Origin of the sequence: Ningiella ruwaisensis (assembly GCF_004798935.1) — a bacterium.
GTDB lineage: Bacteria > Pseudomonadota > Gammaproteobacteria > Enterobacterales > Alteromonadaceae > Glaciecola > Glaciecola ruwaisensis.
Map to the genome: position 1 here is coordinate 1 of NZ_RAHT01000010.1, position 57,671 is coordinate 57,671.

The following is a 57,671-nucleotide window of genomic DNA, read 5'->3' on the forward strand; positions in this document are numbered from 1 at the left end:
TTTTCGCTGCACCTTTACTTCGTAATGCGGCGCTTGATTTTGTCGCTCGTCGGTTACGCACATCAGTACGCGCCCTCCTTACTCTTCAAGCCGCACCACATTACAAACCAAATGCTTTGCGGAAGTGCTTGTGAGGTTACCCCCTTAAGCGGACGCGCATGTTACGTTATCTGATGATATTGTCAAGACAATTTAGCGATAAAAAAACAAATAAATGTTACTGGCTTGATTGTTGCACAATTACTGATGTTATTTTGAACTGTTCCAATAATTTGACGTCACATACATCGTTATGTACGTGACCGACATTATACGTTCACTCTATCGTTAATACGCATTAATGTTTGTCATTTTTTTGTTAACGAAGTAGATTAGGACATTAACAATAAATTATGCCCATATATAAGTGTATTGGACGTATTCGCAAAACTATATAATACAGGTATTAAATTATGAAACCTTTCCGTAAAGCTTGTATCGCATGTTTGTTATTAGCTAGTGGCACAACGGCATGGGCAACTGATACAAATGTAACGGTTTTGGAAGAACCTAGCGAGAAATCTGTCAAATTTTTCAAAGCACAGGTAGAAAACAATCGCTCTCTTTCAAATGCAATTAATAGTTTATTGTCGCGTTATCCTGACAAAACAGCCGAGTTTGTTTCAATCGCACTATCGGCCTACCCCGAAGAATACAAAGAAATTATTTCAGCCAGCGTTTCTACTAACCCAATGTTTGTTGATGAAATAATAATGGTTGCTAATAAATACCAGGTAACCAAACCAGCAGAAATTGTTGAAATCGCGGTTAATGCAGAGCCAAGCTATGCTGAAGTTGCTACGAGAGCTGCTTGTAAATACTCCCCCGAATATTTTAATGAAATAGTACGCACTGCAGTTCATGCAGAACCAGATTCTGCCGACCAGATTGCACAAAAGCTCGTGAGGGCTTATCCAAGTAAGACAATGGAAATACTCGTCACCACAATTAAAGAAGTGCCATTCGTAGGGAAGTATGTGCTAGATGCACTTTTAGCAACCGTTGAAGAGGATTCAGAACAATCTGAAAATATGATTATTGTTTCGGTTGAACAATTAGCTGATTATCCGGATGCACTTGAGCGATTGGTGCAATTGGCGAATGAACACGATATTGATTCTGACAAAGTTATGCAAAGTGCGATTAAAGGCGGTACAGAAGAAAAAGATATTATTGCTTTAATCGAAAAGCACTATGAACTTAAAGAATAAAATTTTATCTTTCATCAGCTACAAAAAACCCGGGATTATCCCGGGTTTTTATGTCATTTAAGACTTACTCTTCAGTTGCTTCTTCCACTACTTCTTCAGCTTCTGCAACTGGACGGTCTACTAATTCAACGTAGGCCATAGGTGCATTGTCACCAGTGCGGAATCCACACTTAAGTATACGACTATAACCGCCTGGACGAGCGTCGTAACGCGGCCCAAGTTCGTTGAACAATTTACCTACTACTTCTTTATCACCTGTTCTTGCAAACGCAAGACGACGATTAGCTACGCTGTCTTGCTTAGCTAATGTGATAAGAGGCTCAATTACGCGACGTAGTTCTTTCGCTTTCGGCAACGTAGTTTTAATAACTTCGTGTTTAACCAATGAACTTGCCATGTTTTTGAACATAGCTTGTCTATGGCTGCTATTGCGATTTAACTGTCTACCACTCTTACGATGGCGCATAGCTCTTTCCTTCTTTATAAATCAGTTTATTTTAAAACCTGATTAATCTTTTTCAGCGATGCTTTCTGGTGGCCAGTTCTCAAGGCGCATGCCTAAAGATAAACCACGAGAAGCAAGTACATCTTTAATCTCAGTCAAAGACTTCTTACCAAGGTTTGGCGTCTTAAGAAGCTCAACTTCAGTACGCTGTACCAGGTCACCAATGTATTGGATAGCCTCTGCTTTCAAACAGTTTGCAGAACGAACCGTTAGTTCTAAATCGTCGACCGGACGAAGTAAAATAGGATCAAATTCTGGTTTTTCTTCTTTCTCTTCAGGTACAGAGATGTCACGTAGTTCTACAAATGCATCTAACTGCTGAGCGAGAATGGTAGCAGAGCGACGAATGGCTTCCTCCGGATCCAGTGTTCCGTTGGTTTCCATATCGATAATCAACTTATCCAAGTCAGTACGTTGCTCAACACGAGCAGACTCGACCGAGTAAGCGATGCGCTCTACAGGACTGAATGAAGCATCGACTAATAAACGACCAATTGGACGATCATCATCTTCAGAGGAACGACGAGCAGAAGCAGGTACATAACCACGACCCATTTCTACCTTAATGCGCATGCTTAATTCAGCGTCACCCGTTAAGGTACAAATTACATGATCAGGATTGATAATTTCAACGTCACCATCGTGTTGAATATCACCCGCTGTAACAGGTCCTACACCAGATTTAACAAGCGTAAGGGTTGCTTCGGTTTTACCTTCTAAGTGAACTGCCAGCCCTTTAAGGTTTAGCAAGATCTCTAGAACGTCTTCTTGCACGCCCTCTTTTGCTGTGTATTCATGTAGAACACCGTCTATTTCTACTTCAGTTACTGCACAACCAGGCATAGATGAGAGTAGAATACGACGCAAAGCGTTGCCTAAAGTGTGGCCAAAACCACGCTCTAAAGGCTCGAGTGTTACTTTTGCACGAGTAGGTGAAATGTTTTCAATTTCAACTAATCTTGGCTTTAGGAATTCGGTCACTGAACCCACAATGTATCCTCTTTAGTTAATTTTACTTAGAGTAAAGTTCGACAATCAGCTGTTCGTTAATGTCCGCAGACAAATCCGTTCTTTCTGGAACGCGCTTGAACGTGCCTTCCAATTTAGTGTTGTCAACTTCCAACCATGTTGGCTTCTCACGCTGATCCGCAAGTTCAAGAGCCGCCCCAATACGAGCTTGCTTTTTCGCTTTTTCACGCACAGCGACCACATCTTCAGCTTTCACGTTAAATGATGGAATGTTAACTACTTTACCGTTTACTAAGATAGCTTTGTGGCTCACAAGCTGACGTGCTTCTGCACGAGTGCTTGCAAAACCCATACGATAAACAACGTTGTCAAGACGTTGCTCAAGAAGTTGCAACAGGTTTTCACCTGTGTTGCCTTTTAAGCGTGCTGCTTCTTTGTAGTAGTTTCTAAATTGTTTCTCTAATACGCCATACATACGACGTACTTTTTGCTTTTCGCGCAATTGCACACCGTAATCAGACAAGCGACCACGACGGGCACCATGCTGACCAGGAGCAGTGTCTATTTTACACTTGCTGTCAATTGCTCTTACGCCGCTTTTCAGGAACAAGTCGGTTCCTTCACGACGACTTAGTTTGAGTTTTGGACCCAAATATCTAGCCATGATCTTTCTCCAACTGTTCGTCTAAACGCGACGTTTTTTCGGTGGACGACATCCATTGTGTGGAATAGGCGTCACATCGGTAATATTCGTGATTTTGTAACCCGTTGCATTTAACGCACGAATTGCAGATTCACGACCTGGACCTGGACCTTTAACAAACACTTCAATGTTTTTAAGTCCGTATTCTTGGGCAGCTACGCCTGCTCTTTCAGCAGCAACCTGTGCAGCAAAAGGTGTAGATTTACGTGAACCACGGAAACCAGAACCACCTGATGTAGCCCATGCCAATGCATTGCCCTGACGGTCAGTGATTGTCACGATGGTGTTGTTAAAAGAAGCATGGATATGTGCCATACCGTCTGCTACTTGACGTTTTGCGCGCTTGCGCGTGCTACGTACTGGTGCTTTAGCCATAGTTAATTCCCTCGCTTACTTTTTGATAGGTTTACGAGGACCTTTACGGGTACGCGCGTTTGTCTTAGTGCGCTGACCACGTAGAGGTAAGCTACGACGGTGGCGTATACCACGGAAGCAACCTAGGTCCATCAAACGTTTAATACTCATAGAAACTTCACGACGAAGATCACCTTCTACGGTGAACTTAGCGACTTCATCACGAAGTTTATCGATTGTTGTCTCATCCAAATCTTTGATTTTGGTAGACTCTGACACACCTGCATTTTCGCAAATCGCCTTTGCACGTGTTGCACCAATGCCAAAAATTGACTGTAGTGCAATCACCGTATGCTTGTGTTCAGGAATGTTAATGCCAGCGATACGGGCCATTAACAGCACTCCTCTTATTTATTGTTACCAGCCTAAAAAGCCCGTTAGGATACTTACCCGGTAACTAAATTGCAAATGTAGCCTTTAGTTGTTCGCGTTGAATATTACTAGACAACGCGACTAAAAAAGACCAGTTTTTGAGATTAGCCTTGCCTTTGCTTATGCTTAGGCTCAACACAAATCACTCTTACAACGCCGTTACGTTTAATGATTTTGCAGTTGCGGCAAATCTTTTTAACGGATGCACGAACTTTCATTACATCTCTCCGTAAATGACTAACGAAAGGACTAGCCTTTCAAGTTAGCTTTCTTAAGAACATCCCCGTACTGATGAGACATCAAATGGGTCTGTACCTGAGCCATGAAATCCATAATCACTACACAGATAATAAGTAGTGATGTGCCGCCAAAGTAAAACGGAACGTTAAACCAAAGCAATAGGAATTCAGGCACCAAACAAACAAAGGTAATATAGAGAGCACCAGCTAGGGTCAACCTTGTCATCACCTTATCAATATATCGTGATGTCTGCTCTCCGGGACGAATCCCAGGAACAAAAGCGCCAGATTTCTTCAAATTATCAGCCGTCTCGCGCGGATTAAAAACTAATGCTGTATAGAAAAAGCAAAAGAAAATAATCGTTGCTGCATAGAGCATTACATATAAAGGTTGCCCTGGAGATAGTGCAAGCGATACATCAGTCAAAAACGATAATGACTCGTTTTGACCAAACACACCTGACAAGGTTCCTGGGAACAAGATAATACTTGAAGCAAAAATTGGAGGAATAACACCCGCCATGTTTACCTTCAGAGGAAGGTGTGAACTTTGTGCTGCAAATACTTTTCTACCTTGCTGACGTTTCGCGTAATTCACAACAATACGACGCTGTGCACGCTCCACGAATACCACTAAATAGGTTAAGGCAATAATAATGGCACCAATGACGAACAAGAATAATAAATTAATATCACCTTGGCGCGCCTGCTCTGCAGTTTGCCCGATTGCGGTAGGAAGACCTGCCACAATGCCAGCAAAAATCAGAATCGAGATACCATTACCTATACCGCGCTCTGTAATTTGCTCACCTAACCACATTAAAAACATAGTCCCGGTGACCAAACTCACGATAGCTGTAAAATAAAAACCGATGCCAGGATTGAGCACTAGACCGGGAATCATTTGCGGAAGACCAGTAGCTATACCAATAGATTGGAATGTAGCAAGTACCAACGTAAGATAGCGAGTATATTGACTAATTTTACGCTGGCCTGACTGACCTTCTTTCTTTAATTCCTTAAATGGCTCATGCACTACTGACAACAGCTGCATTATAATTGAAGCTGTGATGTAAGGCATGATGCCTAATGCTAATACCGACGCACGCTCTAAAGCACCACCAGAGAACATATTGAACATGCCAACAATGGTTCCGGTTTGCTGCTCAAAAATTTGAGACAACACGTTTGCGTCGATACCAGGAATGGGCACATACGACCCAAGCCTAAACACAATAATTGCGCCAAGCACAAACAGCAATCGAGAACGTAGCTCGCTTAAACCGCCTCCACTTGAACCCTGTCCTGGTTTCGCCATTTAGGTTATTCCTCTACTTTACCGCCAGCAGCGTTAATCGCTTCAAGAGCGCCTTTAGTGACTTTCAAACCGCTGACTGTAACAGCGCGGTTGATTTCGCCAGACTTGATGACTTTAACTTGCTGCATTTCTTTTTTTACAAGACCAGCAGCTTTCAAAGTGTCAAGGCTCACAACGTCACCTTCGACTTTTGCGATTTCGCTTAAAGTAACTTGGTCAGTTACGAAAGATACACGCGACGTAAAACCAAATTTTGGTAAACGACGCTGAATCGGCATTTGTCCGCCTTCAAACCCTGGCTTAACACTGCCGCCTGAACGGCTTTTCTGACCTTTGTGGCCACGGCCACCAGTCTTACCTAAACCAGAGCCGATACCGCGACCCAAACGCTTACTTGAGTTCTTCGCTCCCGGTGCAGGAGCAATAGTATTTAATTTCATCTCTTACTCCTCCACTATCTCAACCATGTAATTTACACGGTTGACCATACCACGCACTGAAGGCGTATCTTCAAGTTCGCGAACATGACCGATCTTACGTAAACCCAAACCTACTAATGTAGCTTTGTGCTTAGGCAAACGACCGATCGAGCTTTTAGTCTGCTTTACTTTAATCGTCTTAGCCATGTTCGATTACCCCAATATGTCTTCAACTGGCAATCCACGTTTAGCAGCAACTTGCTCTGGAGAATTCATCTCGATAAGAGCGTTGATAGTTGCACGAACAACGTTGATTGGGTTAGTCGATCCGTAGCATTTAGAAAGAACGTTCTGTACACCTGCAACTTCTAAAACTGCACGCATTGCACCACCAGCGATGATACCCGTACCTTCAGAGGCAGGCTGCATGTAAACTTTAGAACCAGAGTGACGTCCTTTAATTGGATGCTGTAGAGTGTTTCCGTTAAGGTCAACAGTTACAAGGTTGCGACGTGCTTTTTCCATTGCTTTTTGAATAGCAGCCGGAACTTCACGAGCTTTACCGTAACCAAAACCTACACGGCCGTTGCCATCACCAACCACTGTTAAAGCAGTGAAACTAAAGATGCGACCACCTTTAACTACTTTAGAAACACGGTTTACAGCGATAAGCTTTTCTAACAGGTCACCCTGTTGTTGTACTTCTACTTTAGCCATAATTAACTCCTAGAACTGAAGACCGGCTTCACGCGCGGCATCAGCCAGTGCTTTCACACGACCGTGATATTTAAATCCACTTCTATCGAAGGCCACTTCTTTAACGCCTTTTTCGATAGCGCGCTCTGCGATCGCTTTACCCACTGCCTTAGCTGCTTCTGCGTTGCCTGTTGCTTTTAAAGAGCCTTTAAGGTCTTTCTCAACAGTAGAAGCTGATGCCAATACTTCAGAACCGCTAGGTGCGATTAACTGAGCATATATGTGGCGCGGGGTGCGGTTTACTACCAAGCGATGCGCACCTAACTCACTAATTTTCTTACGTGCACGAGTTGCGCGACGTAAGCGAGCTGATTTCTTATCCATCGTATCACCCACCTACTTTTTCTTAGCTTCTTTACGACGCACAGTTTCATCTGCGTAACGAACACCCTTACCTTTGTAAGGCTCTGGTGGACGATAGGCGCGGATGTTAGCTGCAACCTGACCTACAACTTGCTTATCGCTGCCTTTAACAACGATTTCAGTTTGAGTAGGTGTTTCTACAGTGATGCCTTGCGGCATTTCGTAGACGACAGGGTGTGAAAAGCCCAACGTAAGGTTAAGTTTGCTACCTTGTGCCTGAGCACGGTAACCAACACCATTAAGTTGAAGTTTTTTCTCAAAACCATCGGTTACACCGATTACCATGGCGCTTAGTAACGAGTTAGCAGTACCCGCTTGAGCCATTGCGTTCGCAACGCCTTCACGAGGAAGAGTTTTCAATTCATTCTCTTCTTTTACTACTTCAACTGCGTCATTAAACACACGAGTAAGGGTGCCGTTTTTACCTTTTATAGTCACTTCTTGACCAGAGATAGTTACTTCTACTCCGGATGCAAGGGCGACAGGTGATTTAGCTATACGTGACATCTCATTTCCTCCGTTATGCTACATAACCGATGATCTCACCACCCATACCTGCTTTACGCGCGGCACGGTCAGTCATCACACCTTTTGAGGTAGACACGATAGCAATCCCAAGTCCGCCAAGAACCTTTGGAAGCTCATCTTTTTTCTTATAGATGCGCAAACCAGGACGGCTGACTCTTTCGATTGTATCAATAACTTTTTTACCCTCGAAGTACTTCAATTTGACTTCCAGTACAGGTTTTGTACCTTCTTCAACATTAAAACCTTCAATGTAACCTTCAGCTTCTAATAATTTAGCGATTGCAACGCGTAATTTAGAAGAAGGCATCGCCACAGACACTTTAGCTGCCTGTTGACCGTTACGAATGCGGGTAAACATATCCGCGATAGGATCTTGCATGCTCATATCTGCTACTCCTTACCAGCTGGCTTTTTTAAGGCCAGGGACTTCACCGCGCATCGCCGCTTCACGAAGCTTGATACGAGAAAGACCAAATTTGCGTAGGAAACCATGTGGACGACCCGTAATGCGGCAGCGATTTTGCTTGCGCGATGGGCTTGAGTCACGTGGAAGTTGTTGTAGCTTTAGAACAGCGTCCCAACGCTCTTCTTCAGAAGCATTCACGTCAGAGATTATCTCTTTAAGCGCATGACGCTTCTCTGAATACTTCTTAACCAGCTTAGCACGCTTTACTTCGCGAGCTTTCATTGATTCTTTTGCCATAACCCTACACCTTATTTTCTAAACGGGAAGTTGAATGCACTTAACAATGCATGCGCTTCTTCGTTAGTTTCAGCACTGGTAGTGATAGTGATATCCATACCGCGTACTTTATCCACTTTATCGAAATCGATTTCAGGGAAGATAATTTGCTCACGCACACCCATGCTGTAGTTGCCTCGACCATCGAAAGATTTCGGGTTGAGACCACGGAAGTCACGGATACGAGGAATAGTGATTGAGATAAGTCTCTCAAGGAATTCCCACATACGCTCACCACGTAGGGTTACTTTGCAGCCAATCGGATAACCTTCACGGATTTTAAAGCCCGCTACTGATTTTCTAGCAACAGTAACAACTGGTTTTTGGCCTGCAATGGCAGCCATATCGGCCTGCGCATTTTCCAATACCTTTTTGTCAGCTACTGCTTCACCTAAACCCATGTTTAAGGTGATTTTTTCAATCCGAGGGACTTGCATGACGCTTTTGTACCCGAACTGCTTCGCAAGTTCAGCTACTACTGTTTCTTTATAGAAATCATGCAGTTTCGCCATCGTACTCTCCAATTAATTAAACCAAGTCGCCGTTTGATTTGAAGAAACGCACTTTTTTGCCTTCTTCAAAACGGAAACCGACGCGATCTGCTTTACCCGTTGCCGGATTAACAATCGCTACATTTGAAACGTGAATAGAAGCTTCTTTGTCGATAATACCGCCAGGCTCACCCGCTTGAGGATTGCCTTTCTGGTGTTTCTTAACAACATTGACACCTTCTACGAATACGCGGTCAGCATCAGAAACAACGCGTAATACTTTGCCTTGTTTACCTTTGTCTTTACCCGCTAATACGACTACTTCATCATCACGACGAATTTTTTTAGCCATTATCGTGACTCCTTATAGTACCTCTGGGGCCAGTGAAATTATCTTCATGAAGCTATCTCCACGAAGTTCACGAGTGACCGGGCCAAAGATACGCGTACCAATTGGTTGCTTGTTTGCATTAAGCAAAACAGCTGCGTTGTTATCGAAACGAATGGTAGAACCATCTGCACGACGAACGCCTTTCCTAGTACGCACCACCACTGCATTCAGTACGTCACCTTTTTTTACTTTGCCACGAGGAATTGCTTCCTTGACAGTAACTTTGATGATGTCACCGATATGTGCATAACGGCGATGCGAGCCACCAAGAACCTTAATACACTGAACCCTGCGAGCGCCGGAGTTGTCGGCAACATCCAGGTTAGTTTGCATTTGGATCATTAGTTAGTGCTCCGCTGTTAAATTAAGACTCATTTGAGTCGCTAAGCTGCTATTTATCCTCAAAAAATCGAGGGAAATAGACCATACCCCTACAAAAAGGGCGCGAAACTATAACAGAAAACATAGTCAACGTGTAGTTTAATTTGCATAAAATTTGTATTTATTTGCTGCTAGGGTGCATTGATTAAATTCGGGCAGGATTTAAGAGAGTATCTCTCAGAATGCAAGCACACACGCTTGCATGAAATCTGTTGAAAAAGAAACGAAAGCTTTAAAAACAAAGCTTCTGTTCAGTTTTTTAGCTGTCTTAGTTATTTTATGCTGTATTTGCATTCAATCACAAAAAGGAAATTTGACTATGCAACTATTAACTACTCACCACATAAAACATATTAGTGGAGCTGCGACTAGCATTGCGATTTCAGCGAAAACATTCGCAGATCACAGCACTGACTCACAGTTTAACAAATACACTGAGCGTTCAGTATTTGAACAACCGGTTATTCGCTTTTACACCGATGACACTATAAGCAACGTAAGCAACTTCGCGCTGTAGCTCTGCGCAAAAGCACAATTAGCCAACGTTGCTTATCTTAGCTGTCGAACAGCTTCAAATAAGCAAATACCGCTGGCAACAGAGACATTTAAGCTTGAAACGGAGCCTGCCATGGGTAATTTAACGAGCTCATCGCAGGTTTCACGCGTTAACCTTCGCATACCTTTGCCTTCAGCTCCCATCACAATTGCCAGTGACTTGGGTAATTTGCAATCATAAATTAACTGCTCTGCCTCCCCTGCTGTGCCTATCACCCAAACGCCTTTTTCCTGCATATGTTTAAGCGCCCGCGACAAGTTAGTGACTTGAATAAGCGGTACCGTTTCTGCTGCACCAGCAGCCACCTTTCGTACCACCGGTGTTACAGAAGCTGAATTGTCTTTAGGGACAACCAGCGCATGGGCTCCTGCCGCATCGGCGTTTCGTAAGCACGCGCCTAAATTATGCGGATCGGTTACCCCATCTAACACCAATATAAAAGGTGATTCTTCATTATTCAGTATTACATCCAAGTCATCATCATTGAGTGTTCGTGCTGCTTTGGCTCTCGCCATTACGCCCTGGTGTTGTTCGCCATTACTTTTATCATCCAGGGTCTTTTTATGCGTAAACTGCACGGATATTCCCTGCTTTCGCGCACTATTGACCAATTGGTTCATTCTATCGTCGCTTCGACCTTTTGCGACAAGAATCTCTAAAATACGCTGGGGCTCTTTTTCTAACACCGCTTGAACAGAATGAATGCCATAAAGCCAATCTTGTTGCGCCACTTAATACTCCTATCGTTTTGGTTTATTGCGCGATGATTTTGTTCGCTTTGAGGAGGGTCCCGCCTTTCGCTTACCAGCTCGACTCCTACTGGATTTGTTTGACTTGGCCTTTGTCGTTTCTTTGTCTTTTGCAGAAGACTGGTTTGCGCTTGCTACGTCTTTAGCGTCTGAATTCTTGCCTTTGCTGCTGCGCTTTTTCCCTGCTTTTAGCTTACGAGAAATTGCGGGTAAGCCATCTAAAACAAGATCAATCTTTCTCTCGTCTAGATTAACGGCCGCGACTTTCACTTTCAAAGGATCGCCCAAACGATAAGTAAGACCATAGCTTTCTCCCACTAAACATTGCTTAACTTCATCGTAATGATAATAGTCTGACGCCAGAGAAGTGATGTGGACCAATCCGTCAATATGGTAATCTGACAGACGAACAAACAGTCCAAAATTTGTTACCGAGGCAACAACGCCGTCAAAGACGTCTCCAACATGTTCTTGCATGAACTCACATTTTAGCCAGTCAGCGACATCTCGGGTGGCGTCATCTGCTCTTCTTTCTGTGGAAGAGCATTGCTCACCTAACTGACTGACTTCTTCTTCGGTATAATACTTTGCGCCTTTGCACAATTTATTACCGTTAAGCTTGTTGATAATGGCTTTTATAACGCGATGAACCACAAGGTCTGGGTAGCGACGTATGGGCGAGGTAAAATGTGCGTATGCATCGAGTGCCAATCCAAAATGACCAATATTATTGCCGTCATAAACCGCTTGTTTCATCGAACGTAAAAGCATGGTTTGAATCAATTCTTTATCCAAACGATGGGCCGTTTTATTAATCACTTTTGTAAAATCATGAGGTGTAGGCGTTTCATGAGCACCAAATTCAACACCTATCTCGCGCAAATAATTTCTAAACGTTAACAGTCGGTCTTCGTCAGGTTTATCATGCACTCGAAATAGCGCTTCGGCCTGATGCTTTTCAATAAACTTGGCGGCACACACATTCGCCATAATCATGCATTCTTCGATTATCTTATGAGCGTCATTTCGCACCAAAGGCACAATATCTTCAATTTTTCGCTGTGCGTTGAATACAAATTTTGTTTCTTGTGTTTCAAATTCAATTGCCCCTCGTCCCGCTCTGGCTTTTTTCAACGCGCCAAACAGTTCATAAAGCGCATGTAAATCCCCAACTCGATCTCGATATCGCTTGATGAGCTTTTCATCGCCCTGCAGAATACTCCACACCTTATTATAGGTAAGGCGCGCGTGTGAGCGCATCATTGCTTCATAAAACTGATAACTTTCCAGTTTTCCCTGCGCATCGATTGTCATTTCGCAGACCATGCACAATCTGTCTACTTCCGGATTTAAAGAACACAATCCGTTAGAAAGCACCTCGGGTAACATCGGAATCACTTTTTCTGGAAAATACACTGAGTTTCCGCGTTTAAGAGCTTCTGTATCCAAGGCGGTTCCCGGGCGAACGTATGAACTGACATCTGCAATTGCTACCCACAGCTGCCAGCCACCTGTTTCAATCGCCTGACAATAAACAGCATCATCAAAATCTCTGGCATCTTCTCCATCTATTGTCACCAAAGGTAAGAGTCGTAAATCTATACGGCCTTTTTTTGCATCCTCTGGTACTTCTTCATCTAAATTCTCAACCGATTTCAGCACGCCTTGCGGCCATTGATGAGGTATATCAAAATTGCGCAGAGCGGTTTCAATTTCCATACCAGGCGCCATATGCTCGCCAAGCACTTCAACAATTTTACCAATCGCCGATAAATTGCGCCGAGGACGCTGTACAATTTCAACAACTACCACATTGCCTTGCTTCGCGCCCTGATCATCTTCTTGTGGAATGATAATTTCATGGTTAATACGGTTATCATCTGGAATGACCATGCCTACGCCGTGCTCGGTATAAAAGCGTCCGACCAAAGGCTCCTTTCGAGGCTCGACTACCCGATTGACTCTAAATTCTGTTCGCCCTCTGCGATCTTGTCCGGCAAGTGTACCTTCAACAACATCGTCATGTATTAAGGTATTCATTTGATGAATGGGTATGAAGTAGTCTTTTTCAGTTAAAGAGTGCTTCAAAAAGCCAAAACCATCTCTGTGACCAATCACTCTCCCTTTTACTAGCTCGGCTTGTTTTTGCACTTCATATTTTTTATTGCGGTTAAAAGCAATTTGTCCCTCTCGCTCCATTGCCCGGAGCCGACGCTGAATGCCGATTCGACTCTCTTCATCTTCAGCGTTAACGATATGGCAAATATCCAAAAAGGACAGGGGATGTCCTTTCTCTTTTAATATACTTAACAGATATTCTCGACTGGCGACGGGATTATCATATTTTTCTTGTTCACGCGCAAAATGCGGGTCTTTACTCATTCAATAATTTCAGTTTGTTTTGTTAATTCAGGCTCTAGTATAGCATTAGTTGTGGTGTCAATAATGGATTTATCAATCCCCTGTGATCTGGACTATCAATTAATCACTGGCACATCAATTCAGCCACTGACGCTTTGTTGAAAAATGCGAGCTCAAAAAAGCCATTTGATCACTTAAAATTTTGCGGTTCATAAGGAAAAAGCGCTCATATATATTCGGCACAAAGGGTACTGCCAGTAATTTCATATTTGCTTCTTCAGGTGTACGAGCGCCTTTTGCATGATTACAACGCTTACATGCTGTAGCAGAATTCATCCAGCCATTTTTGCCCCCTCTTGAGCGCGGAATGATATGGTCCCGAGTCAGTTGATGGGTTGAAAATACATCACCGCAATATAGGCAGGTGTTATTGTCTCTTCTAAACAAATAGCGGTTGCTTAACGAAATTTTTCCCATGTCTTGAGTGATTTTACCCTCACAGGCAATTATTGTGCTTAATTCGAGCTTACTTTGCTCACCAAGCCTATTCCAGCCGCCTCTCAGAATAAGTTTATCTTCACCCAATTCGAATAACACTTTCTCCTGCACGTAGCATTTCGCAGCTTCTTCTTTACTTATCCATGTCTGCGGCATCCCTGATTTATTCAGACGTAATATCAACATGAGCGCACCCTTTTATTGTTTTAATATCAATTGAAAAACATGTCTTATCTAAACTTGTTTTGAGCAAGATAAATAAGTTTAGCTGATTGATATTTAACCAATATGACAGTGTTTTAGTGATGCGATCAAGCTTTTTTGTGATTTAAGCCAGATTAAAAAGATGCTTGTTGGAATTCAGTGTACGCACACAGTTACAGACCCTATGAAAACGGGCTAATGATAGACACGCTCTAATCTAAAAGCGGACGTCGAGCGCTTCTTACGGCTCGAGGATGCATCAAATACTCGAGCTCGCGCATATAAACCGCTATCTTTTGGTGCATAGAATCGTCACTGGTAACAGCGTTATAGAGCCAATGATACAAATCTTCAAAATCATATGGACTTCCATAGCCGTCTATAAAGAGTTCAGCCAATTGAATTTGCGCGTTTAAATTTCCCAGCGCAGATGCTTCGCGCAAATATAAAACTGCGCGCTTTTTATCTTCCTGCACCAATATACCCTTAGCATGGTAGCGACCCAATTGCTCGAGGGCTGCGGCTAAACCTTGATTAGCGGCTTCTCGCATGTAAAAAATCCCTTGTACAGGGTCTTCATCAACACAAACGCCCCAGGCCAACATGTCTCCCCATAAAAACTGGTAAGCAGGCACTCGCATAATGTCAGCGCGGGCTTCAATGTCTTGAACCAACTGGCAACGATCTTCAACTACGCGATTTAAATGCGAATTTTGATTGATCATTTTTATTAATTCATCTTGAGAATAAAGCTGTACTGCCTCTAGTTGTTTGGAATAAGCAGGGCTAAGCAATATTAGGCTGCTAAACACCATTAGTATGCTCAATAAGCTACTTGCAACACGGAAACATTTATTCATCGAATTCTAACCTGGGTTACCATGACTAATAGGATGTATTCGATTTATCGGCCAGCCAGTGAAATAATTGAGCGAAAAGACAAAGAGGCTCTAATCGCATATGGAAGTTTTGCTGTAGTATATTACTGTAAACATCAATGACTAGGGTCTGTTGATTTTTGCTTTGTAGAATCGACTCACTCAAGTGGAGCTGGATTACTTGCGCTATAACTCAAATTTGGACATTCATGAAGTATAAAGATTTAAGAGATTTTATTGAGCAACTAGAGAATCAAGGCGAGCTCAAACGCGTATCAATGCCAATTGACACTGACCTTGAAATGACCGAAATCGCAGATCGAACTCTTAGAGCGGGCGGTCCTGCAATTTTATTTGAAAATCCGAAAGGCAGTAATATACCAGTGCTTGCGAACCTATTTGGAACACCACAGCGCGTTGCGATGGGAATGGGTCAGGAATCAGTAGAGGCCTTGCGTGAAGTTGGCAAGCTCTTGGCGTTTTTAAAAGAGCCCGAGCCCCCAAAAGGTCTTAAAGACTTGATGAGTAAGATACCCGTTTTCAAGCAGGTATTGAATATGCCAGCAAAAGAGGTAAGAAAAGCGCCATGCCAGGAAATTGTACTCACTGGTGAAGAGGTTGATTTGTCAATGTTACCCGTTCAGCGTTGCTGGCCAGGAGATGCCGCGCCGCTCATTACGTGGGGGCTCACGGTAACCCGAGGACCGCATAAGAAGCGTCAGAATCTGGGAATTTATCGACAGCAGGTGTTAGGAAAGAACAAGTTGATCATGCGCTGGTTATCCCATCGTGGGGGTGCTCTGGATTTTAAAGAGTGGTGTCAGACACATCCCAATGAGCCCTATCCGGTGTCAGTGGCGCTTGGTGCCGACCCAGCTACAATCCTTGGCGCAGTTACACCTGTACCTGATACCTTATCTGAGTACGCGTTTGCAGGCTTACTACGCGGGGATAAAACCGAAGTCGTAAAGTGCTTATCGAATGATTTGCAAGTGCCAGCAAGTGCTGAAATAGTGTTGGAAGGTTACATCGCACAAGATGAGGTAGCAGACGAGGGACCTTATGGCGACCACACAGGTTATTATAATGAAGTAGACAGCTTTCCCGTGTTTACCGTCACCCATATCACCCATCGAAAAAATCCGATTTATCACAGCACATATACTGGCCGCCCACCTGATGAGCCTGCAATACTTGGTGTTGCACTCAACGAGGTCTTTGTACCAATTTTACAGAAACAGTTTCCTGAAATCGTTGACTTTTATTTACCCCCTGAAGGCTGCTCATACCGCATGGCTATTGTGACAATGAAAAAACAATACCCGGGGCATGCTAAACGCGTGATGATGGGAGTATGGTCATTCTTACGTCAATTTATGTATACCAAATTCGTGATAGTATGTGACGATGACGTTAATGCAAGAGACTGGAACGATGTGATATGGGCAATAACAACACGCATGGATCCAGCTCGAGATACCACTATGATTGAAAATACCCCAATTGACTATTTAGACTTTGCTTCTCCAGTTTCTGGACTTGGTTCTAAGATGGGCTTAGACGCAACCAATAAATTGCTGGGCGAAACTGATAGGGAATGGGGTACACCCATTGTAATGGATGAGAGCGTAAAACAAAAAATAGATGATATTTGGGACGAATTGGGACTATTAAAAAAACAGTAAAACCCCCATATAAGGTCGTCACTTAACAATATACAACACACCTAGGAAAGGCATGACACTGACTAAAGCTGAATTGGTAAGTAAAGAATCACTTACCCCATATGTTTTTAAAGTAATTCTTAAACCCGAAAAAGAAATTGAATTTAAAGCCGGCCAATATTTGCAAGTAGTGATGGGTGAAAACGATAAGCGCCCCTTCTCAATCGCTAATATACCATCTCAAAATGAGCTATTGGAATTGCATATTGGTGCAACACCTGAAAACCCTTACGCATTTGAAGTCATGCAACGACTTGAAAATGAAAAGTGTTTGGAAGTGGAAGTAGCTCTTGGTAATGCGTATCGTCAAGATAACGAGCTTGAGGCTATTTTGATTGCGGGCGGAACGGGTTATTCTTACACAAAATCCATTCTTCTTGACATGTTATACCAAGAGCCTACCCGAAAAGTTACCCTCTTTTGGGGAGGGAAATCAATTCACGACTTATATGAGGCTGATGCATTACAAACTCTCGCTAATCAACATGCGAATTTCACTTTTGTACCGGTAGTTGAAAGCGAAAGCGATGATTACCAAGGAAGTATTGGCATTGTACATCGTATAGCTATGGAACACATAGACGATTTTACAAATAAGCAGGTGTATGTCGCAGGGCGTTTTGAAATGGCAAAAGTGGTAAAAGAAGACTTGCTCCCCTTGGGCCTTGCACCTGAAAATTTAATTGGAGATGCATTCGCTTTTGTTTAATAGCAGTAGTGAAGACGGCTTTGAAAGCCCTTACGGTTTTCCAAATGCCGCCCGCGCATTTGGCGAATACTCGCAAGACACTAATCTTTTTCACTGGATGCAACGTTTTAAGTGGGTGTGCAAAAACTGAATGCACAAAATCGGAGTTCGGCTTGGCAATGCTTGGTAGCAACACGATAGGTGCGTAACTTACGCACAAAAAACAAATGATGTATGAGGTTGTGAATGAAAAAAAGCGTAAGTAATTTGAGCAGTCGCTTAAATGGTACCAGTGGTATTCAAGGTGTTAGAAAAAGCCTTGTTTGCTTGATCTTATTTATCTTAAGTGTTGTTTTTCCAAGTCAGGCCTTGTCTGAGAATGTTCGTTTAGTTGGAAATAAAGTAGAGACCTTTATTAATGACAGAGGGCAAGCTTCCCGACTCACTGATCTTGTATCTGCTGCGCTTGGAGAAATGCCTCATACCATTACCGCCACAACACAAGCTTGGTCGGGCTCTGGATTACGCAACGGCCAATTTGATGGTTATATCGATCATTATTCGCTAAATCAGCCAAAACAAAACTATGTGTATTCAGAGCCATACGTACAAGTTCAGTTGCATGTTGCGTCCACTTATGCAGACGCAAAAGAGATTTCTCGCCTCGATCAGCTTTATCGCGAACGGGTTGGATTAGAGACTCGTTTTGCCAATACAGATTTAGTTCGTTCTGAGCGCTCCGTTAATTGGGCTCGTACGCAAGATTTTTTCGGGAACATCGAACAACTTGCCGAACAGCGCGTTGATTACATAATGGCTGACAAGATAATGCTTGAGGAAATGAATAAGCTCTTGATTTCAATCGACCAAGAGCCGCTGTATATTTCTGAACAAGCCATTTATATCGTTGATATAAGCTTAGGTATGCGCTCTGCATTTGCTGAAGCAAACTCAGTCATTAAGGCATTTAATGAAGGTATCAATAAGCTTAAAACTGATAACGAATTTAATGAAATCTATATACCAGATGCAAGCGCAGAGAGCACCTTGGACGATGCGCTTTACCAGGGAATATTAAAGCGCTGGTAGTCTGGTTCAGCGTTTTTTTTCAAATAAGAAATTTATTGCTGACAATGTCGGTCTAGTTACTGAAAGTATCAAAGGTCTACCGAATGTCATTTATAAATAAAGCACTTTTAGTATTCGCGATAGCTACGCTTATATTCTTTGGCAACCGCGCTTTTCAATCTTATCTCGGTAATCAGGCGCAATCTCAACTTGCGTTTGAAATTTACGATTTAAAAAACGGATTGGAGCGTGCCGCTGAAACACAAAAACCGATTATTGCAGATTATTCAGCTTTCTGGTGTCCAAGTTGCCGAAAACTCGACGAGCAAGTATTTGCAAATGACAAGGTCGCTGATTTAATCAAACAACATTTTATTTTCGTGAGTATCGACCACGATTCTCAAACCGGTCATAACTTCGCAAAGCAACATGAGTTGGTCGGGTTTCCAAGAGTGTTAATTTTGTCGCACGAGTCGCAAAAAATCACCGAATTACCGCTGAGCTTTGACCCAGATCAGTATTATCGCAACTTGCAACGCGTTTTACTGGCGCAGTCTGAATAAACAACCTAGCATAATATCACAGCATGATTACGCTATGCTGGTAAACCTCGAGAGACCTTTGCTCATGACCGTGCCCTCATGAATGTCATTGGTCTCTTTTTTTATCTGATCCAATTAAAAAAACGCTTGAAGCCCTGTTTGCGCTCTTCCTAAAATCAAGCCATGAATGTCGTAAGTTCCTTCATAGGTGTTGACCGTTTCCAGGTTAATCATATGTCGGATAATGTGGTATTCATCACTGATGCCGTTACCACCATGCATATCACGGGCTTTTCGAGCAATATCAAGCGCCTTGCCGCAATTATTGCGCTTTATCAGAGATATCATCGCAGGATCCATTCGCCCCTCATCAATCAGGCGCCCCACTCGTAAGGAACCTTGCAAGCCCAAACTAATTTCGGTTTGCATATCTGCGAGCTTGGTTTGAAACAACTGCGTCTGTGCAAGCGGACGATTGAATTGCTTCCTATCAAGACCATACTGCCTCGCCTGATGCCAGCAAAATTCTGCTGCTCCCATCACCCCCCAAGATATGCCGTACCTGGCCATATTTAAACAACTAAAAGGGCCTTTCAGTCCACTTACATTCGGCAACATTTGTGAATCGGGCACCTCAATGTCTTGCATGACAATCTCACCGGTAATTGATGCTTTTAGTGACTGCTTAGTTGTTATTTCAGGCGTAGCTAAACCTTTATAATTTCGCTCAAGAATAAAGCCTCGGATTTCACCGCTTTGTTCGCCCGCATTGGCCAGTTTTGCCCACACCACAAATACATCCGCAATCGGTGAATTAGTGATCCACATTTTAGTGCCATTTAAACGATAACCGGTCGCGGTTTTAGTCGCAGTACTTTTCATCGCAGCCGGATCTGAGCCGGCATCAGGCTCAGTTAGACCAAAACAACCTATTAATTCTCCACTCGCCAGTTTAGGTAAATACCTCGACTTTTGCTCTTCACTTCCAAATTGATGAATGGGATGCATAACCAAGGAGGATTGCACACTCATTGCGCTACGGTAGCCACTGTCAACACGTTCAATTTCTCGGGCAATTAAACCATAAGCAACATAGCTTACCCCCGAACAACCGTAATCATTTAATGTGGCTCCAAGCAGGCCAGCTTCACCCATTTTGCGCATAATTCCGACATCAAAATGCCCTTCTCTGTTCGCCTTAAGAATCCCCGGCATCAGCTCAGTTTGGGCAAAATCTCGCGCACTTTTCGCAATCAGTCTTTCGTCTTCATCTAATTGATCGTTTAATAGAAAAATATCCTGCCAATGACTTAACATAGAAATCCTGCATACTAGAAAATGAATGGAAGGCGATAATAAAGAATCACCTTGAAGTTGTCATGCAAGCGGCTTGATTTAGCTCAACAAGACACTACGTTGAGGTTAATAAACTTTACGATTGACTCACAGCATATAAATAAGCGCCATATTGAGCAGAAGTATCAGCCCTCAAAATCTTTGTGTCTAACTCCCGAGATAAAAAAGGCATAACTGAAGACGCTAAGCCCCCCTCTAAAAATAAAGGCAAGTCTTGACCATGAATCGATATGAGGCTTGAAAAGTAAGCCATCGCGGTATCGATGATTCGCCGTGCACTGGCACTTTTGTCATATTGTTCGAATGCAATAAAAGCCAGCTTGGCAAATTCTGTTGATGTAGCTTTACCGTAGGTTTGAATAATCGCACTTACATCAGCTTCCACCTGGTTGTGCAGATATTCAGTGATCACTTTATGCAGAAACTGATCTTGCTCAATACCGTCAACAGAGTGTAAGTACCAGGTAAGGAGCTCTTTTCCAATCCACGCGCCGCTGCCTGTATCACCTAATAGAAATCCATGGCCGCCATACGTGCTAAGGCTGTTACTTTTCAGTTTTGCCAGACAGCTGCCAGTCCCCACAACAAGCAAAATACAGTCTTTCCCAGCATTTGCGGCTAAGCAGGAGCCATGCACATCTGAAATCAAGAAAGCGCCCGCAAAAGGGTGATCCCACCTTGAAAACGCATCTTGTGCTTGTTGAATCGACGCCCCTGCGCAAGCTGCGCTGAGCAAACAGTCTGACAACTTGATATTTAAATTATTGGCAATGTCAATAGCCGCCGCAATAATAGACTGACTCGCGAGCGAAAAATCGTTAAATACATTGGCAGGACCCGCTACCGAACTTGCTAACGCTCGCCCCTCAAGGTCGAAAAGCGTTGCGGCACATTTACTGCCCCCACCGTCTACTCCAAGTATAAATTTATGCACTTATCTCAATCTTCCATTGACATTAAAGCGTAAACACGCATTAATAAATTATTCCAAGTTTTACATAAAAAGAAGAATAATGATAATACCAACGCGCAAAACATGGAAGCATGAGGGGTTTGTGTTTAGTAAACAAAATGCTTGCAACACTTTTTTTATCATTGCTATTTTTTTATTAAGTGGCTGTCATTACCAAAGCAAGCATTCCGCAGTGGGATTAGTTAATGCAGCCGAAATTTCTCAAGATACAGACTCAGAAACAAACACTCAAAATCTGGTGCTTGAGACGCTTCAACCACAGCAGGAGTTTTATAAAATGACGATGAATAGCGCGCCATTCCTGCCTAAAAATCAAAAATCGCGACAGATTGCTTGTGATATTCAATCGCAAGCAGAGGGTTATTTAAGTGCTCAAGAAGTCAATTACGCTCAGAAAGGCTGGGAGCAGCGAATTAGCCATGACCCCGTGTATTTTAGCCTTCCAAGGCAGGCAGGACGGATTTTACTGATTGATTTTGCTCAAAAACAGCATGTTAATAAAGAAGATGAGCAAGCGGTAGATTCCGAACTTGCGTATCGCTACTTAAGTAATGACAACACGCATCATGACTTGTATGAGCCATGGAGCTCATCGAAAATCTTTGCTTTTAGCGCTGCCATCGCATCACTTAGAGAGCAAAACCTTGGTGCTCAGGCTACGATTGGAGATACATATGTAGCCGATATGATAACCGGAATTAATAGCTATGAAGATTTTGGAACATCCTCAGGAGAATCCAATGCCTTGGCGACTTTTTTTGCCAATATCGCCGGTAGGGATTATTTAAGCTCCCTTTTTTATGATGAGTGGCTGAATTTGTCGCAAGAGGGCATATTTTTTAGAGGGGCATACGGACCTGTTGCCTTTGTGCCAAGTTCCTATGTTTGGAAAGACTTAAATTCTGAGAAATCGATTGAAATCCAGCCGTACTTAGACGCTGCTCAAGATCCAGGTTACCTTGCTTATCGTTGCGATAATTGTGGGCTGACTGGAAATAAACCCATGACGACATTGGCGCAGGCTGAATGGTTAAAACGATTAGCCGCTCATGACAGAGAGACTGCTACTCGCCATCCAAATTTAACCAGTGATGACATTTCGACACTGTTTTACGGTACAGGGCATTCTTACGATGACGACCGCTTTGCCGGTATGACCTTAGGTATTTCTACAATGCTCCAGCATGCTATTGTAAATGCGATTACTAAAAAAGATGTATCAGACCCAAAAAGAGTGCTTGATGAACTTACCAACGGTGAATGGCGAGTCTTTCAAAAAATTGGCTGGGGGCCGAGTGAGACCCGCTCAACGACCGAAAATGTAGTTCTCGCCCATGTTTGTTTGCCGCATTTTCAAGGAGGGCGTGAATTTACGGTGGCAGCTCAGGTTTCGGTGCCGGAAGCAAAAGAAGAAAACCTGCCTTTGGCAGGCAAAAAAATGCAGGCTTTGTTGCAAATGAGTTTGGCGGAATACTTTCATGAGCCCAAGCAATAATTAGATGAAAGGTAAGCGAAATCAGCAAGGATATATAGGGTGAAAGGTTAATGAGTTCTGCGCTTATAAGCGATATTCAATTGTTTAAATACAAAGTTCCGCTGCATACGCCTTTTAAAACGGCAGTGAGGGAAGTTAGCGATATCTGCGACATCATCGTGCAAATCACAAGTAGTGATGGTTTGTGCGCATACGGGTCTGCTCCCTCAACTCCGCTAATTACCGGCGATGATCATCAAAGTATTGAACGCGCGATTACCAATAAACTTAAAGGCATGCTTGTCAATCAAGCGCTTTCACAAATAGATTCGTTAATTGAAGAAATTGCCGACCTCGACACATCATATGCCCCCTCATCCACCACTGAAATATCGGTGGGGAGCAACACAAAGGCAGCAATAGACATTGCGCTTCACGACCTTAAGGCAAGACGCGACAAACTGCCGCTTTATCGTTTGTTGTCACCTCCTAGCCTGCTGAGTTTAAACAACTTATCTAGTGAGGCACCTATCTTGAAAACTGATTACACCATAAGTGTAAATTCAGTGGATACTATGTGCAAAGATATAGATAAAGCGCTAAAGCGCGGCTATACCTGCCTAAAAATAAAAATAGGAAATACGCCAAGCGAGGATCTCGCTCGCATACGGGCAATATACGCCCATATACAAGCCCGATATAAAAATGACAAAGAAGGAACACCCATTAACTTGCGCCTGGATGTGAATCAAGGATGGGACGCAAAAACAACCATCAATATTATGCAAATTCTGGAGTCAGAGGGAATAGCGTTTGAGCTAATTGAACAACCGGTAAAAGCGAATGACACGGAAGGTTTGAGGTTAATTAAAGCCAATATCAATACGCCTGTAATGGCAGATGAAAGCGCCTTTTCGCTAACACAAGTCGAAGCGCTGATCCAGCAGAATGTTGTGGATATTATTAACATTAAATTAATGAAAACAGGTGGTATTTATCAAGCAAGCGCGATTGCACAATATTGTCGGGAACATAACATTCCTTGCATGATGGGCTGCATGCTTGAAGGAAGCATTGGCGTTGCAGCCGCCGCTCACTTTGCCTATGCAAATCGGGATGTAGTAAGTCTTATTGATTTAGATGGACCTACTCTTGGGCAATTTGACCCAGTGATAGGCGCAACGGAATTTGATAATGCGAACATCACTCTCAATACCACTTACGGGCTAGGGATAACTAAAGAACACCTATTTGCGCCATGGACGAACAAATGAGCCGACAAACAAAAGCGATTATTGATTTACAGGCACTTAAGCGCAATTTAAACAGGCTCAAAGCGCTTGCGCCTGCAAGCAAAACCCTGGCGGTGGTTAAAGCAAACGCTTACGGAAATGGAGTACAAAAGGTAAGCGAAACCATTCAAAGTGACGTTGATATGTTCGCCGTTGCTATCTCAGAAGAAGCCGTTGCGCTGAGGCAAGGTGGCATTGAAAAGCCTATTCTTGTATTGCAGGGGCCACATCAAGCTTCAGAAATAAGTGACTATCGAGCCTTGCACTTTACCTGGATGATTCACAATACCACTCAGCTCGATTGGGTAGAAAAAGCATTTGAAAAAGATGCACGGGTTGCAAACCAGCTTTGGTTTAAATTTGATTCGGGCATGCATAGGCTTGGATTCGCTTTGAACGAGTTTTCAACACTTCGAGCAAAGCATCCGCATTTTTTTAACAAACATACCGTTGTTGCTACGCACCTCGCCTGTGCAGACGAGCCTGATAAGCCGAATACCAGTATTCAGTTAGCACGATTTTTCGATACTGTAGGCTCAAGCGGCCTGTCGCTTTCCATTGCGAATAGCGCTGCCCATATCGCAAATGTAAACGCTCGGCAAAGCTACAATCGAATTGGTATCGCGATGTATGGAAGTTCTCCGTTTGAAGACCCTAATCCGTCTGCTCAGCCTACGCTTGACCTGTCGCCCGTGATGCATCTTTATGCATCTATTATTGCGCTTCGCAAGATTCCAAAAGGCGATAGCGTTGGATATGGGGCAAGCTGGCAAGCCAAGCGAGATACTATTATCGCCACAGTCGCAATAGGCTATGCAGACGGTTATCCGCGCCATGCCCCGAGTGGCACTCCCGCCTTTTATAAAAATCAACGTATCGAATTAGTGGGTCGCGTGTCTATGGACATGGTCACCTTCGATGTCACAGATGTTCCCGATGCCGCGCTTTATGATGAGGTGGAGCTTTGGGGAGCCAATGTTGGCATCAATGAGGTGGCCGCCAAGGTAGGGACGATTGGTTATGAGCTTATGACGCGCGTCTCACCACGTGTACCCAGGCAATATCAATAGAGAGGCGACGTCACAAAATGCAATCTTGCAAAATGAGATTTTACAAAAAGAAAAATGAGGACATCTTTTGATAGACCAATTTTCAACTATTGACTGGCTTGTATTTGCCTCTTATGGCTTGATTCTGCTTATTTCTGGATACGCATTAAACCGCAATGCAAATACCACGCAAGATTATTTCCTGGGAGGAAATACGATGCCTATTTGGGTTGTAGGTATTTCGGTGCTTGCAACTAGCCAGTCAGCCGCCACATTCTTAGGTGGCCCTGATCAGGGATATCGAGGAGATTTAACGTACTTGGCCACGAATATTGCAGGCTTTATTGCCGCTTTCTTTGTCGCGACTTTTCTTATGCCGAGGTTTTATGCATTAAAGGTTTATACCGTCTATGAATTACTTCAGCAGCGCTTTGGCAAAAATGCGAAATATCAGGCCGGTATGGTGTATCTAAGCGGAAGACTTTTTGCCAGTGGCGCTCGCCTGTATATGGCTGCGATCGCCGTGGCGATGATTTTATTTGGCAATATTGATGCGCAAAATGTTATTTCATCTATTTTGATTATTGCCAGTGTGGGCTTTTTATACACTATGTATGGGGGAATTCGCAGCGTTATTTACTCCGACGCGATCCAGTGTTTAGTGTATATAAGCGCCGCATTACTAGTGCTTGGCTATTTATTTACCAGCATTCCGGTTGATACAGCGACCATTATTCACACTTTACAAAATCCAGCGCCTGGCGAGGCCTCAAAACTTACTCTGTTTGATTTTTCTTTGGATTTTTCGAGTGCCGGGGTATTTAGCTTTTGGTCAATCATAACAGGCTTTGTACTTCTCAACATCGCCGCTTTTGGTCTAGATCAGGACGTCACACAAAGAATGCTCACTTGCAAAGATTCAAAAAGTGCAACAAAAGCATTGGTTTCCTCTATTTTTATGGGGATCCCTATTGTGCTTATATTTGTGTGTATTGGTTTACTCTTATACATTTATTATCAGCGGCCCGATATAATGGCCCAAGCGCCTGGCAATGAAGTTGTTCCAGAATTTAGCGGTCAAACAGTGACTATTTTTATGTATTACGTACTGACTGACTTGCCTAACGGAATAAAGGCCATTGTTACCATAGGCATCATAGCAGCGGCACTTTCAACACTTAATTCAGGCCTTAACTCAATGTCGTCTGTTGCCATTCAGGATATTTATCGCGGACTGATCATGCGCGGAAAATCGCTTAGCGAGGCCGAGCTTGTTCGAGCAGGTCGCATCAGTATGGGAGTGGTTGCGCTAGCTTTATCAGGTATGGCAGCGCTTTGTTATTACTGGCAACAATATACCGACACTCCTCTTCTTGCATTTGCTTTAAGCGTGATGGTTTTCTCGTACAGTGGCTTATTAGGCGTGTACTTTACCGCGCTCTTTAGCCACAGAGGCTCACCATGTTCGATTGTGCTAGCTTTACTTTTCGGGTTTATCACGCCCGTATTAATGCAGCCTTACGTGCAAACGCTATACTTACCTGAGCATTGGCAATTTGATTTAGGCTTTACATGGCAGTTAATGATTGGTACGGGTATAGCTTTACTCGTTTGTTTATGCGGACGCAATAATAACCAAGACTTGAGTGATACAACTCAAAACAACCAAGCGACAGGGAGTGAAAGATGAGCAATTCATCATCAGATCTAATTCAACAGCTTGATACACTGGTTTCAGAAGGACGAAACCCTGATACGATGAATCTCGATCAACTCAGCACACTCGAGTTGTTAAAGGTGATCAATAATGAAGATCAAAAAGTTGCACACGCAGTTAGAGATGCCATTCCCGCTATCGCGAAAGCGACTGACAAGATTGTTGATTCGATTAAAGCTGGTGGACGTCTTATCTATTTAGGCGCTGGCACAAGCGGCCGTTTGGGCGTGTTAGATGCGGTAGAATGCAGACCAACGTTTAGTGTGCCAGACGATTTAGTCGTAGGCTTAATCGCTGGTGGTGAGCGAGCTTTGATCCACGCGGTGGAAGGAGCAGAGGACGATAAATCTCTTGCTGTAGAAGACTTAAAAGCAGAAAAGCTAAGTGCAAAGGACATCGTGGTTGCGATTGCTGCCTCAGGCAGAACGCCTTATGCAATAGGCGCACTTGAATATGCCAAGCAACTGGGTTGCAAGACAGTTTGCCTGGTGTGTAATCCAAGCGCACCAATGTTGGATATCGCTGAAACGGGTATCTGCGTTACCGTTGGGCCCGAGTGCTTAACAGGCTCAACTCGCATGAAGTCAGGCACCGCTCAGAAAATTGTGCTTAATATGCTAAGTACCGCAAGTATGGTGAAACTTGGCAAGGTATATGAAAATCTTATGGTAGATGTCAATGCCACCAATCAAAAGCTGGTGGCAAGGGCAATTCGAATCGTCATGCAGGCAACGCAGTGCAGTAAAGAGGAAGCAGAAACGGCACTAAAGGCTGCCAACAATAGAGCGAAAGTCGCCATCCTTATGTTGCTCACGAACACATCACTAGAGAACGCAGAGGCGATGCTTCGTAAACACAACGGATTTCTCCGCAATGCCTTGTAAGCAAGCATTGAGATATCAAACCTTCGCCCCCTTGATAAGCATCCTGATCTTAAGTGTGGTGATGTGCGCCAAGGTTTATGCAAAAGCTTCAGATACCGAAACAGTTATAATGGGCGCTGAAAGACTGCACGTTTACTTACCCCTTTTGCATAAGCAACGCGTTGGTCTGGTGGTAAATCAAACATCAGTTACGCGTCACGGTCATTTGCTTGATTTATTACTGGCAAATGATGTCGATGTAAAAGTGCTATTTGCGCCTGAGCATGGGGTGCGAGGGGAAGCGGGTGCAGGTGAGCACATTCAAAGCGGCGTTGACTCTAAAACTGGCGTAGTCATTCAATCTATCTATGGTGCGAATAAAACACCACCCGATTCAGTCATGGAGAAGCTTGATGTCATTATTTTTGATATTCAGGACGTGGGGACTCGATTTTATACCTATATAAGTTCAATGCATTATATGATGCAAGCTTCAGCCAAGCATAATGTTCACTTTATTGTACTTGATCGTCCTAACCCAAATGGCGCGTTTGTTGACGGTCCGGTGCTGGATTTACAATTTCAATCGTTTGTGGGTATGCACCCGATACCCGTATTGCATGGTTTAACCGTAGGTGAACTGGCGCGAATAATTAAAGGTGAAAAATGGATTGAAGACGCTGAAAAGCTGAAACTTGATGTCATCACCATGCAAGGCTACCGTAAGGACTTACTCTATAGTTTACCGATTGCCCCTTCTCCCAACTTACCAAACGATCAGGCAATTCAGTTGTATCCTTCCCTTTGCTTTTTTGAAGGCACTGCCGTGAGTGTGGGCCGGGGAACCGACGCGCCATTCCAACAAATAGGCCACCATAAGGTCAGCTTAGGTCCACATACGTTTACGCCTGTCTCACGCCCACAGACTGCGCCCAAGCCTAAATTAGAAGGCGAGCAGGTCTTTGGTCTTGATTTACAAACGGACAAGACACAAGGTTTATCTTTGGAATTTATTATCAACGCATACAAAGAATTTGCGCAAGAAGACGAAACATTTTTCACGGCACCTGATTTTTTCGACAAACTGGCAGGGACAGATGCATTGCGACTGGCGATTGAAAATGCGAAATCCGAGGCAGAGATTCGTCTCACTTGGCAACGCGAACTCAACGAGTATAAAGCAATGCGCAGCGCATATTTACTTTATCCACTGCACAAGTATTAATATTCAAGCGTTTATTTGCGTGGCTTTAGAGGTTTCTAAACTGGGCCACCACGGAGCGAGATTTCTCTAATAGCGCGCGTTTGTCGTTAGATGCCTGCATTAAGGCGATAAATAACATATCAATAACGAGTTCTTGTGCAGTTCGGGCTAAAATTGACGAAATCCGAGTGGCGGCCTCTTCGGCCACAGAATACAAACGCAAATCCGCAAAACTTGATACCGGAGTATCGCCAAATTTAGTGACTGAAATGACTTTGGCCTTATTTGCCCTCGCCTCATTTACTACATTAACTACTTCTCGCGTCGCCCCAGACTCACTTATTGCAAACACTAAATCATTTTTTGTCATAGTAGAAGCAAGCGCAAGTTGAGCGTGGCCATCTACCTCTGAGAGCGCCAAAATACCGAGCTTTTGAAGCTTAAAGGCAAAATCTTTTCCTACCAAGGCTGAGCCGCCTATTCCCGTAATTAAAACACGCCGTGCATCGCTTAACATCGCAACGGCTTTGGCAAGTGATTGTGCATCATTAAGCTCTTTGGTTTGATTTAATACTGCAATTTTACTTTGTAAAAGCTTATTTGCCATCGTGGCGTAATCGTCATCAACGGCTATGCTACCGTGAAGCGTTTGATGGTCGGTGTCTGCATTTTTTAAATCATCAAGCACTGCCATCTTGAGTGCCGGGTAGCCCTTGTATTTTAGCTTTTGCGCAAATTTGACGACCGAACTTTGACTCACTCCAACGGTTGATGCCAGCTTTTGAGAAGATAGATCACGAAGTGCATTAGGCGACCTTAATATAAACTGTGCCAATTTTTCTTCGCTATTTGATAGCGTCGGAAGTAATGCTTTGAGTTTTGAAAATGCGGCCATGTGTCCCTTCGTACTATTCGTGACAATTCACAGAACACCAATTATGAGAATATTGTTAACTATATTGGAATACTTTATTCGTAAACAAACAAAAATCATAGAATAATTTGCAAATTCACCTGCTTATTCGCTATCGTTAGCGCACATTTTTCCATTTATCTGTAATTTATGGCCTCTGTGATCCGTCCTTTGCTTAGTCAACTCAACCGCTCTCATATTAGACATTTTGATATTCAGCCCTTAATTGAAACGCTCTCTCATGAACAGGCTATTCACGTTTATCACGAAGGAAACTCATTTGAAGGAAGAAGCATTAAGCGGATCCGTTTTGGACATGGCCCTATCACAATATTAGCCTGGACCCAGATGCACGGCAATGAGGCAACTGCTACGGCTTCTGTGTTTGATCTCTTGGATATACTTCTTGCTAATGAGCAAGGAACCGAAGGTTTTGGGTCACTTTTTACCATCGATATTGTCCCGATGCTTAATCCTGATGGAGCCGAACGCTGCATCCGGCACAATGCACAAGCCATTGACATCAATCGCGATGCCATGGCGCAGCAAACTTTGGAAGGGCGAATTCTTTTGCGATTGGTAGATGAATTATCGCCAAAAGTGGCATTTAACTTACATGATCAGTCACCCTACTATCAGTGTGGAACAAACGGAAACCCATCAACCATCGCATTTTTGGCACCAGCGTTTGATGTCGATAAATCTATTGATGAAAGCCGTGCGCTTGCCATGACCTTGATCTCAAAAATGAGACAGGCAATTGCACCGCATATCCCTGAATGTATCGCACGCTATGATGACACCTTTTCGCCTCGCTCGTTTGGTGATCGTATTGCAGGTAAAGGAGCTGCGACCATCCTGATTGAATCGGGTGCGGCACGAAATGATCCAAACCGTCAGATTGCGCGAAAAATGAACGTGGTAGGCATGCTCAGCGCGCTTGAGTTTCTGGCCGCGAAAGAAAATGGCGAAGTTTCTGAAAAAGAGTGTGATCAATTAAAAGACAGCTACTGGGAAATTCCTGAAAATACCAGCGAAACTCTCTCCTCTTTAGTCATTCGGGATTTGCATTTTGTAGGACAGCACAGCTACAAGGCTAGCGTTAGCATCAAACAAACTGCGCGCTATTCTAATGCATTTTTTATAGACGCGGTTGGCGATTTGGGCGTGCAGGCTGGGCTTGAAGAATTTGATGCGAGCGAGCTTAGTTTTGAGCCGGGTAAAGTTCATACTTTACAAGCCCCTACAATTTTAACGAACGACAGCTATCATGAGTGGCTGAAACAGGGAGTGATTCAGTTTCAGGGAGAAATTCATAACATGGATAATCAATCTGATTATCCGGTTTTGCTAAATCAACCAATCCCGGCAGACCCTAGAGCTTTAATATTACAACAGCCCGCATACTTCTTAATGAAAAAGGGCAGCCAAATTAAGGCAGCAGTCATTAACGGCAGGCTTATTCGATTAGAAGATTAACAGGCGCCTTTCCGATGGGCTCATGATTATCAAGAAGGACCTCAACAAAAGTTTCAAAACTAGGTGCAAAGAGCAGCATGTTGTCTTTGTCTTCGCTATTTTTTACACGCGGATACACTTGATAATCGTAAGATGCGTAAATAGCGTCAAAGTCGTTAAATTGGCGCTGAGTTACGTAAGGGCTTCGCTGTAAAAAAAGGATGGTGAACTTCTCATTGCCTTGTGCAGTTTGAATCAAACTATCAAGCTTACTCTCCTGCTCTTTGAGATTTTTACGTTGTTGAGGGCTCATCCCCTCAAATTCGCGACTTTCGTAAAAGGATAATGCCGGACTGATGTCGCCAATTATAATTATATTTTCATTCGGTTTTGTATCAATGGTTTCACTTAAAAGACTATTGCATCGAAATTGAGTAAACCCTTTTAAATCAAAGCTGGCAGCCAGAGCTTGGCAACGCCTTTTATCAGACATGACCGCATAAATGCTCCGATCCTTTTTAAGCGGGAATAATGGGTGATTCGGTGCTTTTATTTGCGTAAAGCTTGCCTTTGAAATATCGTCTGCCAGATTGTCCGCAACCGTCAGCATGCCACGACTTTGAAACCAGTCAGATAAGGCTTGCTCCTTTTTCTTTAAACTTAAGGTCGCTTGTTCAGCAAGTTTTCGTTGCGTCTTATGCGCGATTATTCGTTTATAGGACTCAACAAGGTGTTTTTGCAAAGACCGATCTTTCTCAATTTGCAGGCTTAAGTCATCAAGCATTTTCGAAAATGAATTTGCCTCCTCTTTTGTAGAAATTTTAAACGGCATAAGCGCAATATCAGCCCCTGCTTCAAAGGCTTTCATCACCGCCTCTCGTTCAGTGTAAAACTGACTGATAGCGGCCATATCCAGTGCATCGGTTACGATAATGCCATCAAAACCCATTTGTTCTCTGAGCAGTTCTGTCAATATCTTTTTAGAGAAGGTTGCAGGTGTGATGGTTTTATTGCCATCTTTGCTTCGAAATACTGAGTCATCTAGTTCAGGGTATTGAATGTGAGCCGTCATGATCATATCAAGCTCTGCGTGATTGATAGCCTGAGCGAATGGATATAAGTCGACTGACTTGATTGTGTCCAAAGTGTGGTCAACCCGAGGAAGACCAAGGTGGCTATCGGTATAGGTATCGCCGTGTCCCGGAAAATGTTTTGCAACCGCTGCAATATCGTATTTCTGTAGCTGCTGAATATAGCTAATTCCTAAGTCGGCCACCTTTTGCGGGAACTGAGAGTAAGCACGTACATTTATAATTGGATTTTCAGGATTACTATTTACATCCAGCACCGGTGCAAAATTGAGGTTAAAGCCGAGGGCTTTTAACGCCTGTGCCGTATAGCTTGCTGTTTGCTGAGTCAATGAAATCGCATTTTTCTCGTCGACCGCAGCTAAAGCCATATTGCCTAAAAAGCTTTGAAAATGCTCGCGAGGTAAACGCATAACACGCCCTCCTTCCTGATCTAATCCAATATAAAGAGGAATTTGGTGTCCTTTGGCATTGGCAACTTGTAGGTCGTGGATTAGGGACAGTGTTTGATTTGGATTGACCAGATTTTCTGAGAAGAGGATTACGCCACCCAGCTTATTCTCGCTTAAAAATGCCTCTATAGCAGACGGTAGCTGTGTCATTGGTTTAAGGCATACTCCGCTTTTTTGTTGAGACGGCGCGTGTAAAGCTGTCGAATCAGGCTCACAAAAATAGCGTAAATCGATAATCATCTTTTGTGCGATCATGTCGCGAATATCAACGTTTACAATGTCGATTTCAGAAGCTGAGAGCGCCTTGCATGGCAATATATGAAGCAACAAAGTACTTATCAAAATGAATCGTAAAAATCGAAATTGCATGCCTATGCCGCCCCTTTGTACATAGTTTAAATGTAAATTTTATTAACATTTACCTTAATTTTTAGCGAAAAAACAAGAAATCATCGTTTATTTATCAATCACTTTTTAATCTAAATAGCTGAAAAACATTTATAAATAATTTATTAACATATCTTGTCACATTTTTGGAATAATTTATTATTTACATTATTTTTGGTTGTGCTAACTTGAACAATACAAGGGCTCACAAACGATTGCCATAAAAATAATAAGCGCTTTCTGGCCCTTGTGTACTACGGTTTTTCACTTTGAGAAAAGTAGATTGAGCATAGCTTTATTCGCCTATGCGATAGAGACTCACTCACCTGCAACATGCATCAACTAGGGAGAATGCACAGTGAAGTTAAATAAAATTGCACTCGTGCTAGCGATGTCGGGATTGAGCGCAAATGCGCTGGCCCAGCAAGCTGCCACACAAGAAGAAACAACAAACAATACGGTAGAGCGCATTGAAGTTACCGGCTCAAGCATCAAACGCACCAGCATAGAAAGCGATTTACCTGTAACGGTTATATCACGAGCTGAAATTGATGCTGCTGGTATTACCTCTGCTGAACAACTATTTTTACAACTTAACATCGCCTCCAACTCCAATGACAACCTTGCGAGTAATGCAGGTATCGTAGGGGGTGAAGAGCGCGGAAACAACGGTGCATCAAGCGCTAACTTGCGTCAGCAAGGCGCCGGCTCTACCTTGGTTCTGTTAAACGGACGGCGAATAGCGACACACGGTCTTAAAGGCCGTTCGGTTGATTTAAACTCAATTCCTTTTGCGGCGATCGAAAGAGTTGAAGTCCTGCGCGATGGCGCGTCTGCCGTTTACGGAACAGACGCGATAGGCGGTGTAATTAACTTCATTTTGAAGAAAAATTACAACGGTCTTCAAGCTCAGGCCTTCGCCGATCATACTGAAGCGGGTGGCGGCAATATATACCGCATCAATTTACTGGGTGGAACGGGTGATTTAAACAAAGACGGATTTAACATCATGGGTTCTTTGTCGTATAAGTCAGCTGAAATTCTTCGTGGTAATGATAGAGACTTTACAAATACCTTTCAGCCTGAGCGAGGCTTATCGCCTGATACGCGTGGTGCGCCCTATGCCTCAGTAAACAACAGGCCAAGTGGTGACGATCCAACAAGCAGTAACTTCAACCTCATTGGTACCGGACTTACAAATCCAAATACGGGCCTAACAAATGATGTACTTAACGTACTTGCATTACCGGGGCAGCCAGGTTGTGATGCCATCGAAAATATGGGACCAGACGCGGCTGATTTATGGAACCGCTCTCGTAACCTGGGTGTAAGCTGTGCCTGGGATTATCCTCGCGCATCGGTGTTACAACAGCCCGTTGAAAATATTGACTTTGTTGGTCGTGGGACGATGCAGGTAGGCGAGAATTCAGAAGCGTTCATTGAACTGCTTGGTTCTGAAGTCACGTCGAAAAAAGTATTTGAGCCCAATCAGATAACACCATGGGCAATCGGTTCTGATGGCTGGTATCCGAGCACGGGAGCATCCTACGATTATGTTGTTAATGCACTATCTGATTTCTATGGTGCTGATCAACTTAATATCGGCGCACCTATCGCCTATCGTTGGCGCTGCATGGAGTGCGGACCTCGTGAGATTGAAACTGTTACAACTGCCTACAAAGTACAGCTTGGCATTGAAGGTGCCTGGGGTGACTGGGATTATAAAGCTGGCTTGTCACAGTCATCAAATGAGGCAGAATCAGAGCTGGGCGGCGGCTATCACTATACGGAGCAGTTGGCGCAAGCGATCGGTTCAGGCGTAGTGAATCCATTTGTACTACCCGGTAATTCGCAAACTCCTGAAGCACTTGCCGCATTAGATGCCGCATCTGCGCGAGGCGTGACCTTATTTGGTGGCAAAACCACTATGATCCAGCTGGATGCCTCCATTTCCGGTGATACAGGGTTTGAACTCGGATTGGGCGGAGACACAATTTATGTGGCTGCTGGCGTAGATTTGCGCCGTGAAGAGTACGAGTTTAATGGCGACAGAGAAGCTGCTGACCAGGTGCCTGACATCTACGGAGCGCCATTTGATGAAGCAAACTCATTAGATGATGTAAGCCGTGATATTAAAGCGGTGTTTGTAGAAGCATTGGTTCCGGTTGTAGAACAGCTCGAATTAAACATTGCTGTTCGCCATGATGACTATGATGGTTTTGGCGGTACGACTAACCCTAAGTATGGCTTTAAATTTACGCCGATGGAAGAGTTATTGTTCCGAGGCGCATATAGCACTGGCTTTAGAGTACCCAGCTTTAATCAGCTGTTTAATGGCATTACGGAAGAGCCCTACACGGGAACCGATCTGGCAAACCCTTTCTTGTGTCCGGACGGAATACCTGACGCGACCAATCCTCAGTGTCAGCCAATCACACCAACAATTCTATTTGGTGGTAAACCCGACTTGGGGCCTGAAGAATCCACCCAATCAAGTTTAGGGGTAGTGTTTGCTCTGGATAATTTTGTATTTAACGTGGATTGGTGGGAAATAGAGATTGAAGGCACCATTCAAACACCTGATTTTAGAGAACTGATTGAAAATCCGGAGCTTTATAGAGACAACTATATATTCGCATCTGATGGCAGTATTCAATCCATTGACAGGCGCTTTATTAATGCGGGTGGTCGAAAGACCAGCGGTATCGAAGTGGGTATGAATACAACCTTTGAGGCTGGCCCGGGTACAATGGGTCTGAACTTCAACGGCAGTTATCTGATTGAAGATATCAAACAAGAACGTGATGACGCTGAATTTGGTCCTAATTTAGTTGGAACACATTCACGCGGTAACATTCCACTTCGCTGGAAGCATACCTTTGCAGTCAATTACGCATACGATGATTTTATTCATACTTTAACGCAAATATATCGCCATAGTTATGACGATGAAACGCCTCCAGGCGTTGCCTCAGGTGAAGCAAATCCGCCCCTTTATGACGGTGAGGTTGGCTCGTATTTAATTTATAACTACAGCCTGACTTACGAGGGTATTGAAAATACGCAGTTAATATTTGGCGTTAAAAATCTCTTTGACCGAGATCCGCCCTTTACTGCGCATCAAAATGACTTCTCACCTGGCGCAGCTTTTGACCCACGCGTTGCTGACCCAAGAGGCCGGTCGTATACTTTGCAAGTCACTTATGACTTTTAAGTAAGCAACAAGACGAAAGCCTGCTAAATTCAGGTTAATGTATAAAGCGATGGCACGTGTCATCGCTTTTTATTTGTTGATTGTGCTCAGCTGAATCTCTCTAAATGATTTGCCCTTGCTTTTGTTCACAATTATTCGAAACAGACACGCGAATCACGTATGATAAAGCAATAACAACAATTACAAGAAAACATGCAAGATAATAAAAATATGCGTATCGTCATTGTAGGAGGGGGCTCAGCCGGATGGATGACTGCCGCTGCGCTTTCGCATATTTTACCCAATGCCAATCATCATCTCACCTTGGTTGAGTCATCTGCGATAGGTACAGTTTCCGTAGGTGAAGCGACCATCCCGGGAATTCGAGAATTTAATCAGATGTTGGGCATTGATGAAGCGGAATTTTTGGGATTTACCAAGGGGACATTTAAACTTGGTATCGCGTTTCACGACTGGTATCAAAAAGGACAGCGTTACATGCATCCTTTTGGACCTTATGGCGTAAACATGCAGGGCGTGCCGTTCCATCATTACTGGCTCAAAGACAAAATCAAAGGCCATGAAACACCCATTCAAGACTTTTGCCTGGAATACACCGCAGCGCTAAACAATAAATTCTGTCACCCTCAAAGGCAGTCACGCTCTGCTTTGGCCAACTTAAAATACGCCTATCATTTTGACGCCTTACTCTATGCAGAGTTTTTAAAAAAGTTTGCAACTGGGCATGGCGTCAACCACATTGAAGCGGATGTAAAACTCGTTCACCAGCATAATAATGGTAGCATTTCATCAGTAAGCTTGAGCAATGGGCAACAGATAAATGGGGATTTATTTATCGATTGCTCTGGTTTTAAAGGGCTTTTGATTGCAAAAACCTTGGGTGTTGAATTTGATGATTGGCGCGAATATTTACCTTGCGACAGCGCTATCGCTCAGCCAAGTGAATCACTTTTGCACTTGGCACCCTATACTATTTCTCGCGCCCATGAACACGGGTGGCAATGGCAAATTCCGCTCCAGCATCGTATGGGAAATGGCTTTGTCTATTCTTCTGATTTTTTACCCAAAGACATTGCAGTTGCAAAGCTTGCCAAGCGCTTACCGAGTAAAGCCTTGGAGCAAGCAAGACAACTGAAATGGACAAATGGAAAGCGCAAAATGGCCTGGAAGGCAAATTGCGTTGCAATCGGTCTTGCTGCTGGCTTTATCGAGCCGCTTGAATCAACCGGATTGCAACTTATTCAATCTGCCATTATGAGGCTGCTAGCGCTCTTTCCTGATAAATCGATTGTCGACATTGGCGAGGGTGAAAATGCGGATATTCGCACCTTCAATCGGTACACCAATGAAGAATTTTTAGCGATCAGAGATTTTGTTATCCTGCATTATAAAGCTAATCAGCGCGACGATAGTGAATTTTGGCAATATTGCCAGCACATGGCGATCCCGGATAGCTTAAAGGCAAAAATGGAGCTATACGAACAGAGCGGCCACGTTTTTCGTGATAATAATGAGCTGTTTAATGAAATAAGCTGGTTTTCGGTGATGAATGGTCAAGGCTTAAGGCCCAAACGCTATCATCCACTTGTTGAAAACATGCCAGAAGAGCAGCGAGTAAAAAATTTGAAAAGCATTGCCGGAGCGATGCAAGAAGCCATGTTGCAGATGCCCGATCATGGCGACTATTTGAAGCAATTTTGTAAGAGTCCATCATAAATGCGCGCAATTATCACTAAACCCTTATTTTTAATATTTAGCATGCTTTTTATCGCAAGTTGTGTAAGCTCGTCTTACTACCAACTTCCGTCTGCCAATTATAGTTATCGAGTCAGATCCCTTGTGATGCATTTTACGGCGATCAACTATCAAGAATCGGTAGATGCATTAGTCAAAGAAGGCTATGTCAGTTCTCATTACCTTGTTCCTGAAAGCGATGATCCAAGCTATCCTTATGATGAGTTGAAAATTTTGCAGTTAGTTGATGAAAACGAACGTGCGTGGCACGCAGGCGTTAGCTACTGGCAAGGAAGAACTGGACTGAACGACAGCTCAATTGGCATTGAAATTGTCAATGTGCCAACGTGTTTTGAGGATGAGCAGGCAATAAAAGAAGCTGGCCTTGCACATCGCGCTGAATACGGGCCACATCGACTTTGCATCTTCCCTGATTACGACCCCAAGCAGATTGAACTTGTTATTCAGTTAGCTAAAGATATTTTGGCTCGTAATCCAGACATTGAGCCCACCGCCGTAGTAGCTCATTCAGATATCGCCCCGTCACGTAAAAACGACCCCGGCCCGAGATTCCCGTGGTATCAGCTTTATGAGGCTGGTGTAGGCGCTTGGTACGACGAACAGACCATGGCAAAATATTGGCAACTTTTTTCAAAAAATCCTCCCAATATAGGATTAGTACAAAAAGCGCTTAGAGAATACGGATATGGCGTCATTGAGACAGGCGTGATGGACCAGGCAACGGTCGACACGCTGAGCGCTTTTCAAATGCATTTTCTGCCCTGGCAAGTCAACGGCAGAGCGGATGCAAGCACCGCAGGTGCATTGTTTGCTTTAATTGAAAAATACTTTCCTGAGCGTCTTGACGCATTAATCACACGTTTCGAACTAGAGTCAAATGACTTTGAGTCAGACAAGCACACGCGCTCTGATCAGACTGGTCAAGTTGATGTTCAATTTCCACGTCAAATATCAAGCAAACGTGCACTGGTCAATAACCGTTTAGGCTTTAAGGCTTACCAAGGTCGCGGCGCGTTTTCACTGATACTGCCCGAAGAGAATGCTGCCGAATCTGCCGATATATTCGTGAATGAACAAAAATTAGGAATTACACTGCCATTTGCGGAAGGTGCTAGCTACGAATATTCCTTAGCGAAACGCACAAAAGACGGCATCAACAGCTTCAAGATTGACAATATAAAGCCCGATGGCGCATCTTTACAGATTCAAATTCCCTATCCCGTTCTTCAGGACGAAGAAAAGAAAAACAAATTTGATTTCTCTGCGGTTGATGCCTTGATTAATCAAGACGTTAATAATGGGTTTCCGGGTGCTGTTTTACTTATTTTGCACAAAGGGAAAATCGTTAAGCACACGGCATATGGTAATGCACAACTCTATTCGCATGAGGGCGTACGTCTAAATCAGCCGCTTGAGATGAGCAAGAACACCATTTTTGATCTTGCATCAAATACAAAAGTGTTTGCCACCACATTGGCCATTATGAAACTGGTCGACGACGGGTTAATTGATTTAAATGCATCTGTCACACACTATCTGCCTGAATACGCTGGCGATGGTCGAGAGGGCCGAAGCGTCTCCGATTTGCTTGCCCATGCCAGTGGCTACGACAGTGAAGTTGCCTTTTACAAAGCCAGTGAAGAACAGGCGCACTTATTTTCTCAAAACGCATCGTTAACTCAAGAGCATTTATTAAAACGAGTGCCATTTGCAGCAGGAAAAGGCAGTTTACAAACCTATTCAGACACTAATTTTATGATTTTAGGCGCATTGATAGAGCGTGTGGTCGGTATGCCTTTAGATGAATATGTTGAAACGCACATCTATCAGCCTTTGGGACTTTCCACCTTAAAGTTCAATCCGCTTCTTAAAGGTCACGCTCGTAATGAATTTGCTGCAACAGAAATTAAAGGAAATACCAGAGGAGGAGCGATACACTTTGATAAAGTGCGCGAGTATACGCTAGCCGGTGAAGTGCATGATGAAAAAGCCTTTTATTCGATGAATGGCGTCGCCGGTCACGCTGGATTATTTGGTAGCGCTTATGACTTGGGTATTCTGAGTCAAGCGCTGTTAAACGGTGGCGGATACGGCAAAACACGTTTGTTTTCCCAAGCCACAATGGCACGTTTTGTTACGCCGCGATATGCAGAAGATAGTTTTGGCTTAGGGTGGCGTTTGGCTCTGGACCCTAAAATGGCTTGGCATTTTGGCCCATACGCCAGCCCAAATGCTTTTGGTCACACTGGGTGGACAGGAACTGCCACTGTCATTGACCCAGATCTTGATTTGGCGATTGTATTACTGACCAATAAAAAACACACAGAAGTCCTGACACAATTCAGCGATGAAGAACAAAGCAGTCTTAGCTTTACAGGAGATGAATTTGAGACGGGTCGATATGGAAGCGTGATCAGTCTGATATATGAAGCGATTTTTAAAGGAGCGCCCTAGTGGATTGGCTATCAATACTCCCTCCTCTTATTGCGATTGTTGTCGTTTTATGGAAAAAAGAAGTTATTCTGGCTTTACTCGTATCGATTTTAAGTGCCGAGCTCTTACTCACTTTCAACAATACCGATAGCGGCTTTTTAACACCCATTAATACGGTCGAAAGAATTGTAAGTACCGTAGGCGATGCCGGGAACGCGAGGATACTTATATTTTCACTTTTAGTTGGCGCGCTTTTAGCTTTTATAAGAGATTCAGGCGGGGTGGCTGCAACAGTTAATAAACTTATTGCATCTGGCGTGGCTAGAACGAAACGTCGCGTCGGCGCGATAACGATGTTCACAGGTATTGCTGTTTTTATTGAGTCAAACTTAAGTGTGTTAACCTCCGGTATTCTTGCCAGAGGCTTATTTGATAAATTCAAGATGAGCCGCGCACGTTTAGCCTATGTCATTGATTCTACCTCTGCGCCTGTTTGTATTTTGATATTGCTTAATGGCTGGGGCGCATACATATTAGCGCTTTTGGCAGCGTATGATCTGCAGCAGAATCCTCTACAAATTCTCTGGTCTACATTGCCCTATAACATATATGCATGGCTTACGCTGGTTGTAGTGGCCTACACCATCGGCTTTGATAAAGTTCACGGCCCTATGAAGCAAGCAGAAATCACGCTAGAAAGCACCGACAGCAAGCTCGCGGTGACTCAAGCCAGTAAATCTCGCTTTATGCTCGTTCCAATGATTGTAATGGTCACCGGCATGCTCGGTTTTATGCTTTGGACCGGTAATGGCGACATGACTGCAGGCTCTGGCAGTAAATCCGTATTGTACGCTACATTCCTTGCTTGTATCGTTGCTTATGTGATGCTGATCATGGCGAACAAAACAGACCAAAAAGGCGCTTTTAAAATGGGCTTTAATGGAATGAGTGAGCTCTTACCGCTTGTTACCATAGTTTTACTTTCTATAACACTTGGTGCGAGCTTAAAGGAACTGGGGACCGGTACCTTTGTTGCAGGGATAGTGGGAGAGCATCTTTCTATTTATTTAATTGTTCCGATGTTATTCATCGCTGGTGGCATTATTTCTTTCACCACCGGCACATCTTGGGGCACCTTTGCTATTCTGATACCCATTGGCATGCCGCTCGTTCAGAGCCTCGGCTTACCACCCGAGTTAGTGCTTGCGGCCATACTGGGCGGCGGAATATTTGGTGATCACTGCTCCCCAATCTCTGACACCACGGCGATCAGCTCCTTAGCCGCCGGATGCGACCTGTTAACTCATGTCAAAACGCAGCTACCCTACGCGCTTTTTGTGGGAATACTCACTATTTGCGCTTACATTGGACTAAGCTTTGTCATGTTGTAAGTTGCATAATCGAGACAAAAACACTGTCAGATTATTTTACACCCAACAAGGCATTATCCCCTTAAAATATTGATTTTACTATTATTTTTTTCAGGCGTGAATTTTGCTTAATGTTGCTTGAAATTAAGTGATAGTTCTATCTTATAAGGAAAAAAAGATGAAAAAGTGGTTACTCGCAATAATCGCTGCTAGTGCATTAATCAGCACACAAGCACACGCAATTATGATCACCTCCAAAGCTGGTATTATGGTAGATGGGAGCATGTTCCATGACCGTGATTCAGGATTTGAAGGCACTATAGAATTCGGCGTATTTGGTCCGGTTGCACCACCTCCGGCTTTTGATCAGGTTGCGTCTTGGTCAATGGGTGTAGAAGCAGGTGGCTCATTATACATCGAAGATACAGATACTGATCCATTAAGTGCTCGCGTAATTATCGACGACAGCAACGATGAAGCAATCGTTTTCGACTTAGGTAGCTTCGCGATGGTTGATCAATTCACACCAGGTTCTGGCATCACTGATTACGATGATGTTTTTAGTGTTTTCGCCGCGACTTTAATGACCGCTTCTCCAACGCTTGAAGATGTTTTTCTAGCCGTCGAAGCAATCACTGTTGAGAATCTGTTCACGCTTGCTGAAGGACTTGTCGGTAGCGAACTAGCCGGATTACTCGGACTTATCGCCCCACAACTCACTTTCAGCGATTTTCAGTTTGATGGAACTAGCGGCTCGGTATTCGTCTCTAGCGGTGTAATCATGGTTCCTGATATGACGGGTGGAATGGATAACTTAGGCTCTTTAGATGTTCAATTCAGCGGTACGGCATTTCTGGAAGCGCAATACGTAAATGCCCCAGCTAGCGCTGCTTTGTTGGTATTGGCACTGGCTGGAATAATGCTTAGACGTCGCAGCTAACGTCCAATAAACTAAACACAACTTACAAAAACAAAGGGAGCGAACGCTCCCTTTTTTCTTTTTTTAAAAGGCTATTTGCAATATCTGGTTGCAAAATAAATTTTATATGGCGGCAATTCATGCAAAGCGGACATTGCCTTTTAATTGTGACAGGCTGAAAAAGACAAGCAGCGGTCGTTCGCATTTTCAGATTTGGAGTGCCGCTTTTTGTGTATTCCGGACGGATGGCTTTTGGCACATTGCGGACAGTCGGCGGTTGTCTATCGAGCTAACCTATTGTGCCACTACCAGACATTGGACGCCTAAAACAGCCGGCGCCTTTAGGCGTCGGCTGTATTTCCTTGTTAGGTTTGATTTAGCACTTAACTAGAAAACACCACGAGTTGTAACCATATTCGTGAGCGTCTAATAATTCATCGCTATTTTTCTTTCGCCGATACCGACAAAAGACCCATCTAAAACCCGGTGGAGCCGGTTTATGCACAATATCTCGCATAATAAAGTTCCTCGCCTGAAGCGGGAGGCGAACAACAGAACTTGCTATAAAATAAAGAATCCACTATTCTAGCGTTGCGAAGACTAAAGGTGTGGGCCTCCCATTCCTTTTTTAAAAAGGCAGCCAATCGCTGCCTTTTTAAATTTCTACATCTTGTTCATCATCAAATATTCCCAACTGTAAATTAAGATTTAGCTGTGCCACTAATGCTTCAATGGCTTTCCTATTAAATGGGCCATCAGCAATGACTCTAATAGTGCAGTTCTTTGCGACAGGGTATTTAGCAATTTCGATATCAGTATTAGACAGCGACACATTGCTATAACTTCGCTCTGTAGTCGTTACTTGCTCTTGCGTGCTTGGATTGCTAGCGCTATCCTCAGGCGCGCCTAGCTCTTCAACAATTTCTTCGTGACCATCTGACTCTTCGCCATTTTGTACATTCGCTAACTGCGAAAACTCGATAGTTTCACGGTAGTCTTTAACAAAGCTATTAACGAATTTTTCGTTAAAGCCTTCCTCAAAGATTAAATGATGATTCATATTTTCGATTGAAGGTAGGTCCGCCCCCCAGAGATTCCAAAGTTTTTGATGGATTTTTGGCTTCAACGCAAGACTTTGAATTGCTTGATTTTTCTCTAAAGAGTTCTCTCGGTTATCGAGTAAGATTCGAAGTGCTAGGTCGCTTAACTTAATCTTTCGGTTTTTGCCACTGCCAGTAGTGTCAGCCAATCCGTAGCTAGATAGAGCAGCAACTAACTTCAAACCATTGCCGCTGTTGGGTGAATAACCCCAGTGAGTAAGAGCTACGGTTAGAAAGGCTTCATTTCTCCCTTCTACTTTATAGAATTCTTGAGCCTTTTTTATAGCCAACTTCAGCGACACTGCTGGGTATGCAGGACTCCGGACTCGTTTGGATTTCGTTGTCATAGCGTGGTCTCCTCAAGCTTTGAGTAAGTTTACGCTCACTTTTTCGCCAAGTCAACAGCTAGTAAGTTATATTTTAGCTTTATCAGGGTTAGTTTGGAGTTAACAGAAAGAGATAGTGACAGGAATGAAACCTAACAGCTTAATGAAGAGGAACCACCTAATGTCCGCTTTTCGCTCATAACTTCAAGTCACCGAGATAGTGTTGACTGTCCGCTAACGCCCAACAACAACTCCTTATATCGTTGAAGCTCACCGGCCGTTTTACATACAATGACGACCGTCGCCCTCAAAATCTAAACGTCCGCTATCGGTAGAGTTCTGCTACTCAGGAATTTTTATTTCTAGCACGTTCTGCAATTAGCCTTTTTAAAAAGCTAGCTAGCAAACAAATTCGACATATCTTCAAAGTATTTAAATTCAAGCGCATTTCCACTAGGGTCAAACAAAAAGAATGTGCCTTGCTCTCCAAGCTCACCTTTAAAGCGAATATAGGGTGAAATATGAAAGCTGTTTCCAGCTTGCTCTAAACGGATTGCCAATGCTTGCCACTCTTCTTTAGGTAAAACTAGACCAAAATGAGGAACCGGAACAGACTTGCTATCCACTTCATTGGCATTGGACGCGCTAGTTTTATCATCTACCAAATGAGTAACTAACTGGTGTCCGTAAAAATTCCAATCAATCCATCGTTCGCTACTGCGACCTTTTTCACAGCCAATATGCTCGCCATAAAATATTCGAGACGCGTCCAGATCGGTAACCGGGATCGCCAAATGGAAAGGTGAAATCATCCTATAAACCTATTAATCATAAACTTTTTAAAGGTAGTAAAAGGCGCATATCTAAACTGATTTTCCAGGGCAAAACTGCGACTCATTACCGATTTTTCATGTGAGAAGGTATCAAAACCATATTTACCATGATACCGACCCATTCCCGATGTGCCAACGCCTCCAAACGGTAATTTGTGATTAAGCATAAACATGCTGCAATCATTAATACACATACTTCCTGCGCTCACGCGTTCTACAAATTCTTCTTCAAAGTCTTTATCTTTTGTGAACAAATACGCCGCCAATGGGTGAGGACGCTTGTTAATAAATTCAATCATGGCTTGTTTTGAGGGCATGGATAGAATAGGTAAGATCGGCCCAAAAATTTCTTCCTGCATCAATTCAGAATCACTATCTGGCTCAAGTACCAGAGTAGGAGAAATATAGCGCGTTTGCATATCAATTTGACCGCCATAGATGACCTTTTGCCCATCTAAGTAACTGGCCAAACGCTGACAATGGCGTTGACTAATAATCCTGCCGTACTCTTCGCTTGTCTTCGGATCGGCCGAATACTGCTTTTCAATGGCCGATTTGAGTGCCTCTATAAATTCGTCTCGAATTTCAGAAAGCACTAAAACATAATCGGGTGCAATGCAGGTTTGACCGGCATTCATCCATTTGCCCCATACGATGCGATCGGCGGTAATTGATAAATCAGTACTTTTATCAATCACACATGGGCTTTTCCCGCCAAGCTCAAGGGTAACAGGCGTCAGATTTTCTGATGCAGCGCGCATGACAATTTTGCCAACCTGCTCTCCACCGGTATAAAAAAACTTGTCGAAAGGCAGAGAAAGTAAAGCGCTCGTCTCATCCTTTCCTCCTTCGATCACTGCAAAAGCCTTTTTATCCAAATAGTCAGGAAGAAGTTTCGCCAAAATTGCAGAACTGTTTTCGGCAAGCTCAGAGGGTTTAATGATGGCACAATTTCCAGCGGCAATGGCTGCAATGAGTGGGCTTAGGGTAAGTTGAATAGGATAGTTCCATGCGCCAATAATAAGTGCAACGCCTAAAGCCTCGCTTTTGACATAACTTTTTGCGGGTTGAGCAACTAACGGTGTTGATTTTTTTTGGGGTCGCATCCACTTTTTTAAGTGCTTGAGCGTGTGCTTTATATCCGATTGTAAAAATGCGATCTCGGTTACGTAAGCTTCGTGCTTGCACTTGTTAAGGTCTTTATAGAGCGCTTCATTAAAGGCTTTTTCATGCTTTGAAAGCATGTCTGAAAGCGCTTTTAACTGTGTTTTTCGCCACTCATACGAACGTGTCGAACCGCTCGAAAAGTAGCGCTTTAAAGCGTGCAGGGTATCAGAGTAATCAAATTCCAATACCTGCTTTGATTGTTCCTGCGTACTATCAACAACTGATGCATCACTAGACTCTGACTCAGACATAGTATTCCTTTCACTTTTTTACCTTGAAGCGCTTATTGTGCACTTAAAACGTAGACGAGTAACTCTAATTCGACTATACCACTTGATACGCATAAAAAAGGCGGCTGTATCACAATTGACTGCCGCCTTAACTATCTAATTTCCAGCGCTTTTCTCAGACGCTTAAAAGCAACTGAACCATAGCTGTTTACTCAAACGGGTGTTTTAAGACCATTGTTTCTGCTCTATCCGGCCCAGTTGAAATAATGTGCACCGGTACGCCTGTTAAACTTTCCAAACGTTTAATGTAATCTATCGCAGCCTTTGGTAAATCTTCGTAGCGTGTGACGCCAAAGGTCTTCTCTGACCAACCCGGCATCTCTTCATACACGGGGGTAATAAGGTCGTATCCTTCAGCAGCCATGGGTGGAACATCAGATACATTACCATCCGCATCTTTATAACCCACGCAAATTTTCAGTGTTTCCAGCCCATCTAATACATCCAATTTGGTGAGACAAAAGCCTGTAATTGAGTTTAGCTGTACAGCGCGCTTTATTGCAACCGCATCAAACCAGCCCGTGCGTCGCTTTCTACCCGTCGTTGCACCAAATTCATGACCTTTAACGCCTAAATGCTGACCAACTTCACAATCTAGCTCCGTGGGGAAAGGACCAGAGCCGACACGGGTAGTATAGGCTTTTACAATCCCAAGCACATAATCGATACCTAAGGGTCCAAAACCCGCACCCGTTGCCACACCGCCTACGGTTGTATTTGATGATGTCACATAAGGGTAGGTGCCATGATCGATATCCAACAAAGTGCCTTGTGCACCCTCAAACATAATCGCTTTACCACTTTCTTTTGCTTTTGCCAGCAAATCGGTCACATCAACCGTTAGAGACTTAAACAATTCAGCTACACTGAGCGCTTCTTTTAAAACAGTGTCGTAATCGAGCGCAGGTTGCTTGTAGTATTCGGTCAACATGAAGTTGTGATAAGCCATTACTTCTTTAAGTTTGGCTGCAAAATCCTCTGGATTAAAGAGGTCACCAACACGCAGACCGCGTCGTGACACTTTATCTTCATATGCGGGCCCTATGCCGCGACCGGTCGTGCCAATTGCTTTTGCACCACGCGCTGCTTCACGTGCAACATCTAGTGCAATATGAAAAGGTAAAATTAAGGGACAAGCTTCACTTATGACTAAGCGCTCTTTAACAGGTACGCCCTTAGCTTCAAGCATCGCCATTTCAGTCAGTAAGGCCTGAGGGCTGAGTACCACACCATTTCCGATTACACAGGTCACGTTTTCACGCAATATGCCTGACGGTATCAAATGCAATACCGTTTTTTCACCGTCTATTACAAGTGTATGGCCAGCGTTATGGCCCCCTTGATAACGAACTACATAAGAAGCTTGATTAGTGAGTAAATCGACAACTTTACCCTTGCCCTCATCACCCCATTGGGTGCCGAGCACTACAACATTTTTTGCCATGGAAATAAGTACTTGATTAATTAAGCGGCGATTCTAGCAAATTAAAGCGCGCTTGTTGATAGCAAATCCCATCAAGAGAGTAAAAAATATAAAGAGACACTGCCAATTACAACTAAAACGCCACCAATTCGCCGCAATACCTCGGGAGGTTGCTCACTCATTTCACGCATGAACTGCTGCCATTTATTCGGTAATACTAAAGGGCCTATACCTTCAAATATTAATAATAAGCACAAGGCAGCAAGAATGATTTCCATATTTTGTAATCTCTGAGTTCGCGCTTATCTGCGCTTAATAAAGCAAACTGTATATTTTTCGACGATATTTTGATTTAAGGGGTTCGCCATCAGGCATCGCATTAATCATATCCAAAGTGATTTTTTTCGCCTCACCATAGTTCAAATCTTTGCTAAGCACTTCAAATAACAATTCCAATGCCTGTTCACTTTTGTGAGCCTGCTGAAGCTGCACTGCAAGCTTAATTTTCAAATCCATGTTATCTGGATCGTTTTCGAGTTCTTCTTGTAAGGCAATGAGCTCTGGTGATTCAGCCGCCTTTTCAGCAAGCTCAATTTTCCCGATTATCGACTGATATCGCGCATCCTGATCGGCCAATTTCACTTCCTTTAGAAGCGTTTTAGCGGTGTCAATCTGACCCGTTTCGACGGCACAATCGGCTAACAGTAGCCGACTTTCAACGTTATCAGGATTAATATCAAAAGCCTGTTTCGCAAAAGTAAATGCTTGTTGCTTGTCCCCGTCCTGTGCTGCTTGCACGGCTTTTTCAAAAAATTCATGCTCTGAAGCCGGTAAATGTTTTTGCAGCGTCTCACGCAGTTGCTCAGGGCTTTGAGGGCCACCAAATCCATCCACAGGTTGCCCATCTTTTATAAGCATGGTGGTTGGTAAGCCTCTTACACCAAATTGTTGCACAATTTGCGGTTGCTCGTCACAATTGACTGTGGCTAATACCATGTCATTTGCATATTCGCTGCTGATGCTTTCCAGACTCTTCAGCATTTCTACCGAGGATTCATCCCAAGGTGCCCAAAAATAGGCAATGACAAGCTTTTGCTGACTGTCTTCTAAAATAACCTGTTTGAAGTTCTCTACAGTGAGCGCTATTGCGTTTTGTTCCATGATCCACCACTTACATATGCATGCATTATTTTACTTGCGAATTATTATGGTGATGATTCATGGTTTTGCAACCATAAAGCAGGAAACATCAAAGCAGTCATCAGGCGGATTCAGTTTTACTTCTGTCTTTTTGTAATTTGCGTTATTATTTTTTGCGTTGATATAAAGTATTACTACAACAAGGCGTGTCTATGTCTCAGTCATTTAATTCTTTTTCTGAATTTTATCCTTACTATTTAAAAGAGCATTCTAATCCCACTTGCCGATTGCTGCATTTTATTGGATCGTGGCTTGTACTAGGCGTGATCGCAACGGCGCTTCTTAGCTCAACGTGGATCTTACTTTGGTTGATCCCGGTGATTGGCTATGGATTTGCCTGGGTAGGGCATTTTTTCTTCGAACATAATAAACCCGCCACTTTTAAATATCCTATCTATTCGCTTATGGGGGATTGGGTTATGTTTAAAGATATTCTGATAGGAAAAATCAGCCTATCACAGGAGTAAGTGATAGGCCTTTTTATCGCTGATATCCTTTATTTTGCCTGTGTTGCTCTTAACATCCATGCCGTTTTTTCATGGACTCGCATGCGATCGCCCACTAAAGCGTTGGTCGATTCGTCATCAGCGTGTTGTGACAGTTTTAATACTTCCCTGCAGTTTCGTACTACCGCCTCATGACCTTGCGTAAGTAAAGTCACCATATCTTTCGCGTCTGGCACACCGTCTATTTCTTTGATACTACTGAGTTCGGCAAAGGCTTTGTAAGTTCCGGGAGCTGCAACACCGAGCGTTCGAATGCGCTCAGCAATATCATCGACTGCAACGGCAAGTTCGGTATAGTGCTCTTCAAACATAAGATGAAGCTCTCTGAACTGAGGGCCCGTTACATTCCAATGAAAGTTATGCGTTTGTAAATAAAGTGTATATGAATCGGCAAGCAGGCGCTTTAACCCTTCAGCAATTGCAACTCTATCTGATTCACCAATTCCAATATCAATTTTCGACATTTTGTCTCCTTTTTCGATTCAAAATTTATTCTTGTTTACGCTAAGAGCGCGGCGCAATGCGCCTAGTTGGCGCTTCGGTTGCTCATGTCACGAATATCGACCGTCAGTTCACGCGAAGAATTATCTTCAAAATGCAGCGTTAATTTAAAATTTTTGCCTGCTTCCAGAGGGCCGGCTAAACCCATAAGCATAAAATGCATACCGCCAGGTTGAAACATTACGCTTTCATTCGCATCAATCGTCACACCCTCTTCTAACTCTTGCATGCGCATCATGCCATTTTCCATTTTAGTTGTGTGTAGCTCTACCATAGTGGCGATTTCTGGCTCCACGCTTGCTCCAACGAGCACTATTGGACTCTCGCTTTGGTTAGAAAAGCTCGCATAGGCGGCACCGGCTTTTGCCATTTTAAAGGTTTCTCTCGCCCAGACTTTCTCAACTAACAAACTGTCTGCCATAGACTTTTGTGCATGATCATCTGCAAAAGCGGCTGCACTGGCTACCCATAAGAAAAGGAAAACAGCTAAAAATTTAAACATCTGCATACGTACCTGACTATTGGTCTCAAATATTAAAGGACAGACCAGTAACATAGCGCGGAAATGCAAGCTTATCAACCGAATACGAAAGCCAGTTGACGAAAGTCAAAGACATGTATAAAAAATATTAGGAGAGTGGTGCCGACTGCCGGAATCGAACTGAGAGTGGTGCCGACTGCCGGAATCGAACTGGCGACCTACTGATTACAAGTCAGTTGCTCTACCAACTGAGCTAAGTCGGCACACTATTGCGCGGATTTTAGGAGTTTCCAACAATTTGTCAAGATGCGATTAAGCGCTTCGCTTCATCTTTGAGCAGTGGGAAGTATTCTTCAGGTAAATACTGTAAAAGCGTAAGCATTTTGTCGCCTAAATCCTTGTAACTGTCGGCTACTATATTAATGTGCCCCATTTTGCGTTTTTCACGCACTTCTTTTCCATACCAATGCAAGTGGCAACCTGGAATGCTTAGCAAATCACGAGAAAAACTCGTACAGCCTATGATGTTTATCATGGCCGTCACTCCTTGGCTTTTTGTATAGCCCAGAGGAAAGCCCAAAACAGCGCGAACATGTTGCTCAAACTGGCAGGTATTTGCTCCTTTTTGCGTCCAGTGACCAGAATTGTGGACTCTTGGCGCAATTTCATTCACTAATAAACTATCCCCTATTTGAAACAACTCTACTGCCAACACTCCCACGTAGTTCAGCGCATTTGCAATCCGAGTGAAGATGTCTGTTGCCTCTTGAGTGGTAGTCTTTTTAAGATTTGTGGCAGGCGCAACTGAAACGTGAAGTTGCCCTTCATGATGCAGGTTTTCGGCTATATCAAAGCAGGCGACTTCTCCTGATGCATTTCGGGCACCAATAATTGATATTTCCCGATCAAAATTAAGCATTGTTTCAGCGACCAAAGGAACCCGTTTTAAATCCAAACTCGCAAACGCCTGATTGAGCTTGGGCTTTTCATCCATGTTTAGCAATCGCCATTGACCATAACCGTCGTAACCATCGCGGCTCGCTTTAAAAATAATCTTATTTCCAAGCGCCTGAATGGTTTCGTCTAGTTCACTAACATCATTAACTATTCGATGAGGACAGTTTGGGATATCGTTTGAATCCAGTATTTGCTTTTCTCGTACTCTGTCAGCACCCGTTAAGATTGCAGCCATGTTAGGGTGAAGCTTCCCACTTTTTTCAGCTAGCTCCAACAGATCCTCAGGAACATGTTCAAACTCGGCAGTGACTACATTCACATCTTGAATAGCGTAGTCAATACTCATATCAAGCTTGGCTTTGCTGACAGGATTAATTACTTCTCGATGATTCACGTCTAACGCATACACTTCAACGCCAAGCGGTGCGGCAGCTAAATACATCATTTGCGCCAGTTGACCTGCGCCAAATACGAGCACTTTCATTCAAGTTCCAAGGATTGGTTACTAAGTACGGTTTGCGTTTGCTTTTCTCTAAAGGCGATGATGTTGTCGCGCACCGTTTTGTCGTTTAACGCAATAACCTGGGCCGCCAAAAGTCCCGCATTTGCAGCGCCAGCTTCACCAATTGCAAGCGTTCCAACCGCAACGCCTTTAGGCATTTGCACGATGGATAATAAAGAATCCAAACCATTTAACTGACTTGAGCGAACAGGGCAGCCAAAAACAGGAAGATGAGTGTGTGCAGCAATCATACCGGGCAGATGCGCAGCGCCGCCAGCTCCCGCTATTATTACCTGAAATCCCTTATCCGCAGCCGTTTCAGAAAATTCAGTCAATAACGCCGGCGTTCGGTGTGCAGAAACCACCTTCGCTTCGAACGAAACGCCAAGTTGCTTAAGCATTTTTGCGGCTTGCTGCATGGTAGGCCAATCAGATGTAGAGCCCATAACAATTGCGACTTGAGCCATTTATCCCTCTCAAATGATGATGCGTTGTTAAAGCATGAGGCTGGAAAATACTTAAGGGCAAGCTCAGAATCAATTGAAAGAGGCCGGAAGTATTTTCTGCATTACCTGTTATAACTGCGTGAACAACGATAGCGAAAACCCGGCATTATATGCAAAATTTACAAAAAGAGCGACTCTCGTCGCCCTTTCGATTTGTATTTGATTTTATTAGTCTTGCGAATACATGTAATCAAGCGTCATGTTGGTCAGCAGTTTAACGCCAAGTTTCATACCACTATCGTCAACAAAGAACTCAGGAGTGTGATGCGCCGGAGACTCTTCTTCGGGTACATCAAGTGGTTTTCCTCCAACCCAAAGATAAACGCCTGGGACTTCTTGCTGGAAAAATGAAAAATCCTCTGCACCTGTGACTGGTTTTGAGTTGATGACGTTTTCAGCCCCTGCTGTTCGAACCAAAGTTGGCAGCATCTGATCCATCAAATCATGATCGTTAAATGTAATTGGATAGTTGTAGTCTAATGGTAAAATCACTTCTGCCTCTGCACGCATGCTCTCTGCAATTCCCTTTACTTTGCGCGGTATTGCTTCGTACATGTGCTCGCGAGCGGCTTCGTTTAAAGTACGAATAGTGCCTACCATTTCTACTTCCATAGGGATTATATTGGAGCGATTGCCTCCATGAATTGAACCTATTGTGACAACCGCTGCATCATCAATTACTTTAATTTCTCGGCTAACAATTGTTTGCAATGCCATGATGATTTGAGCAGACGTGGTGATTGGATCAACACTTTTCCATGGATAGGCACCGTGAGCCTGTTTGCCTTTTACAATAATTTTAAATGGGTCCACCGCTGCCATAATCCCGCCATGACGATAGCGTACAGTTCCTACATCAGTGTTGGCGCTGATGTGCAAACCAAAAATAACATCCACGTCTGGATTTTTTAATACGCCTTCTTCTACCATCACCTCAGCACCACCGCGCTCACCGGCAGGAGCGCCTTCTTCAGCTGGCTGGAAAATAAATTTTACCTTCCCTTTTAACTGATCTTTCATACCTGTAAGAATTTCTGCGGCCCCCATGAGCATAGCAACATGTGTATCGTGTCCACAGGCATGCATAACTGGCACCTGCTTACCGTCCAACTCACCCATTTGAACAGATTTGAAAGGCAGATCATTTTCCTCTTTTACCGGTAAACCATCCATATCTGCACGCAGGGCTACCGTTGGTCCTGGCTTTCCGGAATCGAGCACAGCAACAACACCGGTAATCGCTACGCCAGTCTCAACTTCAAGCCCAAGCTCTCGTACGTGCTTTTCGATATATTTTGCCGTCTCAAATTCGCGGTTTGACAGTTCCGGATACTGATGAAGGTGATGGCGCCATTTTATAACCTTTGGTTCAATTTCAGTGGCTTTTTCTTCAATCAGTTTCCCATCTATCGGGCTTGCTGCATAAGTCAGTGGCGTGATGAAGAAACAACACAAACCAAACAGCTTTAAATTTCGTAAGTTCATTGTAATTTTCCCTGTGTGTTATTTTTATTTATTTCAGCCCGCACCTTTAAGCTCAGCGTTGGCGCATATTGTGCGTAGAATCAATAACATTTACATTAGCGCATTAATGGAAAATATACTAACGCAATTTGGATAGGGCGAGTTCTGGTTTGCAGTTAAGAAAGTGCAGTTCTATTCGCTTGGTCTTGAGCAAGCAATAGATTTGTAAGAATCTCAATACGCAAAATCTTAGAACTTTGACTAAATACTACAAACTCGAATATGCTTTAACACTTTCAAACAACAGTCTCGGGCAAAGTGATAGGCTGAAAACAAAAGATAAGAAGAAAAAGATGAACGTAAAACCGCAAACTCGACTAATGCAACTATTTTTTCGTGCTTTAATTTGTGTCATTTGCTTACATATTCCTGTTTTGGCTTCCGCGCAAACAGAGCAGCTCGCCTATTATCAACAGCCCGCCATTTTTGATGAACAAGTGGTCTTCGCTTCGCAAGGTGATTTGTGGTTAGTAAACACACACTCTGAAAAAGACGGTAACACGCAATTTGCAAAGCGTTTGACCTCGCACATCAATGTTGAAAGTAATCCGCACATCTCACCAAATGGTGAGCAACTTGCCTTTTTAGCTGACTATCATGGTCAGGATGCCATCTACGTGATGCCAATTCGCGGCGGTCTTGCTAAACAAGTCAGTTTTGAAATGAGTAACGTGAAACTGCAAGGCTGGATAGACGAGTCGCGCATATTGTATAGCACCGCTAGCGACACTGGCATGCACAACAGTTGGGTGTTGAAAATCGTTGATACACTAACGCTCAATGTGGATGAGCTTCCTCTGTCTGACGCCGTTCAAGGCGTATTATCTGCCAATGACATTCTGTACTTTGTGCAGTTTGGCCTGCAAATATCTAACGATAATGCCAACCATTATAAAGGTGGTGGTAAAGGCGAGCTTTGGAAGTTTGAGTTAAATAAAGATAAGGAAGCTCAGCAATTAAGCGCATCTCACGAAGGCTCGATTCATTCTCCCATGCTCCATGGTGGTCGCGTTTTCTTTGTCAGTAATCAGACCGGAATCGATAATATTTACTCAATGGATTCACAAGGTGGCGATCTGACGCAACACAGCTTTTTTGAAGATTTTGCGGTGCGCAGCCCTTATCTGCATAAAGGTAAGATTGCTTTTCAGCATGGCGCGGATATAAAAGTATTCGATATTGAACAAGGCGAAGTTCAAACCGTGAATATTGCGCTTCAGTCTGACTTTGCTTCTTTAAAAACGCAATTTATTAATAAGCCCCTCGCTTATTTAGACAGCGCAAGCATTGCACATGATGGCAGTAAGACGCTGGTTACCGCAAGAGGGAGAATGGCAATCGCAAGTACGGATGCAAAGCGCTTAATCAAGGTCAATACCAACCCTCGAGCACGCGTACGTCATGGCATATTATCCAAAGATGGAGATCACGTGTATGCCGTTAGCGATTTTACCGGTGAATATGAAATTTGGCAGTTTGATGCCTACGGCTACAGCGAAGCAAAACAACTGACCAATGACGGTTCGACCTTTCGAAGTGCATTGTTTTTATCGCCTGACGGGAAACATCTTGTTCATACCGATAGTAAAGGGCGCTTGTATATTCTCGAACTTGAAAGCGGGAAAAACAGTCTTGTGCTTAGCAACCTATCAAGCGGATATGTTGATAATATAAGCTTCTCAAGTGATAGTAAGTTGCTTTCATTTGCCTACACTCAGCGATTTTCAGAACGCCCGCGCGTCTTTTTGTACGACATAGCAAATAAAAAATCGGCTTTTCTTACCAGTGGGAAATATAGCGCAGCTTCGCCCGTATTTGGACCTGATGATAAATGGTTATACTTCCTGTCGGACCGCGCATTTAACGCAAGTCCGGGCTCTCCCTGGGGCGATAGAAATATGGGTCAGAGCTTTAGTGATCGCACACAGATTTTTGCGATCTCGCTTGATAAAGATGCGCGCTTCCCTTTCGCTATGCCAAGTGAACTAGACAAAAATACCGAAAACGAATCTGAAAAGAGCGCTGAGCAACAAAGCGACATTAAAGAAACAAACAAAAAGGAATCAAATAAAGAGCAAACCGAAAAGGCGGTAAACGTTGACTGGAATGGCATCGAACAGCGCCTGTGGCAAGTGGACGTCCCCGCTGGCGACTACAATCAACTTTTTGCCAGTTCATCCCATCTTTTTGTGACACAAAGCACTGGCAGAGGAAGCGCAAACCTTAAAGCCATAAAATATGGCTATTCAGAAAAGCTGGATTTAGTGACCGAAGGCGTTAGTGATGTAAAAATATCGGGTAACAAAGAGCACTTGCTTATCCAAAAAGCGCGGGGTGAAAGTGCCCAGTTCTTTGTAACGGCTGCTAATGGATTGTTTCCAAAAGATACCAGTGAAACAAGCGTTAAACTTGGCAATTGGCAACTGGCGATTTCGCCTCAACAAGAATGGCTTCAGATGTTCAACGACGCGTGGTTGATGCACCGAGATGCTTTTTTTGATGCCGATATGCGTGGCATAGACTGGCCAGCCCTAAAAGAAAAATATCTGCCTCTTGTGAAGCGAATTACGGAGCGCTCTGAACTAAACGATATCTTTAAGCAAATGATGGGCGAGCTTAATGCTTTACATTCTCAGGTGCGAGGTGGACAGATACAGGAAGACCAAAATGCGCCAAAAATGGCCACATTGGGCGCTGTCTATAAAGAAACACAAAACGGCATACAAATCATCCGTATTTACGACTTTGACCGAGAGCTCATCTTTCATGCACCGCCATTGGCAAAGCCAGGTGTTGATGTCAGAGAAGGCGATATCATTACTGCAGTTAATGGACAAGATGTTGAAAACATTGCACAGTTGCACCAAGCCTTATTAAATACCGCAAACCAGCAGGTTTTGTTAGATTTGCAACGAGGGAAAGACCGCGTGCAGCAAATTGTTATCCCGGAGGCGGCCGGAAATGAAGCACGTTTCAGGTATCATGACTGGACACAAAGAAATCTTGCTAAAGTCTCTAAAGCCGATACCAATATTGGTTACCTTCATCTGTACGCGATGGGCGCCAACGATTTAGCCAGTTTTGCCCGTGAATTTTATGCGCAGTATGATAAACCCGCCCTCATTATTGATGTCAGGCGAAATCGGGGTGGCAATATCGACAGCGTTATCATTGAAAAACTGCTGCGTAGAGCCTGGTCATTCTGGCAATCTCCAAACGGCGAAAAAAGCACAAATATGCAGCAAACTTTTAGAGGGCATCTTGTTGTTCTGGCGGATGAGTTTACCTATTCAGATGGCGAAACATTCACTGCGGGCATAAAGGCGCTT

The 57,671-nt window shown here is 43.6% G+C and carries 56 protein-coding genes and 1 tRNA gene (1 of these 57 running past the window's edge); 20 read left to right on the forward strand and 37 right to left on the reverse strand.

Annotated features, from left to right (window positions below; all coding sequences use genetic code 11):
- Nucleotides 1-452: 452 nt before the first annotated feature.
- Nucleotides 453-1,250, forward strand: a complete 798-nt coding sequence (locus tag D6V41_RS16610; protein ID WP_136252677.1) for a hypothetical protein — start codon at nucleotides 453-455, stop codon at nucleotides 1,248-1,250.
- 64 nt (nucleotides 1,251-1,314) lie between these two features.
- Here D6V41_RS16610 and rplQ read toward each other — a convergent pair whose 3' ends face one another.
- The 17 genes from rplQ to rplN all read right to left on the reverse strand — a co-directional run bounded on the left by rplQ (nucleotide 1,315) and on the right by rplN (nucleotide 9,802).
- Complete coding sequence (rplQ, locus tag D6V41_RS16615) at nucleotides 1,315-1,716, reverse strand: 50S ribosomal protein L17 (RefSeq protein ID WP_136252678.1); 402 nt, start codon at nucleotides 1,714-1,716, stop codon at nucleotides 1,315-1,317.
- A gap of 42 nt (nucleotides 1,717-1,758) precedes the next feature.
- Nucleotides 1,759-2,748, reverse strand: a complete 990-nt coding sequence (locus D6V41_RS16620; protein WP_136252679.1) for a DNA-directed RNA polymerase subunit alpha — start codon at nucleotides 2,746-2,748, stop codon at nucleotides 1,759-1,761.
- Nucleotides 2,749-2,767: 19 nt separating this feature from the next.
- Nucleotides 2,768-3,388, reverse strand: coding sequence for a 30S ribosomal protein S4 (gene rpsD / locus D6V41_RS16625; RefSeq protein ID WP_136252680.1), 621 nt, complete (start codon nucleotides 3,386-3,388; stop codon nucleotides 2,768-2,770).
- Nucleotides 3,389-3,409: 21 nt separating this feature from the next.
- Nucleotides 3,410-3,802, reverse strand: a complete 393-nt coding sequence (gene rpsK, locus D6V41_RS16630) for a 30S ribosomal protein S11 (RefSeq protein ID WP_136252681.1) — start codon at nucleotides 3,800-3,802, stop codon at nucleotides 3,410-3,412.
- A gap of 15 nt (nucleotides 3,803-3,817) precedes the next feature.
- A complete protein-coding gene (gene rpsM, locus D6V41_RS16635) occupies nucleotides 3,818-4,174 on the reverse strand; it encodes a 30S ribosomal protein S13 (RefSeq protein WP_136252682.1) in 357 nt (118 codons plus the stop codon).
- A gap of 143 nt (nucleotides 4,175-4,317) precedes the next feature.
- Entirely contained in the window at nucleotides 4,318-4,431 is a 114-nt protein-coding gene (gene rpmJ / locus D6V41_RS16640; protein ID WP_075607266.1) for a 50S ribosomal protein L36, read from the reverse strand.
- A gap of 31 nt (nucleotides 4,432-4,462) precedes the next feature.
- Complete coding sequence (secY, locus tag D6V41_RS16645; protein ID WP_136252683.1) at nucleotides 4,463-5,770, reverse strand: preprotein translocase subunit SecY; 1,308 nt, start codon at nucleotides 5,768-5,770, stop codon at nucleotides 4,463-4,465.
- 5 nt (nucleotides 5,771-5,775) lie between these two features.
- Nucleotides 5,776-6,210 (reverse strand): 50S ribosomal protein L15, encoded by a 435-nt coding sequence (gene rplO, locus D6V41_RS16650; protein WP_136252684.1) that lies wholly within the window; start codon nucleotides 6,208-6,210, stop codon nucleotides 5,776-5,778.
- A gap of 3 nt (nucleotides 6,211-6,213) precedes the next feature.
- On the reverse strand, nucleotides 6,214-6,396 hold the full coding sequence (rpmD, locus tag D6V41_RS16655) for a 50S ribosomal protein L30 (protein ID WP_136252685.1): 183 nt from the start codon (nucleotides 6,394-6,396) through the stop codon (nucleotides 6,214-6,216).
- Nucleotides 6,397-6,402: 6 nt separating this feature from the next.
- Nucleotides 6,403-6,906: a 30S ribosomal protein S5 gene (gene rpsE / locus D6V41_RS16660; protein ID WP_136252686.1), complete on the reverse strand. Its 504-nt coding sequence runs from the start codon at nucleotides 6,904-6,906 to the stop codon at nucleotides 6,403-6,405.
- A gap of 9 nt (nucleotides 6,907-6,915) precedes the next feature.
- Nucleotides 6,916-7,269: a 50S ribosomal protein L18 gene (gene rplR / locus D6V41_RS16665; protein ID WP_136252687.1), complete on the reverse strand. Its 354-nt coding sequence runs from the start codon at nucleotides 7,267-7,269 to the stop codon at nucleotides 6,916-6,918.
- A 12-nt stretch (nucleotides 7,270-7,281) separates the two neighbouring features.
- The gene (gene rplF, locus D6V41_RS16670; RefSeq protein ID WP_136252688.1) at nucleotides 7,282-7,815 is read right to left on the reverse strand and encodes a 50S ribosomal protein L6; all 534 of its coding nucleotides are present in this window, start codon (nucleotides 7,813-7,815) and stop codon (nucleotides 7,282-7,284) included.
- Between the two features lie 13 nt (nucleotides 7,816-7,828).
- Nucleotides 7,829-8,221 (reverse strand): 30S ribosomal protein S8, encoded by a 393-nt coding sequence (gene rpsH, locus D6V41_RS16675; protein WP_136252689.1) that lies wholly within the window; start codon nucleotides 8,219-8,221, stop codon nucleotides 7,829-7,831.
- Nucleotides 8,222-8,233: 12 nt separating this feature from the next.
- A complete protein-coding gene (gene rpsN, locus D6V41_RS16680; RefSeq protein WP_136252690.1) occupies nucleotides 8,234-8,539 on the reverse strand; it encodes a 30S ribosomal protein S14 in 306 nt (101 codons plus the stop codon).
- A gap of 11 nt (nucleotides 8,540-8,550) precedes the next feature.
- Nucleotides 8,551-9,090 (reverse strand): 50S ribosomal protein L5, encoded by a 540-nt coding sequence (gene rplE, locus D6V41_RS16685; protein ID WP_136252691.1) that lies wholly within the window; start codon nucleotides 9,088-9,090, stop codon nucleotides 8,551-8,553.
- Nucleotides 9,091-9,106: 16 nt separating this feature from the next.
- The gene (rplX, locus tag D6V41_RS16690) at nucleotides 9,107-9,421 is read right to left on the reverse strand and encodes a 50S ribosomal protein L24 (RefSeq protein ID WP_136252692.1); all 315 of its coding nucleotides are present in this window, start codon (nucleotides 9,419-9,421) and stop codon (nucleotides 9,107-9,109) included.
- A gap of 12 nt (nucleotides 9,422-9,433) precedes the next feature.
- On the reverse strand, nucleotides 9,434-9,802 hold the full coding sequence (rplN, locus tag D6V41_RS16695; RefSeq protein WP_008846203.1) for a 50S ribosomal protein L14: 369 nt from the start codon (nucleotides 9,800-9,802) through the stop codon (nucleotides 9,434-9,436).
- Nucleotides 9,803-10,160: 358 nt separating this feature from the next.
- Between rplN and D6V41_RS16700 the strand changes: the two genes are divergently transcribed.
- The gene (locus D6V41_RS16700) at nucleotides 10,161-10,358 is read left to right on the forward strand and encodes a hypothetical protein (RefSeq protein ID WP_136252693.1); all 198 of its coding nucleotides are present in this window, start codon (nucleotides 10,161-10,163) and stop codon (nucleotides 10,356-10,358) included.
- A 32-nt stretch (nucleotides 10,359-10,390) separates the two neighbouring features.
- Here the strand turns inward: D6V41_RS16700 and rlmB are convergent, their stop codons facing one another.
- The 4 genes from rlmB to D6V41_RS16720 all read right to left on the reverse strand — a co-directional run bounded on the left by rlmB (nucleotide 10,391) and on the right by D6V41_RS16720 (nucleotide 15,024).
- The gene (gene rlmB / locus D6V41_RS16705) at nucleotides 10,391-11,128 is read right to left on the reverse strand and encodes a 23S rRNA (guanosine(2251)-2'-O)-methyltransferase RlmB (protein WP_136252694.1); all 738 of its coding nucleotides are present in this window, start codon (nucleotides 11,126-11,128) and stop codon (nucleotides 10,391-10,393) included.
- 9 nt (nucleotides 11,129-11,137) lie between these two features.
- A complete protein-coding gene (gene rnr, locus D6V41_RS16710) occupies nucleotides 11,138-13,528 on the reverse strand; it encodes a ribonuclease R (RefSeq protein ID WP_136252695.1) in 2,391 nt (796 codons plus the stop codon).
- Between the two features lie 114 nt (nucleotides 13,529-13,642).
- Nucleotides 13,643-14,191, reverse strand: coding sequence for an HNH endonuclease (locus D6V41_RS16715; RefSeq protein ID WP_136252696.1), 549 nt, complete (start codon nucleotides 14,189-14,191; stop codon nucleotides 13,643-13,645).
- A gap of 230 nt (nucleotides 14,192-14,421) precedes the next feature.
- Complete coding sequence (locus D6V41_RS16720) at nucleotides 14,422-15,024, reverse strand: tetratricopeptide repeat protein (RefSeq protein WP_136252747.1); 603 nt, start codon at nucleotides 15,022-15,024, stop codon at nucleotides 14,422-14,424.
- Nucleotides 15,025-15,296: 272 nt separating this feature from the next.
- Here D6V41_RS16720 and ubiD point away from each other — a divergent pair, with 272 nt between their 5' ends.
- From ubiD to D6V41_RS16740, 4 genes are all read left to right on the forward strand, one after another.
- Nucleotides 15,297-16,772, forward strand: a complete 1,476-nt coding sequence (ubiD, locus tag D6V41_RS16725) for a 4-hydroxy-3-polyprenylbenzoate decarboxylase (RefSeq protein ID WP_136252697.1) — start codon at nucleotides 15,297-15,299, stop codon at nucleotides 16,770-16,772.
- Between the two features lie 52 nt (nucleotides 16,773-16,824).
- Nucleotides 16,825-17,520: an NAD(P)H-flavin reductase gene (gene fre / locus D6V41_RS16730; protein ID WP_136252698.1), complete on the forward strand. Its 696-nt coding sequence runs from the start codon at nucleotides 16,825-16,827 to the stop codon at nucleotides 17,518-17,520.
- Nucleotides 17,521-17,745: 225 nt separating this feature from the next.
- Nucleotides 17,746-18,588: a substrate-binding periplasmic protein gene (locus D6V41_RS16735; protein WP_136252699.1), complete on the forward strand. Its 843-nt coding sequence runs from the start codon at nucleotides 17,746-17,748 to the stop codon at nucleotides 18,586-18,588.
- Between the two features lie 83 nt (nucleotides 18,589-18,671).
- The gene (locus tag D6V41_RS16740; RefSeq protein WP_136252700.1) at nucleotides 18,672-19,130 is read left to right on the forward strand and encodes a thioredoxin family protein; all 459 of its coding nucleotides are present in this window, start codon (nucleotides 18,672-18,674) and stop codon (nucleotides 19,128-19,130) included.
- A 114-nt stretch (nucleotides 19,131-19,244) separates the two neighbouring features.
- Here the strand turns inward: D6V41_RS16740 and D6V41_RS16745 are convergent, their stop codons facing one another.
- On the reverse strand, nucleotides 19,245-20,426 hold the full coding sequence (locus tag D6V41_RS16745; RefSeq protein WP_136252701.1) for an acyl-CoA dehydrogenase: 1,182 nt from the start codon (nucleotides 20,424-20,426) through the stop codon (nucleotides 19,245-19,247).
- Nucleotides 20,427-20,541: 115 nt separating this feature from the next.
- Nucleotides 20,542-21,399, reverse strand: a complete 858-nt coding sequence (locus D6V41_RS16750) for a glucosamine kinase nucleotide-binding domain-containing protein (RefSeq protein WP_136252702.1) — start codon at nucleotides 21,397-21,399, stop codon at nucleotides 20,542-20,544.
- 79 nt (nucleotides 21,400-21,478) lie between these two features.
- Here D6V41_RS16750 and D6V41_RS18410 point away from each other — a divergent pair, with 79 nt between their 5' ends.
- The 6 genes from D6V41_RS18410 to D6V41_RS16780 all read left to right on the forward strand — a co-directional run bounded on the left by D6V41_RS18410 (nucleotide 21,479) and on the right by D6V41_RS16780 (nucleotide 29,058).
- On the forward strand, nucleotides 21,479-22,933 hold the full coding sequence (locus D6V41_RS18410; RefSeq protein WP_241664583.1) for a hypothetical protein: 1,455 nt from the start codon (nucleotides 21,479-21,481) through the stop codon (nucleotides 22,931-22,933).
- A gap of 50 nt (nucleotides 22,934-22,983) precedes the next feature.
- Nucleotides 22,984-24,186: a dipeptide epimerase gene (locus D6V41_RS16760; RefSeq protein ID WP_136252703.1), complete on the forward strand. Its 1,203-nt coding sequence runs from the start codon at nucleotides 22,984-22,986 to the stop codon at nucleotides 24,184-24,186.
- A complete protein-coding gene (gene alr / locus D6V41_RS16765; RefSeq protein WP_136252704.1) occupies nucleotides 24,183-25,274 on the forward strand; it encodes an alanine racemase in 1,092 nt (363 codons plus the stop codon). The genes D6V41_RS16760 and alr overlap by 4 nt, the downstream gene beginning before the upstream one ends.
- 67 nt (nucleotides 25,275-25,341) lie before the next feature.
- The gene (locus D6V41_RS16770; protein ID WP_136252705.1) at nucleotides 25,342-26,943 is read left to right on the forward strand and encodes a sodium:solute symporter; all 1,602 of its coding nucleotides are present in this window, start codon (nucleotides 25,342-25,344) and stop codon (nucleotides 26,941-26,943) included.
- A complete protein-coding gene (murQ, locus tag D6V41_RS16775) occupies nucleotides 26,940-27,854 on the forward strand; it encodes an N-acetylmuramic acid 6-phosphate etherase (protein WP_136252706.1) in 915 nt (304 codons plus the stop codon). The genes D6V41_RS16770 and murQ overlap by 4 nt, the downstream gene beginning before the upstream one ends.
- The gene (locus D6V41_RS16780; protein ID WP_136252707.1) at nucleotides 27,844-29,058 is read left to right on the forward strand and encodes an exo-beta-N-acetylmuramidase NamZ family protein; all 1,215 of its coding nucleotides are present in this window, start codon (nucleotides 27,844-27,846) and stop codon (nucleotides 29,056-29,058) included. The genes murQ and D6V41_RS16780 overlap by 11 nt, the downstream gene beginning before the upstream one ends.
- A gap of 25 nt (nucleotides 29,059-29,083) precedes the next feature.
- Here D6V41_RS16780 and D6V41_RS16785 read toward each other — a convergent pair whose 3' ends face one another.
- Nucleotides 29,084-29,932 (reverse strand): MurR/RpiR family transcriptional regulator, encoded by an 849-nt coding sequence (locus D6V41_RS16785; RefSeq protein WP_136252708.1) that lies wholly within the window; start codon nucleotides 29,930-29,932, stop codon nucleotides 29,084-29,086.
- 168 nt (nucleotides 29,933-30,100) lie between these two features.
- On the opposite strand from D6V41_RS16785, the gene D6V41_RS16790 reads away from it, so the two are divergent.
- On the forward strand, nucleotides 30,101-31,429 hold the full coding sequence (locus tag D6V41_RS16790; protein WP_136252709.1) for a M14 family zinc carboxypeptidase: 1,329 nt from the start codon (nucleotides 30,101-30,103) through the stop codon (nucleotides 31,427-31,429).
- Here D6V41_RS16790 and D6V41_RS16795 read toward each other — a convergent pair.
- On the reverse strand, nucleotides 31,410-33,317 hold the full coding sequence (locus D6V41_RS16795) for a glycoside hydrolase family 3 N-terminal domain-containing protein (protein ID WP_136252710.1): 1,908 nt from the start codon (nucleotides 33,315-33,317) through the stop codon (nucleotides 31,410-31,412). The genes D6V41_RS16790 and D6V41_RS16795 overlap by 20 nt on opposite strands.
- Nucleotides 33,318-33,693: 376 nt before the next feature.
- Between D6V41_RS16795 and D6V41_RS16800 the strand changes: the two genes are divergently transcribed.
- From D6V41_RS16800 to D6V41_RS16820, 5 genes are all read left to right on the forward strand, one after another.
- Nucleotides 33,694-36,549, forward strand: coding sequence for a TonB-dependent receptor domain-containing protein (locus D6V41_RS16800; RefSeq protein WP_136252711.1), 2,856 nt, complete (start codon nucleotides 33,694-33,696; stop codon nucleotides 36,547-36,549).
- A gap of 192 nt (nucleotides 36,550-36,741) precedes the next feature.
- The gene (locus tag D6V41_RS16805; protein ID WP_136252712.1) at nucleotides 36,742-38,265 is read left to right on the forward strand and encodes a tryptophan halogenase family protein; all 1,524 of its coding nucleotides are present in this window, start codon (nucleotides 36,742-36,744) and stop codon (nucleotides 38,263-38,265) included.
- Nucleotides 38,266-40,758: a penicillin binding protein PBP4B gene (pbp4b, locus tag D6V41_RS16810; RefSeq protein WP_168711071.1), complete on the forward strand. Its 2,493-nt coding sequence runs from the start codon at nucleotides 38,266-38,268 to the stop codon at nucleotides 40,756-40,758.
- Nucleotides 40,758-42,128 carry a Na+/H+ antiporter NhaC family protein gene (locus D6V41_RS16815; RefSeq protein WP_136252713.1) on the forward strand — a complete coding sequence of 457 codons (1,371 nt, stop codon included), beginning with the start codon at nucleotides 40,758-40,760 and terminating at the stop codon, nucleotides 42,126-42,128. Before pbp4b ends, D6V41_RS16815 begins: the two co-directional genes overlap by 1 nt.
- Before the next feature lie 157 nt (nucleotides 42,129-42,285).
- Nucleotides 42,286-43,047, forward strand: coding sequence for a hypothetical protein (locus D6V41_RS16820; protein WP_136252714.1), 762 nt, complete (start codon nucleotides 42,286-42,288; stop codon nucleotides 43,045-43,047).
- A gap of 634 nt (nucleotides 43,048-43,681) precedes the next feature.
- Here the strand turns inward: D6V41_RS16820 and D6V41_RS16825 are convergent.
- The 6 genes from D6V41_RS16825 to D6V41_RS16850 all read right to left on the reverse strand — a co-directional run bounded on the left by D6V41_RS16825 (nucleotide 43,682) and on the right by D6V41_RS16850 (nucleotide 49,326).
- Nucleotides 43,682-44,473 carry a hypothetical protein gene (locus D6V41_RS16825; protein WP_136252715.1) on the reverse strand — a complete coding sequence of 264 codons (792 nt, stop codon included), beginning with the start codon at nucleotides 44,471-44,473 and terminating at the stop codon, nucleotides 43,682-43,684.
- A gap of 374 nt (nucleotides 44,474-44,847) precedes the next feature.
- Nucleotides 44,848-45,264, reverse strand: coding sequence for a VOC family protein (locus tag D6V41_RS16830; protein ID WP_136252716.1), 417 nt, complete (start codon nucleotides 45,262-45,264; stop codon nucleotides 44,848-44,850).
- A complete protein-coding gene (locus tag D6V41_RS16835; RefSeq protein WP_136252717.1) occupies nucleotides 45,261-46,703 on the reverse strand; it encodes an aldehyde dehydrogenase family protein in 1,443 nt (480 codons plus the stop codon). The genes D6V41_RS16830 and D6V41_RS16835 overlap by 4 nt, the downstream gene beginning before the upstream one ends.
- 187 nt (nucleotides 46,704-46,890) lie before the next feature.
- Entirely contained in the window at nucleotides 46,891-48,186 is a 1,296-nt protein-coding gene (locus tag D6V41_RS16840; RefSeq protein WP_136252718.1) for an adenylosuccinate synthase, read from the reverse strand.
- 71 nt (nucleotides 48,187-48,257) lie between these two features.
- A complete protein-coding gene (locus D6V41_RS16845) occupies nucleotides 48,258-48,443 on the reverse strand; it encodes a DUF2065 domain-containing protein (RefSeq protein ID WP_136252719.1) in 186 nt (61 codons plus the stop codon).
- A gap of 34 nt (nucleotides 48,444-48,477) precedes the next feature.
- On the reverse strand, nucleotides 48,478-49,326 hold the full coding sequence (locus D6V41_RS16850; RefSeq protein ID WP_136252720.1) for a tetratricopeptide repeat protein: 849 nt from the start codon (nucleotides 49,324-49,326) through the stop codon (nucleotides 48,478-48,480).
- A gap of 191 nt (nucleotides 49,327-49,517) precedes the next feature.
- On the opposite strand from D6V41_RS16850, the gene D6V41_RS16855 reads away from it, so the two are divergent.
- A complete protein-coding gene (locus D6V41_RS16855; protein ID WP_136252721.1) occupies nucleotides 49,518-49,832 on the forward strand; it encodes an Mpo1-like protein in 315 nt (104 codons plus the stop codon).
- Nucleotides 49,833-49,861: 29 nt separating this feature from the next.
- Here the strand turns inward: D6V41_RS16855 and D6V41_RS16860 are convergent, their stop codons facing one another.
- From D6V41_RS16860 to D6V41_RS16885, 6 genes are all read right to left on the reverse strand, one after another.
- A complete protein-coding gene (locus D6V41_RS16860; RefSeq protein ID WP_136252722.1) occupies nucleotides 49,862-50,335 on the reverse strand; it encodes a Dps family protein in 474 nt (157 codons plus the stop codon).
- Nucleotides 50,336-50,397: 62 nt separating this feature from the next.
- A complete protein-coding gene (locus D6V41_RS16865) occupies nucleotides 50,398-50,874 on the reverse strand; it encodes a copper chaperone PCu(A)C (RefSeq protein ID WP_168711072.1) in 477 nt (158 codons plus the stop codon).
- Between the two features lie 166 nt (nucleotides 50,875-51,040).
- Nucleotides 51,041-51,116 (reverse strand) — tRNA-Thr (locus tag D6V41_RS16870).
- A 38-nt stretch (nucleotides 51,117-51,154) separates the two neighbouring features.
- Nucleotides 51,155-52,294, reverse strand: a complete 1,140-nt coding sequence (locus D6V41_RS16875; RefSeq protein ID WP_136252724.1) for a 5-(carboxyamino)imidazole ribonucleotide synthase — start codon at nucleotides 52,292-52,294, stop codon at nucleotides 51,155-51,157.
- The gene (purE, locus tag D6V41_RS16880; protein ID WP_136252725.1) at nucleotides 52,291-52,779 is read right to left on the reverse strand and encodes a 5-(carboxyamino)imidazole ribonucleotide mutase; all 489 of its coding nucleotides are present in this window, start codon (nucleotides 52,777-52,779) and stop codon (nucleotides 52,291-52,293) included. The genes D6V41_RS16875 and purE overlap by 4 nt, the downstream gene beginning before the upstream one ends.
- A gap of 207 nt (nucleotides 52,780-52,986) precedes the next feature.
- Complete coding sequence (locus tag D6V41_RS16885) at nucleotides 52,987-54,303, reverse strand: amidohydrolase (RefSeq protein WP_136252726.1); 1,317 nt, start codon at nucleotides 54,301-54,303, stop codon at nucleotides 52,987-52,989.
- A gap of 332 nt (nucleotides 54,304-54,635) precedes the next feature.
- Here D6V41_RS16885 and D6V41_RS16890 point away from each other — a divergent pair, with 332 nt between their 5' ends.
- Nucleotides 54,636-57,671 carry the 5' portion of a S41 family peptidase gene (locus D6V41_RS16890; RefSeq protein ID WP_241664584.1) on the forward strand. 330 nt of this gene lie beyond the right edge of the window, so only the first 3,036 of its 3,366 coding nucleotides appear in the window; it begins with the start codon at nucleotides 54,636-54,638; its stop codon lies beyond the right edge, outside the window.

Coding starts and splice junctions, on each gene's coding strand:
- D6V41_RS16610 (WP_136252677.1), top strand. CDS start 453: ATGAAACCTTTCCGTAAAGCTTGTATCGCATGTTTGTTATTAGCTAGT.
- rplQ (WP_136252678.1), bottom strand. CDS start 1,716: ATGCGCCATCGTAAGAGTGGTAGACAGTTAAATCGCAATAGCAGCCAT.
- rpsD (WP_136252680.1), bottom strand. CDS start 3,388: ATGGCTAGATATTTGGGTCCAAAACTCAAACTAAGTCGTCGTGAAGGA.
- rpsK (WP_136252681.1), bottom strand. CDS start 3,802: ATGGCTAAAGCACCAGTACGTAGCACGCGCAAGCGCGCAAAACGTCAA.
- rpsM (WP_136252682.1), bottom strand. CDS start 4,174: ATGGCCCGTATCGCTGGCATTAACATTCCTGAACACAAGCATACGGTG.
- rpmJ (WP_075607266.1), bottom strand. CDS start 4,431: ATGAAAGTTCGTGCATCCGTTAAAAAGATTTGCCGCAACTGCAAAATC.
- secY (WP_136252683.1), bottom strand. CDS start 5,770: ATGGCGAAACCAGGACAGGGTTCAAGTGGAGGCGGTTTAAGCGAGCTA.
- rplO (WP_136252684.1), bottom strand. CDS start 6,210: ATGAAATTAAATACTATTGCTCCTGCACCGGGAGCGAAGAACTCAAGT.
- rpmD (WP_136252685.1), bottom strand. CDS start 6,396: ATGGCTAAGACGATTAAAGTAAAGCAGACTAAAAGCTCGATCGGTCGT.
- rpsE (WP_136252686.1), bottom strand. CDS start 6,906: ATGGCTAAAGTAGAAGTACAACAACAGGGTGACCTGTTAGAAAAGCTT.
- rplR (WP_136252687.1), bottom strand. CDS start 7,269: ATGGATAAGAAATCAGCTCGCTTACGTCGCGCAACTCGTGCACGTAAG.
- rplF (WP_136252688.1), bottom strand. CDS start 7,815: ATGTCACGTATAGCTAAATCACCTGTCGCCCTTGCATCCGGAGTAGAA.
- rpsH (WP_136252689.1), bottom strand. CDS start 8,221: ATGAGCATGCAAGATCCTATCGCGGATATGTTTACCCGCATTCGTAAC.
- rpsN (WP_136252690.1), bottom strand. CDS start 8,539: ATGGCAAAAGAATCAATGAAAGCTCGCGAAGTAAAGCGTGCTAAGCTG.
- rplE (WP_136252691.1), bottom strand. CDS start 9,090: ATGGCGAAACTGCATGATTTCTATAAAGAAACAGTAGTAGCTGAACTT.
- rplX (WP_136252692.1), bottom strand. CDS start 9,421: ATGGCTAAAAAAATTCGTCGTGATGATGAAGTAGTCGTATTAGCGGGT.
- rplN (WP_008846203.1), bottom strand. CDS start 9,802: ATGATCCAAATGCAAACTAACCTGGATGTTGCCGACAACTCCGGCGCT.
- D6V41_RS16700 (WP_136252693.1), top strand. CDS start 10,161: ATGCAACTATTAACTACTCACCACATAAAACATATTAGTGGAGCTGCG.
- rnr (WP_136252695.1), bottom strand. CDS start 13,528: ATGAGTAAAGACCCGCATTTTGCGCGTGAACAAGAAAAATATGATAAT.
- D6V41_RS16715 (WP_136252696.1), bottom strand. CDS start 14,191: ATGTTGATATTACGTCTGAATAAATCAGGGATGCCGCAGACATGGATA.
- D6V41_RS16720 (WP_136252747.1), bottom strand. CDS start 15,024: ATGGTGTTTAGCAGCCTAATATTGCTTAGCCCTGCTTATTCCAAACAA.
- ubiD (WP_136252697.1), top strand. CDS start 15,297: ATGAAGTATAAAGATTTAAGAGATTTTATTGAGCAACTAGAGAATCAA.
- fre (WP_136252698.1), top strand. CDS start 16,825: ATGACACTGACTAAAGCTGAATTGGTAAGTAAAGAATCACTTACCCCA.
- D6V41_RS16735 (WP_136252699.1), top strand. CDS start 17,746: ATGAAAAAAAGCGTAAGTAATTTGAGCAGTCGCTTAAATGGTACCAGT.
- D6V41_RS16740 (WP_136252700.1), top strand. CDS start 18,672: ATGTCATTTATAAATAAAGCACTTTTAGTATTCGCGATAGCTACGCTT.
- D6V41_RS16745 (WP_136252701.1), bottom strand. CDS start 20,426: ATGTTAAGTCATTGGCAGGATATTTTTCTATTAAACGATCAATTAGAT.
- D6V41_RS18410 (WP_241664583.1), top strand. CDS start 21,479: ATGATAATACCAACGCGCAAAACATGGAAGCATGAGGGGTTTGTGTTT.
- D6V41_RS16760 (WP_136252703.1), top strand. CDS start 22,984: ATGAGTTCTGCGCTTATAAGCGATATTCAATTGTTTAAATACAAAGTT.
- alr (WP_136252704.1), top strand. CDS start 24,183: ATGAGCCGACAAACAAAAGCGATTATTGATTTACAGGCACTTAAGCGC.
- murQ (WP_136252706.1), top strand. CDS start 26,940: ATGAGCAATTCATCATCAGATCTAATTCAACAGCTTGATACACTGGTT.
- D6V41_RS16780 (WP_136252707.1), top strand. CDS start 27,844: ATGCCTTGTAAGCAAGCATTGAGATATCAAACCTTCGCCCCCTTGATA.
- D6V41_RS16785 (WP_136252708.1), bottom strand. CDS start 29,932: ATGGCCGCATTTTCAAAACTCAAAGCATTACTTCCGACGCTATCAAAT.
- D6V41_RS16790 (WP_136252709.1), top strand. CDS start 30,101: ATGGCCTCTGTGATCCGTCCTTTGCTTAGTCAACTCAACCGCTCTCAT.
- D6V41_RS16795 (WP_136252710.1), bottom strand. CDS start 33,317: ATGCAATTTCGATTTTTACGATTCATTTTGATAAGTACTTTGTTGCTT.
- D6V41_RS16805 (WP_136252712.1), top strand. CDS start 36,742: ATGCAAGATAATAAAAATATGCGTATCGTCATTGTAGGAGGGGGCTCA.
- pbp4b (WP_168711071.1), top strand. CDS start 38,266: ATGCGCGCAATTATCACTAAACCCTTATTTTTAATATTTAGCATGCTT.
- D6V41_RS16820 (WP_136252714.1), top strand. CDS start 42,286: ATGAAAAAGTGGTTACTCGCAATAATCGCTGCTAGTGCATTAATCAGC.
- D6V41_RS16825 (WP_136252715.1), bottom strand. CDS start 44,473: ATGACAACGAAATCCAAACGAGTCCGGAGTCCTGCATACCCAGCAGTG.
- D6V41_RS16830 (WP_136252716.1), bottom strand. CDS start 45,264: ATGATTTCACCTTTCCATTTGGCGATCCCGGTTACCGATCTGGACGCG.
- D6V41_RS16835 (WP_136252717.1), bottom strand. CDS start 46,703: ATGTCTGAGTCAGAGTCTAGTGATGCATCAGTTGTTGATAGTACGCAG.
- D6V41_RS16840 (WP_136252718.1), bottom strand. CDS start 48,186: ATGGCAAAAAATGTTGTAGTGCTCGGCACCCAATGGGGTGATGAGGGC.
- D6V41_RS16845 (WP_136252719.1), bottom strand. CDS start 48,443: ATGGAAATCATTCTTGCTGCCTTGTGCTTATTATTAATATTTGAAGGT.
- D6V41_RS16850 (WP_136252720.1), bottom strand. CDS start 49,326: ATGGAACAAAACGCAATAGCGCTCACTGTAGAGAACTTCAAACAGGTT.
- D6V41_RS16855 (WP_136252721.1), top strand. CDS start 49,518: ATGTCTCAGTCATTTAATTCTTTTTCTGAATTTTATCCTTACTATTTA.
- D6V41_RS16860 (WP_136252722.1), bottom strand. CDS start 50,335: ATGTCGAAAATTGATATTGGAATTGGTGAATCAGATAGAGTTGCAATT.
- D6V41_RS16865 (WP_168711072.1), bottom strand. CDS start 50,874: ATGTTTAAATTTTTAGCTGTTTTCCTTTTCTTATGGGTAGCCAGTGCA.
- D6V41_RS16875 (WP_136252724.1), bottom strand. CDS start 52,294: ATGAAAGTGCTCGTATTTGGCGCAGGTCAACTGGCGCAAATGATGTAT.
- purE (WP_136252725.1), bottom strand. CDS start 52,779: ATGGCTCAAGTCGCAATTGTTATGGGCTCTACATCTGATTGGCCTACC.
- D6V41_RS16885 (WP_136252726.1), bottom strand. CDS start 54,303: ATGAACTTACGAAATTTAAAGCTGTTTGGTTTGTGTTGTTTCTTCATC.